This window comes from Hydrogenophaga sp. LT287 (assembly GCF_055702805.1).
Map to the genome: position 1 here is coordinate 1 of NZ_JBVPZC010000030.1, position 40855 is coordinate 40855.

General features: G+C 64.1%; 44 protein-coding genes. 28 read left to right on the plus strand and 16 right to left on the minus strand.

Annotated features, from left to right (window positions below):
- Window positions 1-284: 284 nt before the first annotated feature.
- The 3 genes from istA (at window position 285) to AC0GNR_RS16575 (ending at window position 3420) form a co-directional block, all read left to right on the plus strand.
- Window positions 285-1808, plus strand: a complete 1524-nt coding sequence (istA, locus tag AC0GNR_RS16565; RefSeq protein ID WP_305659843.1) for an IS21 family transposase — start codon at window positions 285-287, stop codon at window positions 1806-1808.
- A gap of 48 nt (window positions 1809-1856) precedes the next feature.
- Window positions 1857-2660 (plus strand): IS21-like element helper ATPase IstB, encoded by an 804-nt coding sequence (gene istB / locus AC0GNR_RS16570; protein ID WP_472902004.1) that lies wholly within the window; start codon window positions 1857-1859, stop codon window positions 2658-2660.
- Between the two features lie 79 nt (window positions 2661-2739).
- A complete protein-coding gene (locus tag AC0GNR_RS16575; protein ID WP_472902042.1) occupies window positions 2740-3420 on the plus strand; it encodes a DNA glycosylase AlkZ-like family protein in 681 nt (226 codons plus the stop codon).
- Window positions 3421-3439: 19 nt separating this feature from the next.
- Here AC0GNR_RS16575 and AC0GNR_RS16580 read toward each other — a convergent pair whose 3' ends face one another.
- Window positions 3440-4585 carry a substrate-binding domain-containing protein gene (locus AC0GNR_RS16580; protein WP_472902005.1) on the minus strand — a complete coding sequence of 382 codons (1146 nt, stop codon included), beginning with the start codon at window positions 4583-4585 and terminating at the stop codon, window positions 3440-3442.
- Between the two features lie 116 nt (window positions 4586-4701).
- Between AC0GNR_RS16580 and AC0GNR_RS16585 the strand changes: the two genes are divergently transcribed.
- From AC0GNR_RS16585 to AC0GNR_RS16615, 7 genes are all read left to right on the plus strand, one after another.
- Complete coding sequence (locus tag AC0GNR_RS16585) at window positions 4702-5430, plus strand: ABC transporter permease (protein WP_472902006.1); 729 nt, start codon at window positions 4702-4704, stop codon at window positions 5428-5430.
- Window positions 5431-5434: 4 nt separating this feature from the next.
- Entirely contained in the window at window positions 5435-6214 is a 780-nt protein-coding gene (locus AC0GNR_RS16590) for an ATP-binding cassette domain-containing protein (protein ID WP_472902007.1), read from the plus strand.
- Window positions 6215-6264: 50 nt separating this feature from the next.
- Window positions 6265-7065, plus strand: coding sequence for an ABC transporter substrate-binding protein (locus tag AC0GNR_RS16595; protein ID WP_472902043.1), 801 nt, complete (start codon window positions 6265-6267; stop codon window positions 7063-7065).
- Window positions 7062-7856 carry a molybdate ABC transporter substrate-binding protein gene (locus AC0GNR_RS16600; RefSeq protein WP_472902008.1) on the plus strand — a complete coding sequence of 265 codons (795 nt, stop codon included), beginning with the start codon at window positions 7062-7064 and terminating at the stop codon, window positions 7854-7856. The genes AC0GNR_RS16595 and AC0GNR_RS16600 overlap by 4 nt, the downstream gene beginning before the upstream one ends.
- A complete protein-coding gene (locus AC0GNR_RS16605; RefSeq protein WP_472902009.1) occupies window positions 7837-8400 on the plus strand; it encodes a molybdopterin-dependent oxidoreductase in 564 nt (187 codons plus the stop codon). The genes AC0GNR_RS16600 and AC0GNR_RS16605 overlap by 20 nt, the downstream gene beginning before the upstream one ends.
- A 526-nt stretch (window positions 8401-8926) precedes the next feature.
- Window positions 8927-10447: an acetaldehyde dehydrogenase ExaC gene (gene exaC, locus AC0GNR_RS16610; protein WP_472902010.1), complete on the plus strand. Its 1521-nt coding sequence runs from the start codon at window positions 8927-8929 to the stop codon at window positions 10445-10447.
- Window positions 10448-10603: 156 nt separating this feature from the next.
- Window positions 10604-10990 carry a DUF779 domain-containing protein gene (locus AC0GNR_RS16615; RefSeq protein WP_472902011.1) on the plus strand — a complete coding sequence of 129 codons (387 nt, stop codon included), beginning with the start codon at window positions 10604-10606 and terminating at the stop codon, window positions 10988-10990.
- A 6-nt stretch (window positions 10991-10996) separates the two neighbouring features.
- Here AC0GNR_RS16615 and AC0GNR_RS16620 read toward each other — a convergent pair whose 3' ends face one another.
- Window positions 10997-11737, minus strand: a complete 741-nt coding sequence (locus AC0GNR_RS16620; protein ID WP_472902012.1) for an ATP-binding cassette domain-containing protein — start codon at window positions 11735-11737, stop codon at window positions 10997-10999.
- A 35-nt stretch (window positions 11738-11772) separates the two neighbouring features.
- On the minus strand, window positions 11773-12612 hold the full coding sequence (locus tag AC0GNR_RS16625) for a tripartite tricarboxylate transporter substrate binding protein (protein WP_472902013.1): 840 nt from the start codon (window positions 12610-12612) through the stop codon (window positions 11773-11775).
- 406 nt (window positions 12613-13018) lie between these two features.
- On the opposite strand from AC0GNR_RS16625, the gene AC0GNR_RS16630 reads away from it, so the two are divergent.
- The 9 genes from AC0GNR_RS16630 to AC0GNR_RS16670 all read left to right on the plus strand — a co-directional run bounded on the left by AC0GNR_RS16630 (window position 13019) and on the right by AC0GNR_RS16670 (window position 21772).
- Window positions 13019-14020 carry a YVTN family beta-propeller repeat protein gene (locus AC0GNR_RS16630; RefSeq protein WP_472902014.1) on the plus strand — a complete coding sequence of 334 codons (1002 nt, stop codon included), beginning with the start codon at window positions 13019-13021 and terminating at the stop codon, window positions 14018-14020.
- On the plus strand, window positions 14017-15216 hold the full coding sequence (locus AC0GNR_RS16635; protein WP_472902015.1) for a type 1 periplasmic-binding domain-containing protein: 1200 nt from the start codon (window positions 14017-14019) through the stop codon (window positions 15214-15216). Before AC0GNR_RS16630 ends, AC0GNR_RS16635 begins: the two co-directional genes overlap by 4 nt.
- Entirely contained in the window at window positions 15198-16016 is an 819-nt protein-coding gene (locus AC0GNR_RS16640; RefSeq protein ID WP_472902016.1) for an ABC transporter permease, read from the plus strand. Before AC0GNR_RS16635 ends, AC0GNR_RS16640 begins: the two co-directional genes overlap by 19 nt.
- A gap of 24 nt (window positions 16017-16040) precedes the next feature.
- Complete coding sequence (locus tag AC0GNR_RS16645; protein WP_472902017.1) at window positions 16041-16847, plus strand: quinoprotein dehydrogenase-associated SoxYZ-like carrier; 807 nt, start codon at window positions 16041-16043, stop codon at window positions 16845-16847.
- Window positions 16844-17836, plus strand: a complete 993-nt coding sequence (locus tag AC0GNR_RS16650; RefSeq protein ID WP_472902018.1) for a quinoprotein relay system zinc metallohydrolase 1 — start codon at window positions 16844-16846, stop codon at window positions 17834-17836. Before AC0GNR_RS16645 ends, AC0GNR_RS16650 begins: the two co-directional genes overlap by 4 nt.
- 319 nt (window positions 17837-18155) lie before the next feature.
- Complete coding sequence (locus tag AC0GNR_RS16655) at window positions 18156-19874, plus strand: PQQ-dependent methanol/ethanol family dehydrogenase (RefSeq protein WP_472902019.1); 1719 nt, start codon at window positions 18156-18158, stop codon at window positions 19872-19874.
- Window positions 19875-20032: 158 nt separating this feature from the next.
- Window positions 20033-20356 carry a c-type cytochrome gene (locus AC0GNR_RS16660; RefSeq protein ID WP_472902020.1) on the plus strand — a complete coding sequence of 108 codons (324 nt, stop codon included), beginning with the start codon at window positions 20033-20035 and terminating at the stop codon, window positions 20354-20356.
- Window positions 20357-20514: 158 nt separating this feature from the next.
- Window positions 20515-20898 (plus strand): hypothetical protein, encoded by a 384-nt coding sequence (locus AC0GNR_RS16665; RefSeq protein WP_472902021.1) that lies wholly within the window; start codon window positions 20515-20517, stop codon window positions 20896-20898.
- A gap of 34 nt (window positions 20899-20932) precedes the next feature.
- The gene (locus AC0GNR_RS16670) at window positions 20933-21772 is read left to right on the plus strand and encodes a tetratricopeptide repeat protein (RefSeq protein WP_472902022.1); all 840 of its coding nucleotides are present in this window, start codon (window positions 20933-20935) and stop codon (window positions 21770-21772) included.
- A gap of 33 nt (window positions 21773-21805) precedes the next feature.
- Here the strand turns inward: AC0GNR_RS16670 and AC0GNR_RS16675 are convergent, their stop codons facing one another.
- The 9 genes from AC0GNR_RS16675 to pqqA form a co-directional block, all read right to left on the minus strand.
- The gene (locus AC0GNR_RS16675; protein WP_472902023.1) at window positions 21806-22414 is read right to left on the minus strand and encodes a hypothetical protein; all 609 of its coding nucleotides are present in this window, start codon (window positions 22412-22414) and stop codon (window positions 21806-21808) included.
- 146 nt (window positions 22415-22560) lie between these two features.
- Window positions 22561-23085 carry a hypothetical protein gene (locus AC0GNR_RS16680; RefSeq protein ID WP_472902024.1) on the minus strand — a complete coding sequence of 175 codons (525 nt, stop codon included), beginning with the start codon at window positions 23083-23085 and terminating at the stop codon, window positions 22561-22563.
- 18 nt (window positions 23086-23103) lie between these two features.
- The gene (locus tag AC0GNR_RS16685; RefSeq protein ID WP_472902025.1) at window positions 23104-23715 is read right to left on the minus strand and encodes a hypothetical protein; all 612 of its coding nucleotides are present in this window, start codon (window positions 23713-23715) and stop codon (window positions 23104-23106) included.
- Entirely contained in the window at window positions 23690-24469 is a 780-nt protein-coding gene (locus AC0GNR_RS16690; RefSeq protein ID WP_472902026.1) for a hypothetical protein, read from the minus strand. The genes AC0GNR_RS16685 and AC0GNR_RS16690 overlap by 26 nt, the downstream gene beginning before the upstream one ends.
- A 2-nt stretch (window positions 24470-24471) precedes the next feature.
- Window positions 24472-25608: a pyrroloquinoline quinone biosynthesis protein PqqE gene (gene pqqE / locus AC0GNR_RS16695; protein WP_472902027.1), complete on the minus strand. Its 1137-nt coding sequence runs from the start codon at window positions 25606-25608 to the stop codon at window positions 24472-24474.
- The gene (gene pqqD, locus AC0GNR_RS16700) at window positions 25592-25855 is read right to left on the minus strand and encodes a pyrroloquinoline quinone biosynthesis peptide chaperone PqqD (RefSeq protein ID WP_472902028.1); all 264 of its coding nucleotides are present in this window, start codon (window positions 25853-25855) and stop codon (window positions 25592-25594) included. The genes pqqE and pqqD overlap by 17 nt, the downstream gene beginning before the upstream one ends.
- Window positions 25852-26586, minus strand: a complete 735-nt coding sequence (gene pqqC / locus AC0GNR_RS16705; protein WP_472902029.1) for a pyrroloquinoline-quinone synthase PqqC — start codon at window positions 26584-26586, stop codon at window positions 25852-25854. The genes pqqD and pqqC overlap by 4 nt, the downstream gene beginning before the upstream one ends.
- Window positions 26587-26597: 11 nt before the next feature.
- Window positions 26598-27515, minus strand: a complete 918-nt coding sequence (gene pqqB, locus AC0GNR_RS16710; protein ID WP_472902030.1) for a pyrroloquinoline quinone biosynthesis protein PqqB — start codon at window positions 27513-27515, stop codon at window positions 26598-26600.
- 88 nt (window positions 27516-27603) lie between these two features.
- Complete coding sequence (gene pqqA / locus AC0GNR_RS16715) at window positions 27604-27678, minus strand: pyrroloquinoline quinone precursor peptide PqqA (RefSeq protein ID WP_068167214.1); 75 nt, start codon at window positions 27676-27678, stop codon at window positions 27604-27606.
- Window positions 27679-27776: 98 nt separating this feature from the next.
- Here pqqA and AC0GNR_RS16720 point away from each other — a divergent pair, with 98 nt between their 5' ends.
- Window positions 27777-28883 carry an alpha/beta fold hydrolase gene (locus tag AC0GNR_RS16720; RefSeq protein WP_472902031.1) on the plus strand — a complete coding sequence of 369 codons (1107 nt, stop codon included), beginning with the start codon at window positions 27777-27779 and terminating at the stop codon, window positions 28881-28883.
- Window positions 28884-29068: 185 nt separating this feature from the next.
- Entirely contained in the window at window positions 29069-29950 is an 882-nt protein-coding gene (locus AC0GNR_RS16725) for an MBL fold metallo-hydrolase (protein ID WP_472902032.1), read from the plus strand.
- Window positions 29951-29977: 27 nt separating this feature from the next.
- On the opposite strand, the gene AC0GNR_RS16730 is transcribed toward AC0GNR_RS16725, so the two are convergent.
- Window positions 29978-32023 (minus strand): sigma-54-dependent Fis family transcriptional regulator, encoded by a 2046-nt coding sequence (locus tag AC0GNR_RS16730; protein ID WP_472902044.1) that lies wholly within the window; start codon window positions 32021-32023, stop codon window positions 29978-29980.
- Between the two features lie 470 nt (window positions 32024-32493).
- Here AC0GNR_RS16730 and pedF point away from each other — a divergent pair, with 470 nt between their 5' ends.
- A complete protein-coding gene (pedF, locus tag AC0GNR_RS16735) occupies window positions 32494-32991 on the plus strand; it encodes a cytochrome c-550 PedF (protein WP_472902033.1) in 498 nt (165 codons plus the stop codon).
- Window positions 32992-33104: 113 nt separating this feature from the next.
- Window positions 33105-34022: a substrate-binding periplasmic protein gene (locus tag AC0GNR_RS16740; protein WP_472902034.1), complete on the plus strand. Its 918-nt coding sequence runs from the start codon at window positions 33105-33107 to the stop codon at window positions 34020-34022.
- Between the two features lie 16 nt (window positions 34023-34038).
- Here AC0GNR_RS16740 and AC0GNR_RS16745 read toward each other — a convergent pair whose 3' ends face one another.
- Window positions 34039-35175, minus strand: coding sequence for a helix-turn-helix domain-containing protein (locus tag AC0GNR_RS16745; protein ID WP_472902035.1), 1137 nt, complete (start codon window positions 35173-35175; stop codon window positions 34039-34041).
- 225 nt (window positions 35176-35400) lie between these two features.
- On the opposite strand from AC0GNR_RS16745, the gene AC0GNR_RS16750 reads away from it, so the two are divergent.
- From AC0GNR_RS16750 to AC0GNR_RS16770, 5 genes are all read left to right on the plus strand, one after another.
- Entirely contained in the window at window positions 35401-35877 is a 477-nt protein-coding gene (locus AC0GNR_RS16750) for a 4Fe-4S dicluster domain-containing protein (protein ID WP_439113511.1), read from the plus strand.
- A gap of 37 nt (window positions 35878-35914) precedes the next feature.
- Window positions 35915-37762, plus strand: a complete 1848-nt coding sequence (locus tag AC0GNR_RS16755; protein ID WP_472902036.1) for an aldehyde ferredoxin oxidoreductase family protein — start codon at window positions 35915-35917, stop codon at window positions 37760-37762.
- A gap of 141 nt (window positions 37763-37903) precedes the next feature.
- On the plus strand, window positions 37904-39256 hold the full coding sequence (locus AC0GNR_RS16760; RefSeq protein WP_472902037.1) for an NAD(P)/FAD-dependent oxidoreductase: 1353 nt from the start codon (window positions 37904-37906) through the stop codon (window positions 39254-39256).
- Window positions 39257-39359: 103 nt separating this feature from the next.
- Complete coding sequence (thiS, locus tag AC0GNR_RS16765) at window positions 39360-39614, plus strand: sulfur carrier protein ThiS (RefSeq protein WP_472902038.1); 255 nt, start codon at window positions 39360-39362, stop codon at window positions 39612-39614.
- Between the two features lie 142 nt (window positions 39615-39756).
- Window positions 39757-40056 carry a hypothetical protein gene (locus tag AC0GNR_RS16770; protein WP_472902039.1) on the plus strand — a complete coding sequence of 100 codons (300 nt, stop codon included), beginning with the start codon at window positions 39757-39759 and terminating at the stop codon, window positions 40054-40056.
- A 66-nt stretch (window positions 40057-40122) separates the two neighbouring features.
- Here the strand turns inward: AC0GNR_RS16770 and AC0GNR_RS16775 are convergent, their stop codons facing one another.
- Together AC0GNR_RS16775 and AC0GNR_RS16780 are read right to left on the minus strand one after the other, a co-directional pair.
- The gene (locus AC0GNR_RS16775; RefSeq protein WP_472902040.1) at window positions 40123-40476 is read right to left on the minus strand and encodes a DUF5368 domain-containing protein; all 354 of its coding nucleotides are present in this window, start codon (window positions 40474-40476) and stop codon (window positions 40123-40125) included.
- A 17-nt stretch (window positions 40477-40493) separates the two neighbouring features.
- On the minus strand, window positions 40494-40640 hold the full coding sequence (locus AC0GNR_RS16780; RefSeq protein WP_472902041.1) for a hypothetical protein: 147 nt from the start codon (window positions 40638-40640) through the stop codon (window positions 40494-40496).
- Between the last annotated feature and the right edge of the window lie 215 nt (window positions 40641-40855).

Sequence of the window (40855 nt, forward strand, 5' to 3'; positions counted from 1 at the left end):
TGGGTATTTCGGACCAACGTGACCGGTGATTTCGGCATCGTGACCGAGGATTTCGGACCAACGTGACCGGTGATTTCGGCATCGTGACCGAGGATTTCGGTCCATCGTGACCGCGTTCCTTTTCGGCTCATCGTGACCGGCCGTTTCGGCATCATGACCGATCATTTCGGTCATCGTGACCGCCGTTTCAGTCCCCATTTTGGTGGGGGTCTGTTGCCGGCGGTGCTGCGTAGAGAACTCAACCGGGCGTCCTAACCTCGACGGCTTTTGCCATCAGGAGCCAGATGCCCAAACCTCGAATTTCTCTACGCATGATCAAAGACGTTATCCGCCTGAAGTGGCAGGCCGACCTCTCGCACGAGCAGATCGCATCCACCCTCAACATCTCCAAAGGGGCCGTGACCAAGTATGTTGGCCTGGCCCATGCCGCCGGTCTGGATTGGGAGACTGTCCAGGACTGGAGCGAGCAGCGACTGACCTCCACCTTGCTGCCCAAAGCGAACACCTCGCAGCCCTACATCACCCCCGACTGGGGCCGAATCCACCGCGAACTCGACCGCAAGGGGGTCACGCTCATGCTGCTTTGGCAGGAGTACGTGGAAGCACATCCCCATGGACGTACTTGGCGCTACACCCAGTTCTGCGGTCACTACAAGGCCTTCGCCCAAACCCTCAAGCGCTCGATGCGCCAGCACCGGCGTGCCGGCGAGAAGCTGTTCATCGACTTCGCGGGCTCCACGGTGCCCTTGCGCGATGGCGCGCGCGCCCAGGTCTTTGTCTCGGCCATGGCCGCCTCCAGTTGCGTCTTCGCCTGCGCCACGCCCGCGCAGCGCCTGGATGACTGGGTCCAGGGCATGGTGCGCGCTCTGCACTTCTACGGGGGTGTGCCGCAGCTCATCGTGCCTGACAACGCCCGTGCCGTGATCGCCACCCCGGACCGCTATGAGCCACGTGCCAACGAGACGGTGCAGGACCTGGCCCGTTACTACGGCACTTCGGTATTGCCTGCGCGCCCACGCACGCCACGCGACAAGGCCACGGCCGAGAGCTCGGTTCAGGTCGTCACACGCTGGATCCTGGCGCGGCTGCGCCACCAGCGTTTTGACAGCGTCGCCCAGGTGGATACGGCCATTGCGCAATTACTACCCAGCCTGAACGAGCGCCCCTTTCAGAAGTTGCCGGGCAGCCGCGCCAGCGTGTTTGCCGAGCTGGACGCCCCAGCCCTGATGCCGCTGCCGCAGCAACCCTATGAGCTCGCGCGCTTCAAGACCGTGCGGGTACACATCGACTACCACGTCGAGATCGACGGCCATCGGTACAGCGCACCGCACCCGCTGGTCGGGCAGAAGCTGGAGGCACGCATGACCGGCTACGGCATCGAGTTGCTCCTGCGCGGCCAACGCGTGGCCGCCCACGCGCGCAGCGACAAGCGTGGGGGCTTCACCACGGTGGAGGCACACATGCCTGCGGCGCACCGCGCCCACATGGAGTGGACGCCACAGCGCCTGATCGAATGGGGCCAGCGCATCGGCGTGGCCTGCGGCGAGTTGATCACCCGCCTGCTGCAAACCTACAAACATCCTGAGCATGGTTATCGGTCTTGCCTGGGCTTGTTGAGCCTGTCCAAGCGATACGGCCCAGGGCGGCTGGAGGCCGCCTGCGAACGGGCGCTGGCTCTGGGCACATTGCGCTACAGCCATGTGCGTGACTTGCTGGCCAACAACCGTGACCAGATCACGCCACAGGCCGAGTCGGATTGGACCAGCCCGGCGCACGCGAACCTGCGCGGCCCGGGCTATTACCAGTGACGCCCTGCCTTGAACTACTCGAACCAACAACCAAATCCGAACACTCCCATGCTCAACAACACCACCATCGCCCAGCTGCGCTCCCTCAAACTCGTGGGCTTCGCCGATGCCTTACAACAACAGCACGAACAGGCCGATTGCCTGAACCTGTCCTTCGATGAGCGCCTGGCCTTGCTGGTCGAGCGAGAGGTCTACGCCCGGGGTGACCGCAAGCGGGTTCGCCTGCTGCAACAGGCGCAACTCAAGTACCCTTCGGCCACCTTGGAGGACGCCAGCTTCGAAGGCATCCGGGGGCTGGACCGCCCAGCCCTCATGGGCCTTGCGCTGTCCACCTGGATTGAGCGCGGCGAGACCGTGACCCTGGCTGGTGCGACCGGTTTGGGCAAGACCTGGCTGGCGTGTGCGCTGGCCCAGTATGCGTGTCGCCAGGGTCGCTCGGCGCTGTACTTGCGCGTGCCTCGGCTAGCAGAAGAGCTGCGCATCTTGCATGGTGCCGGCAGCTTCCGACGCTGGTTGCAGCAACTTGCCAAGATCGACGTGCTTATTTTGGACGACTGGGGCATCGGCAATCTCGATGCCGCCACGCGAGCCGATTTGCTGGAGGTCATTGATGACCGGGTGGGTCAGCGCGCCACCATCATCGCCCACCAACTGCCCATCGAGCACTGGCACGCTTGGCTGGGCGACCCCACCGTTGCCGACGCCATCCTCGACCGGTTGCTGCAGAGTTGCCGGCGCTTCAGCCTGGACGGCGAGTCGCGGCGAACGGGCCGTACGGCGCGCGCTGCAACCGTTTCAAAAACGACTATCAAGGACCTCCATGAAAACCTGACAGCCTCTCCAAAACCGTAAACTCAACCCTCTACGCAGCACCGCCAGCATCACGGCGGTCACGATCGCCGAAACGGGCGGTCACGTTACCGAAACAGCGCTGAAATCACCCCTCAGCCCACCGGTCACATTCGCCGAAATGACCGGTCACATTCGCCGAAATACGCAGGTGAACGGGATTCGCCTCTACGCTGCGCAAACGCCGCAGCTTGAGCCCGAAGACGTGCCCGCGGTGCTGGACAGCTTGGTGGACGCGTTGACCTGCCTCTACGCGCCCTTGCCCCTGCCCAGCCTGCGGCAACTGGTGGCCATGCTCAAGCATGCGGTGCCGCGGTGGCAGAGCCTGTTGCCCGCCGCGCTGCAGCGCGCCGTGCAGCGCCTGCCCCAGGCGCAGGTTGAAGGCGCTGTGTGGTTGTGGCCTGTGGGCGAAGACCCTTGCTCGCGCCGATGGAAAGCGCCGGATCAGGTGCGCCTGCTCACGCCGTTTGACCCCGTGGTCTGGGACCGCCCAAGGTTTGAGCGCCTGTGGGGCTGGGCCTACCGCTTTGAGGCTTACACGCCCCCGGCCAAACGCTTGCGCGGCTACTACGCCATGCCTTTGCTCTGGCGCGATCAGGTGGTGGGCTGGGGCAATCTGTCCACGAGTAATGGACGCCTTCGTGCCGATGTGGGCTATGTCAGCGGCCAGCCACCGCAAGAGGCACATTTCCATGCGGCGTTGGCCACCGAGCTGGCAGCGATGGCGCTGTTTCTTGACGTGCAGCCGGGTGATGCAAGTTAGACGGGCAAACCCGGACGGTTCAGGCCTTCCACCAGGGCAGCAGCCGCTTCATGGCAGCCACTTCGCCGCTGTGGTCGCTGGCGTAGCCGGGCAGGGCGTTGAGTGTGGCCTGCCACTTCGGGCTGCTCAGCAGGGCCAGCAGGCGCTGCACGCCGGGTGTTTCCAGTGCGGCCTTCAGGCACACCAGCAGGTAGCGTTCGTCGGTCAGCGGCACAAAACCCAGCCCTTGGTTGCGGGCGGCGTATTCGGTGCCCAGCCCCACGTCGGCGTGGCCACTTGCCACGGCTTGGGCCACTGCGGCGTGTGAGCTTTCCACGGTGTCAAACCCGGTGATGTCGATCGGGTCCAGGCCGGCCTGGGCCATCAGTTCATCCAGCAGCAGCCGTGTGCCGGTGCCCTTGGCCCGGTTGACAAAGCGGGCCTGCAGCCGGGCCACGTCGGCCATGTCATGCAGCTTGAGCGGGTTGCCCTGCGCCACCATGAGGCCTTGCACGCGGCGTGCAAACCCAATGATCTTGTGCGTGCCGGGCTTGAGCAAGGGGCGGTAGGTGCGGGCGCTCAGGCTGTTGGCGTCGGCAAACGGCTGGGTGTGAAAGCCGGCCAGCACGCAGCGCCCTTCGTTCAGCGCGCGGATGGCGTCCACGCTGCCGCAATAGCGGATGTCCAGGTGCAGCCCCGAGCCGTCCAAGCCTTGACGGGCCATGTCCTGCAAGGCGTTCAGGGCGTGGTCGTGGCTGGCGTACAGCGTCAGCACCTCGGCCCCTGCTTGCGTGCTGTCGGGCTCGAACGCCAGCGCAAACGCCCGCTCCAGCTCGGCGCGCAGGCTCTCCATTTGCGGCCCCAGCCTGGCCTGGGCGAGCCGTTCGGCCATCAGCAGGCGCTCGCCAAACGGGCTCAGCAGCGCCGCCTGGCCGCGTTCCCAGACGATCAGCTCCTGGCCGAGCTCGGCCTCCCATTGCTTGAGCTGGCCCCACACGTGGCGGTAAGAAAAACCGAGTTGCCTCGCCGCAGCCGAGATCGAACCGCGCTCGCGCACCGCGTGCAACACGTCCATCATGGGGTTGCGAAGCATGGCGTGCGCCGAGGCGGGCACGCTGCCGATGGCTTCGTCGGCGCGCTCCGTGATCCGTTCGGCAATCCGATAAGACAACTCGATCTTTCTCATGGCCGCCAGTGTGCCTCAAGGGCCGTGGCGCGCCGCTCAGGGCCTATGTTCGGCGCTTCATACCGCGTCACTACGTACTCTCAAGCCCGACCCAGCCCGCTAAGCTGCAGCGCAACATGAATACGTTTTCTGACAGCATCGCCACGGCGCTGCAACTGGTTTTGTCGGGCGACGCCGGGCTCTGGACGGTGGTGCTGCGCTCGCTTGCGGTCAGCGCCACAGCCTGCGCGCTGGCGTGCGGCATCGGTCTGGTGCTGGGCGCCTGGCTGGCTGCGGCGCGCTTTGCCGGGCGCGGTGTGGTGCTCACGCTGCTCAACACCTTTCTGGCCGTGCCGTCGGTGGTGGTCGGGCTGGTGATCTATTTGCTGCTGTCGCGCTCTGGCCCGCTGGGTTTTCTGGGCTGGCTGTTCAGCTTTCAGGCCATGGTGCTGGCACAGGCGGTGCTGGTGCTGCCGTTGGTGACCGCGCTCACCCGTCAGGTGGTGGAAGACGCCGAGCGCAGCCATGGCGAGCAGCTGCAGTCGCTCGGCGCGGGCACGGCCTTGCGCAGCCTGTTGCTGGCCTGGGACGAGCGCTACGCGCTGCTCACCGTGCTGATCACGGCTTTTGGGCGCGCGGTGTCCGAGGTGGGCGCCGTGATGATTGTGGGTGGCAACATCGAAGGATTCACCCGCGTGATGACCACCGCCATTGCGCTGGAAACCAGCAAGGGCGACCTGCCCCTGGCGCTGGGCTTGGGCCTGGTGTTGCTGAGCGTGGTGCTGTTGCTCAATGCGCTGGTGGCCCTGCTGCGCCGCTGGCGCGAGCGGGCCGATGGCGTGGGCATGGCCTTGGCTGTGGCGTGAACCCATGAGCGGCTTGCCCCATGTGGCCCCTTGGCCAGCCTTGAACGTGCAAGCACCCGCTTGTTTTGACTTGCGTGACGTGGAGGTGCGCCTGGGCCCCGCCAGCCGGCTGGCTGCGCTGAGCGCTGTGACGCTGCAGATTGCCAGTGGTGAGCGCGTGGCGCTGGTGGGTGCCAACGGCAGTGGCAAAAGTACCTTGCTACGCACGCTGCACGGCCTGCAGCGCGCCCAAGCTGGCACGCTGAGCAAACCCGCCCACCAACGCGAGGCCATGCTGTTTCAGCGCCCGCACATGCTGCGGCTGAGCGCGCAGAAAAACATTGCGCTGGGCCTGTGGCTGCAGGGTGTGCCTTGGGCGCAAGCCCGGGAGCGGGCGCCGTTGGCACTGGCTCGGGTCGGCATGCTGGATCTGGCTGGGCGCAACGCCCGGGCGCTGTCGGGCGGGCAACAACAGCGCCTGGCCCTGGCAAGGGCCTGGGCCTTGCGCCCTGACGTGTGGCTGCTCGACGAGCCCACCGCCAGCCTGGACCCGCACGCCAAACGCGAGGTGGAGGCGCTCATTGCGGAATTCACCACCGCCGCCCCGGCGCCCGGCCACCGCCCGCCCACGCTGGTCTTCAGCAGCCACAACCTGGGCCAGGTGAAGCGCCTGGCCAGCCGGGTGATTTACCTGGAGCGCGGCCGGGTATTGGCCGACTTGCCCGTCAACGATTTTTTCAACCCAACCCACCTGGAGGCGCACAGCCCCCAGGCCCAACTGTTCGTCAAAGGAGAAACCACATGAACACGCCCCAACCACTGAACCGCCCGCTAAACCGCCGTATCACTGTTCGCATGCTGGCGGCCGCCGGTTTGGTCACGGCCGGACTGCTGGGCAACGCGGCCGCGTTCGCTCAGAGCAGCATCGTCGTGGCGTCCACCACGTCCACCGAACAATCGGGCCTGTTCAGCTACCTGCTGCCCGAGTTCAAGAAGGCCAGCGGCATCGACGTGAAGGTGGTCGCTCTGGGCACTGGCCAGGCGATTGACATGGCGCGCCGCGGCGACGCCGACGTGCTGTTCGTGCACGACAAAGTGGCCGAAGAAAAGTATGTGGCCGACGGTTTCGCCGCCAAGCGCCAGGAGGTGATGTACAACGACTTTGTGCTCATCGGCCCCAAGGCCGACCCGGCAGGCACCAAGGGCAACGACATCGTGGTTGCGCTGAAAAAAGTGGCCACTGCCAACGCGCCCTTCATCTCGCGCGGTGACAAGAGCGGCACCCACGCGGCCGAGCTGCGCTTCTGGAAAATGACCGACACCGACGCCAACAAGGGCACCGGCTACAAAGAGTGTGGTTGCGGCATGGGCCCGGCGCTCAACATCGGCTCCAGCAGCGGCGCTTATGTGCTGGCCGACCGGGGCACCTGGCTCAATTTCAAGAACCGCGCCGACCTGACTGTGCTGGTCGAGGGTGACAAGCGCCTGTTCAACCAGTACGGCGTGATGCTGGTGAGTGCGGCCAAGCACCCCCAGGTGAAAACCGCTGAAGGTCAGAAGTTTGTGGACTGGGTGACTGGCCCCGCTGGCCAAGCCGTGATTGCCGGCTACAAGATCGGCGGCGAACAGCTGTTCTTCCCGAACGCCACGAAATGAAGTTCGCCGCTCTGGCCTTGACGGCGGTGCTGACCGGCTGCGCATCGCCAATCCCAGCGACGGGCCCGGTGGTGGTCTACGCCGCAGGCAGCCTGCGCGACGCGCTCACCGAAGTGGCGCGCGACCACGAGGCCCGCACCGGGCAACAGGTCGCGCTGACCTTCGGGCCGTCGGGCCTGCTGCGCGAGCGTATCGAAAACGGCGAGGGCGCCCAGGTGTTTGCTTCTGCCGACACCCAGCATCCCCAGCGTCTGGCCGATGGGGGTGGCTGGGCGCCGCAGACGGTGTTTGTGCGCAACAGCCTGTGCGCGCTGGTTCAGCCTGCGCTGGCGGTCAACACGGCCAACCTGCTGCAGACGCTGCTTCGGCCCGATGTGAAGCTGGGCATGTCCACGCCCAAGGCCGACCCGTCGGGCGACTACGCGCTGGCTCTTTTTCAGAAGGCTGAGACCGTGGTTCCAGGTAGCCAGACCCGGCTCACCGCCAAGGCCCTGCAGCTCACCGGCGGGCCCGCCTCGCCCGCCGCGCCCGCTGGCCGCAACCTGTATGCCTGGGTGATGGAACAAGGCCAGGCCGATGTGTTCCTTACTTACTGCACCAACGCCGTGGCTGCGCGCCAGCAGGTGAGCGCGTTGCAGGTGGTGCAGGTACCGCCCGCACTGCAGGTGGGCGCTGCCTACGGTCTGACGGTGCGCCAGGGTGCACCGGCGCCGGCTGCAGCGTTTGCCAAGGCGCTGCTGGCACCACCCGCTCAGGCCATCCTGGCACGCCATGGCTTCGGTGCGCCTTGAGGGTGACTTGATGCACCGGCGGATCTTCGGCATCGGCGCTTCGCTGGCGCTGGCGTTTTGGGCCAGCACGCCGCGGGCCCTGGCACAGGCGCCAGACCCTGCTGTGCACCTGGTGCGTGTGGCTGGGGCGGTGCAGACGCCGCTGGCGCTCAACCGCGAGCAGCTGGAGGCGCTGCCCTGGCGCGACTTCGCTGAATCGCGTGAGGTGCAGCAAGACGGTCGCACGGTCAAGCTTGTCGTGCGTTACCAGGGCTTTCCGTTGCGCGATCTGATCGACCGTGCCGGCCTTTCGCCCGACCGCCAAGCGGTACGCCGTGCCGTGGTGCTGCTGACGGCGCGTGACGGCTACCGCGTCAGCTTCTCGTGGGGCGAGCTGTACAACAGCGCGCTCGGTGACGGTGTGATCCTTGTGCGCTCGCAGGACGGGCGCGACCTCATCGGCGCCGATGGCTTGCCGGCGCTGCGTTCCCTGCAAGACACCCGCTCGGGGCCCCGTCATGTGCGCTGGCTGGAGCGCATCGAGGTGCTGCTGGTCGGCGACTGAGCGCGTCTGGGCGCAGCCAATGCCTCGCCCTGGTTCTGCTTGTCAAGAGTCTCAACCCTGTAACGTTCGATAGGCCCGGCCGCGTGCCGGGCGGGCCGCCGATGCGCGGGCGCAGTCCCGTTTACGCCGCCGTGTCGCCCAGCTGCACCCGCATCGGCCCCGGTCCGCCGTCCGAGACAACAACCGTTGGGGTGCTCAGGCTCCTAGGCTCACATCGCGCGGCGGCCACGTGACTCGGGTGATGCAGCGGCAGTGCATGCACCTGCTGCGGCCTTGCTGGTTGCGCTGGCCGGCTGATGAGGGCCGTTCAACGCGTGGTGAACCTATGCAATCGACTTCCGTACCAGACTTGAACAGCCTGTGGCACAGGTGTCGTGCTGTGTGACACATTGCCCCGGAAACCATCAAAATAAAGAGCAAAAAATGCAGCTATGACGGTGTTTCTGGCGTGGCATGGAACTTGAGCATGTGTTGTTGCCGTCAAGGCCTATTCAAGTTCCACACCCATTTTCAGAGGAAGACACACATGCTTTACGCAGCACCCGGCACCCCCGGCGCCAAGATCGCCTACAAAGCCCAATACAACAACTTCATCGGCGGCCAGTGGGTGGCCCCGGTCAAGGGTCAGTACTTTGACGTGATATCGCCCGTCAACGGCAAGGTCTACACGCAAGCCGCACGCTCCACCGCCGAAGACATCGACCTGGCGCTGGACGCCGCCCACGCTGCGGCTGATGCCTGGGGCAAGACCGACGTGACCACGCGTTCCAACATCCTGCTGAAGATCGCCGACCGCCTGGAAGCCAACCTCGAGTTGCTGGCCTACGCCGAAACCGTGGACAACGGCAAGCCGATCCGCGAGACGCTGAACGCCGACATCCCGCTCGCCGTGGACCACTTCCGCTACTTCGCCGGCTGCCTGCGCGCCGAAGAAGGTTCCATGAGCGAAATCGACGGCAACACCGTGGCCTACCACTTCAAGGAACCCCTGGGCGTTGTCGGCCAGATCATTCCCTGGAACTTCCCGATCCTCATGGCCGCCTGGAAGATTCCGCCGGCCCTGGCCGCTGGCAATTGCATTGTCTTGAAGCCCGCCGAGTCCACCCCCATCAGCCTGCTGATCCTGATCGAGCTGATCGCCGACCTGCTGCCCCCGGGCGTGCTGAACATCGTCAACGGTTACGGCCGTGAAGCCGGCATGCCGCTGGCGACTTCCAAGCGCATCGCCAAGATTGCCTTCACCGGCTCCACCACCACCGGCCGCGTGATCGCCCAGGCCGCCGCCAACAACCTGATTCCGGCCACGCTGGAACTGGGTGGCAAGAGCCCCAACATCTTCTTTGCCGACATCATGGACAAAGACGATTCGTTCCTCGACAAGGCGATCGAAGGCCTGGTGCTGTTCGCGTTCAACCAGGGTGAGGTCTGCACCTGCCCGAGCCGCGCCCTGATCCAGGAAAGCATTTACGACAAGTTCATGGAGCGCGTGCTCAAGCGCGTGGCCGCCATCAAGATGGGCAGCCCGCTGGACACCGACACCATGATGGGTGCGCAGGCCTCCAAAGAGCAGCTGACCAAGATTTTGAGCTACCTGGAGCTGGGCAAAGCCGAAGGCGCCGAGGTGCTGATTGGTGGTGAGCAGGCCAAGATCGGTGGCGATCTGGACGGTGGCTACTACGTGCAGCCCACGCTGTTCAAAGGCCACAACAAGATGCGCATCTTCCAGGAAGAAATCTTCGGCCCCGTGCTGGCCGTGACCACGTTCAAGGACGAAGCCGAGGCGCTGGAAATGGCCAACGACACGCTGTATGGCCTGGGTGCCGGCGTGTGGAGCCGCAACGGCAACGTGGCATACCGCATGGGCCGCGCCATCAAGGCGGGGCGTGTGTGGACCAACTGCTACCACGCCTACCCGGCCCACGCCGCCTTCGGTGGCTACAAGGAATCGGGCCTGGGCCGCGAAAACCACAAGGCCATGCTGGGCCACTACCAGCAGACCAAGAACTTGCTGGTTTCGTACTCGGAAAACAAGCTGGGCTTCTTTTGACCCACCCCCGCGCCGCGCCTGCGGCGCGTCACCCCCTCAAGGGGGCAATGCTGACGGCCCGGCACAGCCGGTGCCGCTGCGTTCTGGGTTGAGACACTTCGCGCCGGAACGGAATTTTCGTTCTGGCGTTTTCCGTTGAAGAACAAGGAGACCGTCATGGTTGAAAAAGTCATTGCCACCCCGGCCGCGGTCGAACTCATCGCGTTCCTCAAGACCAAGCACGGCCCTGAGCTGATGTTTCACCAGAGCGGCGGCTGCTGCGACAACAGCGCGGCCAACTGCTACCTGCCCGGCGAGATCACCATGGGTGCAGGCGATGTGTACCTGGGCCACATCGGTGGCTGCGCGTTCTACATTGGCAAGGCGCAGTATCAGTATTGGCGGCACACGCAGCTCATCATCGACGTGATTGACGGCCACGGCGGCACCTTCTCGCTCGAAGGGCCGGAGGGTAAGGCGTTTCACACGCGCTCGCGTGTGTTCAGCGAGAGCGAGATGGACGAGCTGGATGCCGAGGAAGCCGCCGCAAAGGCCAGCCTCTGAGCCGGGTCAAAGCGTGGTTTTTTCCAGCTGCCGCAGCACTTCGGCCTGGAAGTCTTCGCTCTGCGCGGCCTGCATGAAAGCGTCGATGCTGCCGTCAAAACGCACCGAGCCCTGGTGCAGCAGCATCAGGCGGTCGGTCACCTTGGCTTCTTCAATCAGGTGGGTGGCCCACATCACCGCCATGCCGCGCGTTTGGCACAGGCCACGCACGGTGTCCAGCAGGTGCTGGCGCGAGGCCGGGTCCAGGCCTACGGTGGCCTCGTCCATCAGCAGCACCTGCGGCTGGTGCAGCAAGGCGCGCACCAGCTCGACTTTGCGTCGCGTGCCGCCTGAAAGGCTGCGCACCACCGCGCCAGCCTGATCGCCCAGGCCCATGTCATCCAGCCCGGCGGCAATCCGCTGGCGGGCCACGGCGCGCGGCATGCCGTGCAGGTCGGTGTGAAACAGCAGGTTGGCCAACACGCTCAGGTCCATGTCGAGCGCGCTCTGCTGAAACACCACACCCAGCGAAGCCAGTGCGTGACTGGGCTGGCGGTGCATGTCGTGGCCCATCACGGTGATGCTGCCCTGGTCGGGGCTGAAGAGGCCGGTGAGCAGTTGCAGCAGCGTGGACTTGCCCGCACCGTTGGGGCCCAGCAGGGCCAGCATCTCGCCTGGGTGCAGTGCCACGCTGACCCCTTTGAGCGCGGGCTTGCCGGCATAGGCTTTGTGCAGGCCCTGGGCGCTCAGCAGAAGGTGTTCCGTCATGGGTTTCAAACTTGTGGGTTCGGTGTGCGCAGCGGTCAGCTGATGGGCTTGGCCAGCAGGTTCATGCGTTTGAGCAGGCGCCGCTCGCGATCCACCGTGGCTTGCACGGCCAGGCGGTAGTCGGCCGTGTTCAGGTAGTCCAGTTGCTGATCGTAGCGTGCCAGCGCCTGCTGGTGCCGGTCGCTGAACATGGCCTGGCGAAACGCGTCGTGCAGCCGTTGCACCACCGCCTCGGGCGTGCCGTTTGGGGCGGCCAGACCCCAGGGCGATGTGTACACCGCGTGTTCGTACCCGAGCTCACGGAAGGTGGGCACAGCGGGCCAGCGCGGGCTGCGCTGCGCACTGAAGGTGGCGAGCAGGCGAATCTGGCCGCGCTCCACCCAGGGCGCAAACCCGGTGGAGTTGACCCCGGCCATGAGCTGCCCGGCGGCCACGGCCAGCATCTGGTCGGCGGTGCCTTTGTAGGGCACGTGCACATAGCGCACCTGGTGCTGCAGCAAAATTTCTTCCATGGCCAGGTGGGCCGTGGTGCCAATGCCGGTGGAGCCCAGAATCAATTCGCCAGGGTGCTGCTGCGCCCAGGCCACCAGATCGTTCAGGCTTTTCCAGGGGCTGCCGTCGGGCACCAGCACGCCAAAGGTGACGCCCGACACCTGCACGATGGGGCTGAGGTCGGTCAGGGGGTTCCAGGGCACGTGGTTCATGAGCGCATGGCGGTACACGGTGATGGGCACCTGGCCGATGGTGTAGCCGTCGGGTGGGGCCATGTTGAGCACCTGCGCCACCAAGGTGCCGGCCGCGCCGGGCCGGTTGATGACCACGATGGGTTGGCCCAGCAGGGGCTGCGCCTCTTCACACAGAAGGCGCAGGGTCATGTCGGTGGCGCCACCCGCCGGCCAAGGCACGATCAGTTGCAGCGGTCGTTCGGGCCAAGCGGGCGTACGAGCGTGTGCCGCAGGCATCTGCAGCGCAACCAACAGCCCTCCCGCCAGCACAGCGCGGCGAGACGTACGGGTTTCCTCTGTGTCATTTCGGAGCGGTGTGGCGCGGTCGCTGTGTTGCATACTGATTCAGAAAAGGGTCCAGCGGCCGCTGGGCGCTGATAGCCTGCGGAACAGGCCGGGTTTGAGGAAGGGTAGGGTGGATAAAGCCCGTGGTTGCATGGGAAAACCTGCAAGAAGCGTTCCCATCCAGGTGGCACCGAATTTGCTGTCAATGCTCTCGCCCCCCAATTGAATGGGGGGTGAGCAACAACATCGATCTAACCTCAGGAGACACACAATGAACTTTTCGAAACGCGCTGCACCGTCTGTTGGCCGCCTGGTGGCGTCGTTGCTGCTGGCTGGTCTTGCCCTGGGTGTCCAGGCGCAGCCGGGCAGCACGGTGTACGTGTCCAGCGAGAAGGACAAAAAAATCTACATGTTCAACGCCAAGGGCGACCGGTTGGGTGCCATCGACACCTGTGAACGGCCTCGCCACATGGTGTTGAGCCTGGACAAAAAAACCATGTACGTGTGTTGCGGCAACAGCAACGAGCTGGGTGTGATCGACATGGCCACGCAGAAGATGGTGCGCACCATGGAGCTGGGCGAGAGCCCTGAAATCTTCGATTTCAACAGCGACCAGAGCACCGTGTACGTATCCATCGAGGACGCCAACGTGATGGCGGCCTACGACATGGCCACCGGCAAGGAGCTGTTCACGGTGGCCACCGGCGGCGAGCCGGAGGGCATCTATGTCACGAAGGACAACAAGTACGCCTATGTCACGTCCGAGGTGGCGAACGTGGTGCACCTGATCGACCTGAAAAGCCGCAAGGTGGTCAAGGACATCAAGGTCGGCAAGCGGCCTCGCCGCTTCATGCCGGCGGCCAACGGCAGCGAGCTGTGGGTGAGTGACGAGCTGAGCAACTCGGTGAGCGTCATCGATTTGGCCAGCCACACGGTCAAGCACACGGTGGTGTTCAAGGTGAAGGGTTTCCGCGATGCCGACGTGATGCCGGTGGGCCTGGTCTCCAGCCTGGATGGCAAGAGCATGTGGGTGGCCCTGGGTCGCGCCAACCATGTGGCCGAGGTCGACGTGGCGACGCGGCAAGTCAAGCAGATGGTGCTGGCGGGTCAGCGCGCCTGGGGGCTGGACCTGAGCCCGGACGGCAAGACCCTGTACGTGGCCAACGGCTTGTCCGATGACATGACGCTCGTCGATGTATCGGGCACCAAGGCCAAGCCCGTGCGCACGGTCTCTGTGGGTCGCGTGCCGCACTCGGTGCTGGTAAGCCGATGAAGGCCGGGCGCCGTTGGGTGCTGTCGGCCAGCCTTTCGTTGGCCAGCATCTGGCCGGCGGTGCAGGTTTGGGCGACTGCGCAAGTGCCGGTGGCGGTGGTGTCGCTGGAGCGCGACCCCCGGCACGCCCCACGCCGGGCCGAGCGCGCTTATCCAGGGCATCCCACGTCGCCGACCATTGAGGGCGTTCGCCTCGGTGCGTCAGACTCGGCCTACGAGCTTGGGACCCAGAATTTGGCGCTGGATGTCAAGGAGTTCAAACTGGACGGGGCGCAAGGCATCGCGAGGCTGCTGGACCAGATGAAGGCGGCCAAGGTCAAGCACGTGGTAGCCGATCTGCCCGTGCCGCTGCTGCGCGAACTGGCAGCCCAGGCGCCGAAAGCGCTGGGCGGTGCGCTGGTGTTCAACGCTTCGCAGGACGCGGACACCCTGCGCGGCGCAGACTGCCAACCCCACCTGCTGCACACCTATCCCAGCCGCGCCATGACCGGTGATGCCATGACGCAGTACCTGGCTTCGCGCCGCTGGACCAAGGTGCTGGTGCTGCACGGGCCGCTGGAAGAAGACGCCGTGCAACTGGAGGCCTTTCGGCGTTCAGCCAAGCGCTTTGGTGTCCAGATCGTGCAAGAGCGGCCGTTCAAGATCAGCGGCGATCCGCGCGAAAAGGACCTGGGCAACCTGCGCCTGCTGACCGGGGAGCGGCAGCATGAGGTGGTGGTGGTGGTGGACAGCGACGGCGAATTTGCGCGCACCGTGCCCTACGCCACGCAGTGGCCGCGGCCCGTGGCCGGTGCCGCCGGGCTGGTGCCCCTGGCCTGGCACCCGCAGTGGGAGCGCTATGGTGCGCCCCAGCTCACCCGGCGTTTCTTGCGCCAGACGCAGCGTGCGATGCACGGGCACGACTGGGCCGCCTGGATGGCCGGTCGTGCCATTGCCGCTGCGGTACTGGCCCAGCCCAAAGGTGGGGTGGCGGCGCAGCTGCAGGCCTTGCGCAGCGGGGCGGTCACGCTGGACGGCTTCAAGGGCAAGGCTTTGAGCTTCCGGCCGTGGGATGGGCAGTTGCGCCAGCCCGTGTTTCTGACCCACGGCGATGGCGTGCTCGCCATGGCACCGATGGACGGTGTGCTGCACCCCACCGAAACCCTGGACACGCTGGGTGTGGACCGCGCGGAGAGCGCATGCAGAAACCGACCATAGGACTTCACCTGTTGCGGGCCCTGCGCGCCGTGGTCGGGCGCGAGGTGTCCCGCTTTTTGCGCCAGCCCTCACGGCTGGGCTCGGCGTTGGTGCGGCCCTTGCTGTGGTTTGTGGTGTTTGCGGCAGGGTTTCACAACGTGTTCGGGGTGGCCGTGCAGCCGCCCTATGAAACGTACATTGAATACAAGGAATACATGCTGCCGGGGTTGCTGGGCATGATCGCCCTGTTCAACGGCATGCAGAGCTCGCTCTCGATGGTCTACGACCGGGAGATGGGGGTCATGCGCCTGCTGCTGACCGCACCGTTGCCACGGGGCTGGTTGTTGGCGTTCAAGCTGCTGGCGGGTACCTTCCTGTCGCTGCTGCAGATGGCGGTGTTTTTGTTTATTGCCTGGCTTTTCGGTGTGGACGTGCTGCCGTGGAATTTGCCCTTGGTGCTGCTGACCATGGCTTGCTGTGCGGCCATGTTGGCTGCTTTGGGGCTGGTGCTGTCGGTCTATGTGCGTCAGCTCGAAAATTTTGCCGGCACGATGAATTTCGTGATCTTCCCGATGTTCTTTATCAGCCCGGCGCTGTACCCTTTGTGGAAGCTTGAAGAGTCGGGCGCCTGGTGGCTGCATGGGGCGGCGCAAATCAACCCGTTCAGCCATGGGGTGGAAGCGATCCGGTTTGCTTTGCACGGTCAGGTGAGCACGCTGGCCTGGGCGGTGATGCTGGGCTGCACCACCGTGTTTTTTGTGCTGGCACTCTGGGGCTATGACCCGCAGCGCGGCTGGATCCGCCAGCGCGGCGCAGCCTGATTCCCAACGACAGGAGACAAAACCATGATCAAGCTTGTGCAACGGCGCCAGTTACTCGGGTGGGGACTGGGTGCAGGCCTGTTGTCGTCACGGGGCCTGCGAGCGGCCGAGGACCACACAGGCGGTGATCCGCTGGGGTCGATGCAATGGCCCGGCTTGCGGCGGCACTTTCTGGGCGAGGCGCCGATGCGCTTCTCTGACCAGGTGGTGGTCAAGGGGCCGGCCTTTGCCGACGACGCCATGAATGTGCCGATCCTGGTCGATGCCCGGGCACTGGCGGGCAGCGGCGGGGGTATTCGGCGCATGCTCGTGGTGGCCGATCGCAACCCCGTGCGCGAGGTGCTGGACTTCGCGCCTTTGCGGTCCCTGCCGGTGCTGGCGTTCAGGCTGCGGCTGGAGCAGGCTTCGCCGGTGCGCGCCCTGGTGCAAACCGCCGATGGCCAGTGGCATGTGGGCGGCACCTGGGTTCAGGCCGCCGGTGGCGGTTGCACGGTGCCCGGCGCCACCCGGGCCGATGGCAGCTGGAGCCAGACACTCAACCAGGTGCAGGCGCGTTTCTTCAACAACGTGCTCGAAGGCAGCAGGCGCTTGCGGCTGCGGGTGATGCACCCGATGGACACCGGTCTGGTGGCGGGTATCCCTGCGTTTCATCTGGAGCATCTGGAGTTGCAGGACGCAACCGGGCAGGCCTGGTGGAGGCTGGGCCTGCACGAGCCGGTGTCAGAAAACCCCGTCATCACGTTTGAAATGCCACTCCAGGGCGTGGGCCATCTGCGGCTGGTCGGACGCGACAACAACGGCAACCGCATCAACGTGGAGCTGCTGTCATGAAGGGCGTGTTGCTCGCAGGCTTTGCCGCCGCAGCCTGGCTGGTGGTTCCACCCCTGCAGGCGCAGCCGGTGCCGGCAGCACCGGCGCACGTACCGAGGCCCGATATGGCCAAGCTCGACTACGACCTGCAGGCGCGCCAGATCGCGCCACGCACCTGGGTGATTGAAGGCGCAGTGGACGACTTCAATCGACAAAATGGCTGCAATATCATCAACACCGCCTTCATCGCCACCGGTGCGGGGGTTGTGGTGGTCAATACCGGTCCGTCACGGCTGTATGGCGAACAGCAGCGAAAGCTGATTGAACGCACCACCCGGGAAACGGTGGTGCAGGTGCTCAACCTCAACCTGCACCCGGACTATTTTTTCGGTAACCAGGCCTGGGCCAACCGGCCTGTGCAGGCGCTGCCCGGGAGTATTGCCGGCATGCAGGCCGAGGGAGCCGCTTACGCCGACAACCTCTACCGGCTTTGCGGTGACTGGATGAAGCAGACCGAGTCAACGCCTGCGGCGCAAGCGCTGGCGCCTGGGGTGCGCACGCTGGGGCAGCACCGGTTGGAACTGGTCCGGCTTTCGGGCCACACGGCAGATGACCTTGTGCTGCTCGACCACAGCACGGGCGTGTTGTTTGCCGGTGGGCTGGTGTTTGCCGACCGTGTGCCGACCACGCCGCATGCCGACTTTGGGGCCTGGCAGGCCAGTTTGAACCGTCTCGAAGGCCTGCTTGCCACTGGCGGGTTTCGCGTGGTTGTACCCAGCCACGGGCCGGTGCACGAGGGCCGTCGCGGCCTGGCCCAGACGCGCGACTGGATCGACTGGCTCACCGCCCACATGAAGACCCAGGCGGAGGGTGGCCTGGATCTGTTGGAGGTGCTGGCCCTGCCGGTCCCGCCACGTTTCGCGGGTTGGGCGGCGCAGCCTGTGGAGTTGCACCGAACGCTGATGCAGTGGTACCCCGGCTTCGAGCAGCGGGCCTTGGCAGGGCGCTGACCCGCACGGCAGCTGCCTCCGGTGGTGCCGTGCCAGCGGGCGTCTGCCAGGTGTCACAAGCGATACACCGGCACTGCGCCATTTTTGAGCAGTGTCACCGCCATTGAAGCTTGAGAGCTGTGCAGGCTGGGGCAATTGCGCCCGTCCTCCCGGGCTCAAGGCTCGGTCTCCAGGCAAAAGTGTCACCGGAAAGCCTGGCACAGATGTTGCGCAAGAAGGGTGTGCAACCTGGGAGCTGGAGGCCTGGGAAGTTCGCCACCGGCCGGGCATCGCGCTCGGCTTCAGTCATCAACCTCGTGAATGAGCAGGAGACAACACAATGAAACGCAAACTACTGAGTCTTTTGATCCTGGCCGCCACCGCCCACGTCAGTGCGCAGGTGACCGACGCCATGATCGCCGACGATGCCAAGACGACCGACAGCGTGCTGAGCAATGGCCTGGGCACCCAGCTGCAGCGCCACTCGCCATTGACCGACATCAACGCCCGCAACATCAACCGTTTGGTGCCCACCTGGTCGATGTCTTTTGGCGGTGAGAAGCAGCGCGGCCAACAGTCACAGCCGCTGATTCACAAAGGCAAGATGTTTGTCACCGGGTCGTATTCGCGCATCTTTGCGCTCGACTCCAAGACCGGCAAGAAGCTCTGGAAGTACGAGCACCGTCTGCCCGAAGGCATCATGCCTTGCTGCGACGTGATCAACCGCGGTGCTGCCCTGTACGACAACCTGGTCATCTTCGGCACGCTGGACGCCCAGTTGGTGGCGCTGGACCAGGACACCGGCCGTGTGGTGTGGCGTGAGCGCATCGACGACTACAGCGCGGGCTACAGCTACACCGCTGCACCGCTGATCGCCGAAGGTCTGCTCATGACGGGCGTCTCGGGCGGTGAGTTCGGTGTGATCGGTCGCGTCGAAGCGCGCGATCCGAAGACCGGCAAAATGGTCTGGGTGCGCCCGGTGGTCGAAGGCCACATGGGTTTCAAGGACGGCAAGGAAAACGGAATTTCCGGCACCACCAACGCCACTTGGCCTGGCGAGATGTGGAAAACTGGCGGTGCGGCCACCTGGATGGGTGGCAGCTACGATCCCAAGACCGGTCTGGCCTATTTCGGCACCGGGAACCCTGGCCCTTGGAACAGCCACCTGCGCAAGGGTGACAACCTCTACTCTGCGTCGACCGTGGCGATCGACCCCAAGACGGGCAAGATCGTGTGGCACTACCAAGGTACGCCCAACGACGGGTGGGATTTTGACGGCACCAACGAGTTCATCACCTTTGACATGGATGGCAAGCGCGTGGGCGCCAAGGCGGACCGCAACGGCTACTTCTATGTGAACGATGCCGCTACCGGCAAGCTGGTCAACGCCTTCCCATTTGTGACCAAAACCACCTGGGCAACCGGCATTGACCTCAAGACCGGGCGTCCCAACTTTGTGCCAGAAAACCGGCCAGGTGACCCGGCAGGTACGGGTGGTGATGGCAACAAAGGCAAGTCGGTGTTTGCTGCCCCTGCGTTCCTGGGTGGCAAAAACCAGATGCCCATGGCTTACAGCCCCAAGACGGGTCTGTTCTACGTGCCGACCAACGAGTGGGGCATGGAGATCTGGAACGAGCCGGTCACCTACAAGAAGGGTGCCGCCTACCTGGGCGCTGGTTTCACCATCAAACCGCTGTACGACGACTACATCGGCTCACTCCGTGCGATCAACCCCAAGTCTGGCAAGGTCGAATGGGAAGTGAAGAACGAGGCGCCGCTCTGGGGTGGGGTGCTGACGGTGGGTGACATGGTGGTCTGGGGCACGCCCGAGGGCTACCTGAAAGCCGCCGATGCCAAAACCGGCAAGATCCTGTGGCAGTTCCAGACCGGCTCCGGCATCGTGGCACCGCCGGTGACCTGGATGCAGGACGGCGAGCAATACATCAGCGTGGTTTCTGGCTGGGGTGGCGCTGTGCCTCTGTGGGGTGGCGAGGTGGCCAAGAAGGTCAACTTCCTGGAGCAGGGCGGTTCCGTCTGGACCTTCAAACTGCTGAAGTGATCGGCAGCCTGTGCCGCTCAGCGGCATCCCCTTGAGCGGGGGCCCCACCTCGGACCGGCCAGGCCGGATCCTTGGTGCGGGCTGGTTGGGGGTCTCTTCGCATCTTTTGCAGCGACAGGACCCCCATCCTTTTTCATTCTCTCTTTGGTGTTTTTGATATGCGTACTTTTTCTATCTTCACCGCGGGCTTGCTTCTCGCTGCGGGCGCCGCGCATGCGGTGGACGAAGCGGCAGCCGTGGAACTGTCCAAGAACAACGGCTGTATGTCCTGCCACTCGGCCAAGGAAAAAATTGTGGGCCCGTCCTTCAGCGCCATCGCTGAAAAGTACAAGGGTGACAAGGACGCTGCGGCCTCGCTGGCCCAATCCATCCAGAACGGCAGCAAGGGCAAATGGGGCCGCATCCCCATGCCGGCTCATCCGAGCATGAACCCTGCCGACATCAAGACCCTGGCCCAATGGGTCATGACGGCCCAACACTGATCGCGCTGGCCGCTGCGCTCTCGCTGAGCACTGCCGCGGCACAGCCGGTTCTGCCCGTGGGAGAAAAATCCCTCGTGGCCGTGACGCGTGACGGAAATCGAACCCCCATTGGCACGGTTGCTTTCACAAAGCTTGATGGCGGTCAATCGGCGTTTCGTGTGCAGATGGACCACACGGTGATGCGGGACCACTTTCTCTCCATGCGCGAATTCAAATGCCTGCCCGCCGCGCAGGAAATCAGCTGTTTCGTGCCTTACCCCTACCCGCAGCCAGGAACTGTGAGCGCCGCCAACTTCGCCTGGCTGGAGCACAGCCTGCTGTTCTTCTACAAGCAACCCGCTGACTTCGGCGCCAAGCTCTGGAACGGCATGATCTTCAGGTTCAGCCTGACACCGACGGGCCTGGTCGGTACGCCGCAGGCGGTGGATCTCAACCGCATCGGTGCGCCGCCAGAAAACCCCAACCAGCCGCCTTTCGGCGCCATGGATCGTGACGACTTCACCCCCGGGGCACGCTGGGTGCAGGAGCTTCGGATCGAGTGATCCGACAGCACGCCCCATTTCACTGGTACCCCTCATGCACCCTGCACGGTTCACAACGCAACTGGCCTGGACCTTGGCGGCTTTGCTGGCAAGTGCCACAACGGGCGCTTTTGCGCAGGACAGCGACCGCGCCGACTGGTTGCGCAACCCGGCCATGGGCAACTACAAAGCTTATGCCGAGTTCAAAATGGCCAACTACGCCTTTGCTCGCGAGGTGTGGGAAACCTTGGCCGAGGTGGGCAACGGCGATGCGCTGTTCAACCTGGCCATCCTGGCCGAAGATGGTCTGGGCGAGCCGCGCAACATGCGCAAGGCCGAGGCGCTGTACACCAGCGCCGCTCAAGCGGGCAATTTCAAGGCCCAATACCGGCTGGGCATGCTGTACAGCGCTGGGGTGCAGCTCCCGCGCGATGTAGAAAAAGCCCGTGTTTACCTCACGCTCGCAGCCCAGGGCGGCGACAAGGATGCCCTGAGCACGCTGGCCACGCTGGGCCAGCCCCCAGAGAAGCTGGGCCCCTACCAGCGTGCCGAATGGCTCAGCGCCAGCGGGCAGCACACAGAGGCTGCCGGTCTGTACCGCCAACTCGCAGAAGCAGGCGATAGCCGCGCCCAGACCCGTCTGGCCTGGATGTACGAGGCCGGTCGGGGAGTCGACCGCAGCTTGCCCGAAGCGGCCCTGCGCTTCGAGCAGGCCGCACGGGCGGGCAACGCAGAGGCGCAATATGCCCTGGCTGTGATGCACCGAACCGGCCGCGGCCGCGAACGCGATCTGGCGCAAAGTCTCACGTGGTTGCGTCTCGCCGCTGCACAAGATTACCCGGCGGCGGTGGCGGCGCTGGCCTCGACCGCGGGGGCTCAGTCAACGGGGCGCTGACGTGTCATGGCCCGCCACGTTCGCTGGGCCGCATTACCTGGCCCATTCAGCGCGGAGCACCCCACCCACCAAAAAGCCGCTGGGCACTTTTTCTTCGCGTTCCAGTTTCACCAAGCCCAAGCCTTTGCAATGCCACTCGCGGCTGATCAGTGGCACGTCGGTGAAGCCGTTCACCGGGTCGGTGTAGAGGTTCAGGCGGGCCTCGCCCCTCACACGCAGGCAGGGGCTGAGCGTGCTGCCGTCGGCAAGCTTCACCACATCGTCCACCGCCTCGATGCGCCAGATCATCTGTGCCTTGTGGGTGTATTTGAGGTCGCGTGGATGCTCGTTTTTGCGCTGGAGCAGGTAGGGCACGGTGGGGGTGGTCCATTCTGTGCCCACCTGGTACGGTGCCTTGAGCACCCAAACCGGCTCGGCGTCTGCGGTGGGATCGTTGTCGAGGTCCGACTGCGTCGCCACGCGACGGATCCCCTTGGTGTCTGCCAATAAAAAGTAGCTGATGCCAGCCGAGTGGCGGCGCACGGCCACCGGCTGTTCCTGGAAGGTGGCGTGCGCCTGCACGCGCAGCGTCCATTGCTCGGCCTCGCGCGGCTCGTCCATCGCATAGGTGACCGCCAGGGTCTGCTCATCGCCTTCACGCAACGGAAACCATTCGTTGCCCCTGTCAGGGTCGGCGCACCCCGAAAGCAAGGCCAGCGCCAACCAAGCTGGCGCGAGGCCGCAGACGCGGCCCCCTTCAGGCTGAACGTTAGGCGGGGGGAAGGCGCCAGGCGGCGCAAGGGCTGCCTTCATTTTTCGGGCAACTGCGCACGCGGCAGGTCGCTGAGCTTGATCTGCAGGTGGTCGTTACCTGCGGGGCGCAGCCAGGGCAAACCGCGGGCACCGCGCACGGGCTCCACGGAGCCCATCTGGCTGTTGCCGTCCCGTGCCTTCTTCAGGCCATCGTTCAAGATCCCTTGCAGGTCTTTCTGGTAGGGCAAGCGGAAAGCCCGGGGCATCTCCACCGGCCGGTTGTCCTTCATGGGGTGCACCCAGATATGGATGGCGCCTGCATGGCCGCGCGCCGGGCTGGGTTCATCAAAAACAGCGGAGAGCAGCAGAAATCGCTCGGGGAGTTGGTCTTCGGATGGCCATCCCGAGAGACCCTTCAGGGTTTGCTGCCCCAAGGGGTAAAAACCGCTCACCAGGACCACCATGGCCACCTTGACGCCCCAGTGCCAGCGGGTCGACAGACACAGCACCAGCAGCAAAAAAGCCAGCAGGGCGTACACCAGCCCCAGCCACAGCAGCTCGGAAGAAACAGCAGGAATCATGGGGTGGGCTTTTCAGGGTCAAAGGCCTGCGCGCTGGACGATCTCGAGCGGCCGGGTGTTGAGGTCGGTCACGCGGCCTGCATCGTCAATGGAGAAGCGAACCATGGTGCGCTCGTCTCCCGGTGAGGGCAGGCGCTGTGTGCCGGTGAAGACGATTTCCGCCTGGGGGTTGACCTTGATGATGGTGGCGGTGACGTCCACGGGACTTTTGTCGTTGCTTTCGTAGTAGTGGGCGTTGACCACATACTCGCCCGGAACCAAACCGCGCAGTGTGACGATTTCCTGGCGCACGGTGCTCTCGATGAGGCGACCGTCGACAACGACACTGCTGTTCTTGGCGCCGCGGTCGTCGCGGTCCAGATGCAGCATGCCTGCGTCGCGCTGGCGGAACCACAAGGTTTTGCCGCCGGGCTCCAGCACCCAGGCGTCGACGTCGTTGGGGTTGTTGTCGGGCCAGGAAATGGTCACGATGAATTCGGCCTTGGCCGGCACATCGCCAGCCTTGCGGGCTGTGGGGTTGAACGCGAGCAGGGCGATGACAAAACAGAAGACGAAGGCGATCAACATGTTGAACAACATGTCGTAGAACGGATCGGTCTCGGTGTCACGAGCCGAGCGACCGATCGCCATCGGGGGACTCCTGCGGTGGGTGGGTCGTGGGCGCGGGGCTGTTGGACAGCGTGTCGGCCACGAGGGCATCGGCAAAGCGGTCGAGCCGCATGAGTTGCAGGCCGAGCAAGATGTTGCCGGTGAGGCCGGTCACGGTGGTGAGCAGCGCGATGCCCAGACCGCCTGTGAGGTTCTTCAGCAATTGCGACGACTGGCTGGCGTCGAAGCTGTCCATTTGCCCAAGTTGCAAAGCGAGGATGGAGAAGCCAATCACCTTGCCCAGCAGCCCGAGCTTGAGCTGGATGCCGTTGAGCCACCAGGCCATTTCGTGTGGGCCGTGGGCGCGCTCCCCCAGCACCTGCAGCCAGATGGTGTGGTCGGCGCCGGGCCGGCTGCAGCCCTGGTGGTACTCAGCGCTCCAGCCGCTGGATGGCGCGGTGGCCGGTGCTGCAAGCTGGGCGTCCAGCAGCAGGCGCTGCTGGCCCAGCACCCAGGCGCGCCGTCCAGCCCAGGCCGAGCAGCCCGCAAAGAGCAGCACGATGGCCACCGTGAGCCCCGTGGGGTCGGCTTGCACCAGGCGGTGCCAGGCGCCCGCTTGCCACAGCAGCCAGGCGCCAAACACGAGCAGGCCCATGTAAGCCAGCCAGAGCAGGAACAGGCCGTACTCCATGCGCTCCAGCGCCATCGGGCGCAGGCTTGCGCCAGGAATGCGGCTGGCCAGCGCGGCGCCAAGCATGCGGTGGTGCTGGGCGCTGGCGGGCGTGGTCGCGGGCATGTTCAGTTCGAGGGATGCAGCAGGCGCGATTCGTCGTCGCTGCGGAACACGATGGGGATGCTGCGCCGCGTGGGTGCCTGCTTCACCAGCTGCACCACCTTTTCGTGGTGCGGTGACTTGCTGCACACCGGGTCGGCCTCGGTGGCGTCGCCGGTGATCAAAAAGGCCTGGCAGCGGCAGCCCCCAAAGTCTTTGTGGCGCTCATCGCAGGTGCGGCAGGGCGCCTTCATCCAGCTGTCGCCACGGAAGGCGTTGAACGCGTTGCTGCGCTGCCAGATCTCGGCGATGGGCGTGTCTTTCACATTGGGCAGTTGCAGGCCGGGCAGGTCGCGCGCGTTGTGGCAGGGCATGGCCAGACCGTCGGGTGCGATGGACAGGAACACCGAGCCCCAGCCGTTCATGCAGGCTTTGGGCCGCTCTTCAAAGTAGTCGGGCACCACAAACAGCACGCGGGTTTTCGGTCCGGTCTGACCTTCCTGCTCGGCGCGAAAGCGGTTCACCACGGCTTCGGCTTCTTGCAGCGCCTCGAGTGTGGGCATGAGGTGGTCCCGGTTGACCCAGGCCCAGCCGTAATACTGCGTGTTGGCGAGTTCCAGGTATTCGGCTTCGAGTGCCACCGCCATTTCGATGATCTTGCCCACGTGCGGCAGGTTGTGCCGGTGCAGCACACAGTTCATCACCATCGGCCAATCGTGCGCCTTGATCAGCTTGGCCACGCGCTGCTTGAGCTCAAAGGTTTTGGTGTGGCTCAAGAAGTCGTTCAGCTCTTTGGTGGAATCCTGGAACGAAAGCTGCACATGGTCGAGTCCGGCGTCTTTGAGCTTTTGCGCACGGGTGGGCGTGAGGCCCACACCGGAGGTGATGAGGTTGGTGTAGTAACCCAGGCGGTGGGCTTCTTGCACCAGCTCTTCCAGGTCGTCGCGCAGCAGCGGCTCACCACCCGAAAACCCGAGCTGCGCCGCACCCAGCTTGCGGGCCTGCTGCATCACGTCGACCCATTGCTCGGTGCTCAGTTCGCTCTTGACGCGGGCGTGCTGCGTGGGGTTGTAGCAAAACACGCAGTGCAGCGGGCACTGGTAGGTGAGCTCGGCCAGCAGCCACAGGGGCTGCCCGATCGCGGGGTCAGTCAATCCAGCCACGGCGCTGTCCTTCTTCGAGGAGCGAGCTCACCTCGGGCGCGATGCCTTGGGCGTTGAACGCGGCTTCAAGTTCGTGCACGATGGCGCCAATGGTTCGCTCACCATCGCAGCGCATCAATATCTCCGCAGCGCTCGGGTTGAGCTGCACCATGCCTTCGGGGTAAAGCAGCACCCAGCGGTTTTGTGTTTCCTCAAACTGCAGCCGGAAGCGGCGCGACAGCTTGGGGCGTTCGGGCAGCGTGCTCATTGATGGCTGGCCTTTTCAATGGCATCGAGCATGGTCCACAAAATGTCCAGCTTGAACTGCAAGATGTCGAGGGCGCGGTGCTGCGCGGCGCGGGTGGTGAAGTGAGCGAGCGTGACTTGCAGGCCGTGTTCCACGTCGCGGCTGGCCAGTGGGATGCGGCTTCGAAAATAACCAAGTCCGCTGGGCTCGATCCAGGCGTAGTGGGTGGGCCAGGTGGCCAGACGGTCTTTGTGAATCTGCGGCGCGAACATTTCGGTGAGGGACGAGCAGACTGCTTCCTGCCACGGCGCTTTGGCCGCGAAATTCACATAAGCGTCGCACGCAAAGCGCACCGCTGGCACCACGTGTTGCAAAGACCAGAGTTCTTCACGCGAAATGCCCACGGCCTCACCCAGACGCGTCCAGGCTTCAATGCCGCCGGCGGCCGAGCCCTCAAAGTCGCCGTAGCCGTCATGGTCCAGAATGCGCTCGGCCCACAGGCGGCGGTGCGCGCGGTCGGGCATGTTGGCCAAGATGGCGGCGTCTTTGCGAGGAATGCAGATTTGGTAATAAAACCGGTTGGCCACCCAGCAGCGCAGTTCGTCGGGCGTGCAGCCGCCGGCGTTCATGCGCACATTGAACGGGTGGTGGATGTGGTAGCTGCGGCCTTTGTCGCGCAGCTGTGCCTCAAACTCAGCGGGGCTCCAGGCGGGCAGGTGGTTGTCGGGGCGGATGGCTTGTGCGATTTCCATGGCCGGGCTCTTCAGAACGTGATGTCCATGCCGTCGTGGGCGACCTCGATGCCGTGAGCTGTGAGCTCGGCGCGTTCGTCGGAATCTTCCACCAGCATGGGGTTGGTGTTGTTGATGTGGATGAGGATTTTGCGCACGCCAGCGGGCAGCCGGTCCAGCTGTTCGATCATGCCCCCATGGCCGCTTTGCGGCAGGTGGCCCATGTCGAGCGCGGCCTTGGCTGAGAGGCCCAGGCGCTGCATTTCATCGTTGGTCCAGAAGGTGCCGTCCACCAGGACCACACTGCACACAGACATCAGCTCGATGAGCGCGGGTGTGACTTCGGCCAGACCCGGCGCGTAAAACGCGCGCTGCTCCGTGGCGGGGTTGCGCAGCAAAAGGCCAATGTTGTCACCCGGGCGGGGGTTGCCTCGAAACGGAGAATACGGAGGCGGCTTGGACGAGAGCGCCACGGTCTGCACCTGCAGGCCGGGCATGCCCGGCACGTCGACCGTGCTGCCGTCAATCGGCAGTTCGTGGGTGTTGACACCGCAGTAATGCGACAGGATTTTGGTGATGGGAAAGCCGGAGGAAATGTCCGAAAACACCTCGGGCGTGGCCAGCAGCTGCAAGGGCGTTTGTCGCTCGCGCAGCATCAGCAGCCCGGTGACATGGTCGATTTGTGCGTCCATGAGCAGCACGGCGGCGATGCCACTGTCGCGGATGGCGCGGGCGGGCTGCAAAGCGGGTGTGGCGCGGATCTGGGTCAACACGTCGGGTGACGCATTCACCAGCAGCCAGTCGGCCTCGTTCACGCTCACCGCGATGGACGATTGCGTGCGGGCGCTGACCTGGAGGGTGCCGCGGCGCAGGCCGTCGCAGTTGGGGCAGTTGCAGTTCCATTGGGGGAAACCACCGCCGGCCGAAGAGCCCAGGACCCGGATGCGCATAGACTGACCTGTCACAAAGGGAAAGAAAGAGGAAGAAAAAAGCGCACGCGTTATTCACCCGTGCGCCTGGTTGCAGATCGGTGCTGGATCAGCGGTTGGCGATGTACATCGTGATCTCGAAACCGAAGCGAAGGTCGGTGAAAGCGGGGGTGGTCCATTGCATAGTCAGGTCTCCAAAAGTGGGTTGGCATGAAACATGTCTGCAAACTTGTCAGCACCACTGCACATCAAGCCGCGAAGTTATTAAGCAATATAAATGCCATGAAAGTCCAACCTAGGGTCAACCCTGAGCCTGCGAAGCATGCCGTTCGCGGCAGTGCCTGGCCAGCGCCGCGCTACCTGTCGGTGGGTCGGGGGCACCACATGGCATGGCGTGCGGTGGGCAACCCTGCCGGCGAGCCCTGGTTGCTGCTGCATGGCGGCCCGGGCAGCAGTTGCCAGCCCGGCATGCTGGCGCCGTTGGACCTGGCGCGCCAGTGGGCCATTGCCCCCGATCAGCGCGGCTGCGGTGCCAGCCGCCCACAGGGGAAAACCACCGCCAACACGACCCACGCCCTTGTGGCCGACCTGGAGGCGCTACGGGTGCATCTGGGGGTGGCGCGCTGGGCTGTGCTGGCCGGTTCGTGGGGCACAGTGGTGGCCCTGGCGTATGCGCAGGCGCACCCCGAGCGGGTCAAGCGGCTGGTGTTGCGCGGTGCCTTTGCGTTGCGGCGGTGCGAAGTGGGTGGCTTGTTGCAACCCGGCCCGGGTGTGATGCGCAGCTTGGGCGCGGACCCCCATTGGCCCACCTCGGCGGGCCACGCTTTGCCGCCATTGCTGGCGCGGCTGAAGCAATTGCTTCAATCTGGTACACCCAGTGTTGCATCGTTGCGCGTGTCGCGGCGCTGGAACCTGCTGGAAACCGAGGCCGCGGGCCGGGGCATGCGGCGCAGCCTGCGCCACGCCATGCAAGCGCCAGGCCGACAGGAGCCTGTTTTGGCGACTGCCATACGACGCGGCTGGAGTGCGCTGCATCGCCAGCAGCGGCGGGCCCAGGCCGAAGTGAAGCGTCCGAGCATGAATCAAGCTGACCAGCGGTCTTTGAACAAATTCCGCATCCAGTCGCACTACTTGTTGCATCGGGGCTTTGTGCGGCCGGGCGGGCTGGACCGGGCGGTGCTGAGCCTGGCCCAGCAGGGCGTTGCGGTGGACTGGGTGCACGGGCGGTTTGACGCCATCTGTCCGCCCGCCAACAGCCGCAGCTGGGTCGCCCTGGGGCAACGCACAGCGCCTGGGGCAGTGACCTTGATGGGGCCGTGTAGCGGGCACCTGGGGCATGAGCCCGACATGCTGAGTGCTTTGCGCGTCCGTGTACGGAGCACCAGGTGATGGCATTCAGGCGCTCGCGCTGGGGGCGCAGCAGGTTCTGGGCCTTGGTTCTGTGGGCTGCGGCTGCCCTGTGGCCCACGGCATACGCAGGTACGCCCGCTGAAAGTTGCGAGGCTTCCCCAGCGGTGCCTTGGCAAGCCCTGGCTCCCGGTGTCTGGGTCTGGCACCCTGCGGCTCAAGGGGAAGTGTCGGCACTGAATGAAGGACATGTTGCGCCGACCACAGCGCTGGTGGCGGGCGCACACGCACTGGTGATCGACCCGGGGCCCAGCCAACGCCATGGCGAGCGTGTGCGCAGCTCGTTGGCGTGTCGTTTCGGCGCCGAGGTGCAGTGGATCGTCAACACCCATGCCCACGCGGAAAACGTGCTCGCCAACTCAGCGTTTGCCGATCGGATGGTCGCCGGACAGCTGACGGTTTGGGCCAGCGAAGCCACCCGCACGGCGATGCAGCAGCGCTGCCCGGGTTGCCTGGCCAGTTTGACGGCGCGTGTGGGGGTTGCAGCCATGGCGGGCACCCACATCGTTTTGCCCACCCACACTTTGCAAGAGGGGCAGCGGTTGGTGCTGGGCCCCTTGGTGCTGGAGGTGATGCCGGTTGAGCGAGGGCACACCGAAGGGGATCTGGTGCTGTGGAATGCCGAAAACCGCCTGTTGTGGGCTGGCGGCTTGGTGTACGGCGAGCGCATTCCGGAGCTGGCGCAGGGCCGGCTGGACGGCTGGCTGGATGCGCTGGACCGTCTGCAAGCGCTGGGCCCAACCCAGGTGGTGGCCACGGTGGTGTCGGTTGCCGCAGACCCGGGACAGGCGCCTTCAGCGCTGCTGGGCACGCGGGCCTATTTGCTGGCGTTGCGCCAGGGTGTTTTGCGCGCCATGGACGAAGGCCGTCAGCCGCAGGAGGCGGGTGTGGTTGACTTGCCTGCTTACCGATCTTGGGCGGGCTACGCCGAACGCCATGCCTTCAATGTGCAGCGCGCCTGGCGCGAACTGGAGCCGGTTTGGATGGAGCAGGGTGCTCACAGCGCCGTTCCGCTTCCGGGGCAAATGCAGCCTCTTCAGGGGCAGTGAGTCCAACGCTGCGGGTGTACCGCGTGGCTAGCCCAGCACATCGGGGGGTAGCTGGTCTTTCTTGCGGTAGATGGTGTTGCGCGACACGCCCAGCGCCTTGGCGGCGGCCGACACATTGCCCTTGTGCAGCCGCAGCATTTGCGCCATGGCACCGAGCGCCACGTCTTGCAGCCGGTGCCCTTCTGGCTCGGGCATGGCCGTGGTGTCTGAAGGGCTGGACTGCAGCGCCTCAGAGGCAAACATGTGCATGGGCGGGGTCAGTCGGGTTTCAGCCGGCCCGTGTTCCAGTTCTTCCATGAAATCGTCGGGCAGGTGGTCAAAAGCGATCTCACCCTGACAGCCCACCATCACCACGGCTGTACGCAGCAGGTTGTGCAGTTGCCGGAAATTGCCGGGCCAGTGGTAGCGTTTGAACACGCCCATGACCTCGGGCGAGATGCCCACATGCTCTCCGTTTTCACACAGCGACTTGAGGATCTTTTGCACCACCAGGTCGAAGTCGGACCGCTCGCGCAGCGCAGGCAATCGCACCACCAGTCCATTGAGGCGGTAGTAAAGGTCTTCCCGAAACTCGCCCCGGGCGATCATGTCTTTGAGGTTTTTGTGGGTGGCGCTGACCACCGCCACGTCCACATCCACCTCTTTGCCTGCGCCCAGCGGGCTGACTTTGCGCTCTTGCAGCACCCGCAGCAGCCGCGCCTGCAGGTGCTTGGGCATGTCACCGATTTCGTCCAGAAACAGGGTGCCGCCATGGGCTTGCAAGATCTTGCCAATGGAGCCTTTTTTGCGCGCACCGGTGAAGGCACCTTCTTCGTAGCCAAACAGCTCCGACTCGATCAGCGTGTCTGGAATGGAGGCGCAATTGACCGACACAAAGGGCTGCGCAGACCGGGTGGAATCGCCATGAATTGCTTGCGCCAGCAGGTCTTTGCCGGTGCCGGTTTCGCCCAGGATCATGATGGGAATGTCCCGCCCCGAGACCATGCGCAACTTGTGGATCACCGACGACACCTGCCGGTCACCCGTGTCGAGGTAGTGCAGGGAGGAAAACTGCATTTTTTTACCTGTTTGCTTCAGGGGCGCGGGTACCGGCACAGCTGTGCCGGGTGCATCGCCAGAACGCATGTCTGCGGGGCTGGACGTGCCTTGTGCGGGAGCGCTGTTCACCGAGCCTGACCATGCGTTGGCCGCCTTGGCTTTCATGCGGCACCACACCGACACGCCGTTGTGCAAACAGAGTTGTTTCGGGTTGGGCAGCGCGCCGCTGAAGCGTTCGAAGAGCGCCGACACCGACATGCCGAACAGCGACGAAAACGTGTGTGCCTTGAGCGCGCTGTAAGGCAGCCCCATCTGGAACTGCGCGCTGCGGTTGGCCGACAGAAACCGCCCCTCGGGTGAGAACACCGCGATGCCTTCCACCAGCGTGCCCAGAAATTCCGATCGCGTGTGAAAGTGGATGCGGATGGCTTTGGGGAAGATGTCGGCAAACATGTGGTTTTCGATCATCTGCGCCGACATGCGCACCAGCGCCAGCGTGTGCTGGTGCACGCTGCGGTGGTCTCCGGTCACGTCCAGCGCGCCAATGACCTGGCCATAGGGATCAAAGATGGGGGCTGCTGAACAGGTGAGGAATTTGTTGGCGTTCAGGTAGTGCTGGCTGCCGTGCACCGTGAGCGCTTCTTGCTCGGTCAGCGCTGTGCCAATGGCGTTCGTCCCTTTGTTTTTTTCGGACCAATCCATGCCCGGGGTCAGCGCCACCTGGGAGGCTTTTTCCAGGAAGTCGGTGTCGCCCAGCGAGTGCAGCACCATGCCCCGTGCCGACGTCAGCAGCACCATGCTGTGGGTGTTGACGATCTGGTCGTACAGGGTCTCCATGACGGGCGCCGCATGCTGGAAAAGAAACTTGTTCTCCTCCAGCACGTCGGCCAGGAGTCCGCGTCCGGGGCTGGAAAAATCGGGTTCGTCCTGTGCCGACAGGCCGTGCGCAAGCGAGCGTCGGTGCGACTGAGAGATCAAGCCTGCATCCGTGCCTTTTAAGTCATTCGACATATGGCCACCCTTCGGGCGGCCCATGCCGTGCATCTGCATCCCGCCGTTCATGTCGTCTCCTGCTACCGGGGTCAAGGTGTCCCAGGGATCCATTCCCCAAGGCACCATCTCATGCGATGGGCCCGTCGAAGACGGATCGGCTTTTTTGATTTCTTGCATTTCATTGTCCTCGCATCTGTGTCAGGGATCAACACAGGCTTTCCCTTGGTTGCTCCAGTCCGTGACGCTGGAGTGTTCCAGACATAGCAAATTGCTCGCCACAGGCGCGCTCACCCCATGGGTTGGCCTGTGGCAGGCTGCGTCTGTACCAGGGGGGATCTTTCTGCTTCAAATTGCAACACTGGTGTTGCGCGATGGCTCTTGCCCGGCGTGCAACTGAAGGCTTCTCGGGGCGCTGACAGGGCGTTGCTTTGGCCCAAAGCGTGCCTGGCCTGCATATTGCTGAGGATGGTTGCGTACCCGCTTTTCAGCTTTCAGACTTCGGAGACAAACCCATGAAATACCCCACCCATTTCCGTATCCCACTTCTGGGCCGCTGGGCCCTTGGCTTGGCCGTGTGCGCAGGTCTCGCCGCGGTGGTCCATGCCCATGGGGATGTCACCCCCCAAGCAGTAGACACCAGCTCGCTGCCCAAACTGGGCGAAAAGTGGCTGGACAGCAACCCGTACACCACGGGCGCACCGGAGTACAAGGAAGCCTTGCGCATCGGTTCCTCGGCCTACAACCAGAACTGCGCGCGTTGCCACGGGCTCGAAGCCATCTCAGGGGGTATTTCTCCTGACTTGCGCAAGTTTGACCAAGAGTGCACGGGCATGGCAGATGAAGCCAAGAAGAAGGCGTGTTTCAAAGAAATGGACGAGTTCTATGTGGCCACCGTGCGCCGCGGTCGTGTGCGGGATGGACGCGTCTACATGCCACCCTTTGAAAGCACCTTGTCGCAGGAAGCCATCTGGACCATCAAGGCCTACCTCGAAACGCGCCGCGAACCCTGATGCCCTTTGAGGGTTTGCCTGAGGGCGGCGGGTCCGAGTGGATCCCGGCCGTCTGGGCAGGCTAGAGCACCACTTACAGGCGACGATTTGCCCAACCCGCACAGGAGACCAAATTGAACCAGCACGACATCCCCGCCACCCCATGGCCCAGCGGCGGCTCGGCGTACCCGAGCCGCCGTCAGGTGCTTGCCGCTGCCCTGTGCTCCACCGTGGCGCCCTTGTCATTGGCCCAGCGGCCTGACGAAGGTGAGCCTTCTGAGTTCGAGGTCATCAAACAGCGCGGATCACTCATCGTCGCCGTCTACAAAGACAACGAACCCTATTCCTACGGACCGCCCGCCAACATGCAAGGGCTCGATATCGACATTGCCCGTGCTTTGACGCGAGAAATGGGATTGGGTCTCTCCCTGCTGCCTTTTCAGGCGGCTGAAGACATGCATGGCGATCTGCGCAACATGGTGACCCGAGGGCACTACCTGGGCCATGGCCCGGCAGATCTGCTGATGCGCGTCCCTGTTGACATGCACCTCATGATGGCCGATCGCCTGGCCTTCATTTTCGGCACCTACCAGAAAGAGGTACCCGTTTTGCTGGTCGACCGTCGGCGCGTGCAACGCGTGGAGACACCGGACGACCTTAAAGGACTGCCCCTGGCAGGAGAGCGCGGCATGGGCCTGACCTCTGCAATGTTGGGCTACGGCGGCGGAATATTGAAAGATCAGGTTCGCTTGTTCGACACCGGTTTGCTGGCGGCGCAGGCGGTGGTGGATGGCACGGTGGCCGCAGCCTATGTGACCCGTGCCCAGGGCGAGTACGTGCTGGCCCGCCTTGCTGCTTCACCTGCCCATCTGGGTATAGAGGAAATTAAACTGGGCAATCTGGTTGATCGTGGCTGGCCGGTGGGTGTCGCGATCAAGTCGCGCAATCGCCAGCTACGGCTGCTGGTGGAAGAGGCTTTCCGCCGTCTGCACGCATCTGGAGAAATGCTGGCCATTTTTCGACAGAACAAGCTCACGCTCACCACAGCCTGAGGGCAACCCTTTCGGGTCAGGCGGGACCGCCGGGACGCTTGCTACTCAGCTTGCGGTAAACGGTGGCACGGCTTATGCCGAGCGAGCGGGCTGCTTCCATCACATTGCCGCGCGCGTCTTCCACCGCTTTGCGTATGAGTGCCGTCTCGACATCTTTCAGCGGCAAGCTGGTGTGCCTGGCTGGTGGCGGGTTCTGGGGTTGGGCTCGGTCGCTGCTCAATCGACTCCACACCGCCAGCCGCAGGCCCGACCACAACGGCAGTTCACGCGCAGCGCTTGCGCTGCGGGCGTCATCAAACAACGTTTCAAACGGCACCGCAAACACGTCGCTGCAATGGGGCCAGGGCGCGCCGGGTGCCAGGGTGAGCATGTCGGCGGCGGCGCGGTTGGTGCCGGTCACAAAGCCGTCGGCGTCCACACAGACCAGGCCCGCGCTGTCTTCGTCGGGTGAGCTGCCGGGCCAGTGGATGCGCAGCAGCAGCTGGTGGGGCTGCGCCAGTGTGAGTGCGTTTTCAATGCGTCTGGCCGACTGCGCCACCAGGTGTTTGAGCGCCGGGCGCTCGGCCACATGGATGCCTGTGAGATCGAGCATGCCCACGCAGCGGCCGTCGGGACCAAACAGCGGTGCACCGGCGCAGCTGTAAATGCCGGTGTCGTCAAAAAAGTGTTCGCCGCGGTGCAGCCACACCGGTTGGAGTTCGGCCAGGGTGGCGCCAATGGCGGTGGTTCCCACCGCCTGCTCAGACAGGTCCACACCCACACGGGCGATCAGGCTGGCCTGCGGGTTGTGGCGGTCCACAGGGCCGTTCACGTCAATGACCACGCCTTGCGCGTCGGTCAGGATGGCGAAGTAGCGGGTGTCGGCCATGGCCCGCGCGAGCGACTGAATGACGGGAGCTGCCGCGTGCAGCAGCGGCCGGCTTGCCTCAATGGCACGTTGGGTGGCAGGCGCAGCAACGGTTTGAAAGGCCAGCGCCTGTTGCGGACGAAAACCTTGCGCCAGGCAGCGCCGCCAGGAGCGTTCGATCCAGGGTTCCACCCAGGGCGCCGCGTGCAAACCGCCTTCACTCAAAACCGCACGCCGTGCGCTTTCAATCAGGGCCATGCGGTCGGTGGTGGGTGCTGTTCCGGGCGGTAGCGGGCTTGTGTTCATGCCGTGTCTCTCTTTGTTGTTCGGTCGTCTGCGACACCGTTCAAAGCAGCATCAAGTATGCCAACTCTGTGCGTGTTTCATTTTGAGAATTTCATGAGAAGCGGGGTAGTTGACTAGGGATAACCCTGAACTCAAAGTGGCTTAAGCCTTCAACAATGCCTAGGCAATTCCTTTCATAGGCATGGCACTGCACAAGCAGCGCCGCTACCCACCAGGAGACCTCACATGCAGAAAGTCCTGCACATCAACCCGGACAAATGCACCGGATGCTTGCAGTGCGAAATGGCCTGTTCTTTCGAGAACTATGGCACCTACGCCACGTCGAAATCGCGCATCAAGGTGTTTGACTTTCACCATACCGGCAAGAAAGTGCCCTACACCTGCACGCAGTGCGACGAGGCCTGGTGCCTGCATGCGTGCCCGGTGGAGGCCATCACGGTGGACAAGGTCACCGGCGCCAAGGTGGTGAACGAAACCACCTGCGTGGGCTGCAAGGTCTGCACCATCGCCTGCCCGTTCGGCACCATCAATTACGTGCAGGAAACCGGCAAGGTGCAAAAGTGCGACCTGTGCGGTGGCGACCCGGCCTGCGTGGAAGCCTGCCCCACCAGCGCCATCACGTTCATCGATGCCAACTGGACTGGCATGGACAAAATGAAACAGTGGGCCGACAAGCTGGGCAACCAGCCTTCGGCAGCCTAAGCCTGCCGCTTGAACCCACACTCACAGGAGACTCAATATGTCATGGGCTGGAAAAATCCTCCGCGTCAATCTGACCGAAGGCACCGTGAAATCCGAACCGCTGAACATGGAGTGGGCGCGTGCCTACATCGGTTCGCGCGGGCTGGGTAGCAAATACCTGATCAACGAAGTCGATCCCAAAGTGGATCCGCTGTCGCCAGAGAACAAGATCATCTGGGCCACCGGCCCGCTGACCGGCACCATGGCCTCCACCGGCGGCCGTTACACGGTGATCACCAAAGGCCCACTGACCGGCGCCATTGCCTGCTCGAATTCGGGCGGCTACTGGGGTGCTGAATTCAAGATGGCCGGCTGGGACATGGTCATTTTTGAAGGCCGCTCGGAAAAGCCGGTGTACCTGTACATCAACGACGACGACGTGGAACTGCGCGACGCCAGCCACCTCTGGGGTCAAAGTGTCTGGAAGACGGAAGAAATCCTCAAGTCCAGCCTGCAAGACCCGCTGGTGCGTGTGTCCAGCATCGGCAAGGCCGGTGAAAACGGCGTGCTGTATGCGGCCGTGGTGAACGACCTGCACCGCGCGGCTGGCCGCTCGGGCGTGGGCGCCGTCATGGGCAGCAAGAACCTGAAGGCCATTGCCGTGCGCGGCACCAAGGGCGTGGGCAACATCCGCGACCCGAAGGCTTTCATGAAGACCACCTTCGAGAAAAAGAAAATCCTGGCCGAGAACGCGGTCACGGGCCAAGGCCTGCCGGCTTACGGCACGCAGGTGCTCATGAACGTGATCAACGAGATTGGCGCGTTGCCCACCCGCAACCACCGCGACGTGCAGTTCGAAGGCGCCAAGGACATTTCGGCAGAAGCCATGGTGACGCCGCGCGAAAGCGACGGCAAGAAGCACTTGGTGACCAACCAGGCTTGTTTTGGTTGCACCATTGCCTGCGGCCGCATCAGCAAGATGGACGAGGGCCATTTCACCGTGGCCAACAAGCCGCAGTACTGGGGCGCTAACGGCGGTCTGGAATACGAAGCGGCCTGGGCGCTGGGCGCTGCCAACGGTGTGAACGACCTGGAAGCGCTGCAATACGCCAACCTGCTGTGCAACGAAGAGGGCTTTGACCCGATCAGCTTCGGCGCTACCGTGGGCGCCGTGATGGAGCTGTATGAAATGGGTGTGCTGACCGCTGAGCAACTGGGCATTGATGCCAAGTTTGGCTCGGCACAAGCGCTGGCCCACTTTGCCGAAATCACCGCCCGCGGTGAAGGCTTCGGCAAAGAAATTGGCATGGGTTCCAAGCGCCTGACCGAGAAGTACGGCCACCCCGATCTGTCCATGAGCGTCAAGGGCCAGGAATTCCCGGCCTACGACGGCCGTGCCATCCAGGGCATTGGCCTGGCTTACGCCACCAGCAACCGGGGCGCCTGCCACTTGCGCGGTTACACCATTGCGTCTGAAGTGCTGGGCATTCCGGTGAAGACCGATCCGGTCGAGTCTGAGGGCAAGCCGGAACTGGTGAAGGCGTTCCAGGACGCCACCGCCGCGTTTGACTCGTCGGGCCTGTGCGTGTTCACCACGTTTGCCTGGGGTGTGGCCGATCTGGCACCGCAACTGCAAGCCGCCTGCAACGAAGAATTCACCACCGAAGAGCTGGAGAAAATCGGTGAGCGCATCTGGAACATGGAGCGCGAGTTCAACAACGCCGCTGGCTTCACCGCCAAAGACGACAGCCTGCCCAAGCGCCTGCTGACCGAAGCCGCCAAGACCGGTGCTTCCAAAGGCATGGTCAGCAAGCTGCCCGAGATGCTGCCCAAGTACTACGCCGCCCGCGGCTGGGACACGGAAGGCCGTCCGACTGCCGAGACCAAGGCACGCCTGAGCCTCTGAGTTGCCAGAAGACACGCAGGTGATTGGGGGTCGGATCACCGACTGGAGCAAAGCGCAAAGCGTGTGCTCTGACCCCCAATGACCGGAAGCAACGAAGTAGCGGTCTCCTGAGGCCGCTTTCTTTTTTTGGAGAACACGTTCATGACCCACCACGTCATCCTCGGCGCCGGCCCGGCCGGTGTCATCGCTGCCGAAACCATCCGCAAGCACGCGCCCCACGACCGAATCACCATTGTGGGTGACGAAAACGAAGCGCCTTACTCGCGCATGGCCATTCCCTATTTGCTGATTGGCAAGGTGGGCGAAGACGGCACGCATCTGCGCCACACGGCGGGCCATTTTGAAGCGTTGAAGATCACCGTGTTGCGCGGTGTGCGTGCCAAGGTGCTGGACTCGGCCAAGCGCACGCTGGAGCTGAGCGACGGCAACACCCTGGCATTTGACAAATTGCTGATCGCCACCGGCTCGTCGCCCGCCACGCCGCCCATTCCCGGCATCAACGGCCCCGGTGTGCACAGCTGCTGGACCCTGGCCGACGCACGCGCCATTGCCAACTTGGCGCAACCCGGCGCCAAGGTGTTGCAAATGGGCGCAGGCTTCATTGGCTGCATCATCATGGAAGCGCTGCAGCAGCGCGGGGTGGACCTGTCGGTGGTGGAGATGGGCGACCGCATGGTGCCGCGCATGATGGGCCCCACGGCCGGCGGCATGATCAAGGACTGGTGTGCCACCAAGGGTGTGAAGGTGTACACCGGTGCGCGGGTAGAAGCCATTGAGCGCGGTGACGGCGCCGAGCCTGGCCTGCTGGGGAAAATTGCAGAGGTGGTGGGCATTGGGTCATCGGCCCCAGCCAGCGGCAAGATGCGCGTGCGGCTCTCCACGGGTGAACACCTGGAGGCCGATCTGGTGATCAGCGCGACCGGCGTCAAGCCCAATATCGGTTTTCTGGAAAACAGCGGTGTGCGATGCCTGGTGGGCGTGTTGACCGACGAAACCCTGCAAACCAATGTGCCCGGCATTTATGCGGCGGGCGACTGCGCCGAGGCCTTTGACAAGGTGAGTGGCAAGACCATCGTCAGTGCCATTCAGCCCAACGCCGCCGAGCAAGCCCGCGTGGCTGCGCTCAACATGGCCGGCCAGCAGGCCGATCTGAAAGGCGTGACGCAGATCAACGTGTTGGACACGCTGGGCATGATTTCCACCAGTTTTGGCAACTGGGAGGGCGTGCCCGGTGGCGAACACGCCGAGCTGACCGACCAGGCCTCGGGTCGTCACCTGAGCCTGCAGTTCAAGGACGATGTGATGGTCGGCTGCAATTCGGTGGGCTGGACCGACCACGTGGGTGTGATGCGTGGGCTGGTGGAAGGTCAGGTGCGCCTGGGTGAGTGGAAAGACAAGCTCATGCACGACCCGACCCGGCTGATGGACGCCTACCTGGCCAGCGCGCAGGGGCAGGGCCAATGGAGTGGTGCCGCCGACGAGCGCCGCCGTTGACCGCATGGCCACCGGCCCAATGGCCCCGCTGTGCCTTGGCACGGTGTGCGGTCTTGCGGCCGGTATTGCACCCGCATTGTGTTGGCCAACGAAAATGGCACCTATGAACATCACGCTGAAACTGTTTGCCACGCTCACCGACTATTTGCCCGCCGAAGCCCGGCGTAGCAACCAGGTTGCGCTCGACATTGACCCGGCGCTGCCCATCAACAAAATCATTGAGCCCTTTGGCTTGCCGCCCAAGCTGGTGCATCTGGTGCTGGTGAACGGCAAGTACATCGAGCCCGAAAAGCGCATGACGACCACGCTGGTGGAGGGCGATGTGCTGGCCATTTGGCCGCCCATTGCCGGCGGCTAGAGGATGAAACACCCCCGCCGCGCTGTGCGCGACCCCCTCAAGGGGGCGGCACCAGCCGTCTGGCAAAGCCAGCCCGGCGGTGTCTCTGGGGTGGTCCTTGCGCGCCGGTCCTGATCATTGTTCGCGAGGTTGAAACCCTGACATGCAATCAAGCTACGCCGAAACCTTTGAGCGCGACATGGGCTGCACCGAGTCCGAGTGGCTGGGCTGGCTGCCCGCTGCCATTGGCAGTTGTAGCTGGCAGGTGCAAGGCCAGTCGGCCCTGGTGAACATTGCACCCGGTGCCCTGCAGCTGCGCTGGCAGACCATGCCACCCCGGGTGATTGCGCTCATGCGCATGCCGGTGCTGCGAGTAGGCTTTGCGTTCAGCGGCCTGGACAGCGCGCAACGCTACGCGTTCATGAAACGGTTTGACCTGTACATGCAGCGCGGGGGCGGCTGAACGCAGGGTGAAAAAAACCGCAAGCGGCACCCAGCGGCTTGCGGTCTTTTCATGGGGCTTTGAGGCTCATTGAGCCGGGCGACGTGGTGACATCCAGCCCAGCACCGTGTAAGCCAGCACCACCGTGGCTGCCAGGCCCACGCCATACACCAAAGCAATCAAGAACCAGTCGGCCGGGCCACCCGCGTCGGTGAAGCCCGACGAAGACACCCGGGCCATGATCACCAGCGCCACGCCGCCACCGAAGATGCCGAGCACCTCGGACAGCACCAGACGGCGCGAAACCAGGCCGCGTTCGCGCACCAGCAAGGCGACAAACGCCACCACGCCCACCACCGCAGCGGCCAGCATGATCCAGAGCCAAAAGCCCAGCATTTCTTGAAACACAGACAGGAAAACCAGCGGGTCGAGTTCTTTCATGGGGTTCTCCTTTGGGGTCAGGCGCGGCCGCGCAGCATGCTGATGTAGGTGGGTTTGAGCGCCATGGTTTTCATGACCCAGCTGATCCACAGCTCTTCCAGCGGTGCAATCACGCCGGGGAACGACGTGATGAGGTTGTCCTTGTAGTCAAACTCGATCAGCATTGCCTGGCCCAGGCGCGTGATCAGCGGGCACGAGGTGTAGCCGTTGTAAACCTCGTTGGAGGCTTTGCCGGTGATGTCGCCGATCAGGTGTTAGCGGCGGTCTAAACCCGCGTAAATCTGGCGGCGGTAAGTGGTGACGGAATTTGGTGACGTAATCCGGTGTTCATTTCTGGTGGCGGATTCTGGGTGCGGTTTTCGGTGCTGAGCGTGCCAAC

Coding starts and splice junctions, on each gene's coding strand:
- istA (WP_305659843.1), top strand. CDS start 285: ATGCCCAAACCTCGAATTTCTCTACGCATGATCAAAGACGTTATCCGC.
- istB (WP_472902004.1), top strand. CDS start 1,857: ATGCTCAACAACACCACCATCGCCCAGCTGCGCTCCCTCAAACTCGTG.
- AC0GNR_RS16580 (WP_472902005.1), bottom strand. CDS start 4,585: ATGAGAAAGATCGAGTTGTCTTATCGGATTGCCGAACGGATCACGGAG.
- AC0GNR_RS16585 (WP_472902006.1), top strand. CDS start 4,702: ATGAATACGTTTTCTGACAGCATCGCCACGGCGCTGCAACTGGTTTTG.
- AC0GNR_RS16590 (WP_472902007.1), top strand. CDS start 5,435: ATGAGCGGCTTGCCCCATGTGGCCCCTTGGCCAGCCTTGAACGTGCAA.
- AC0GNR_RS16595 (WP_472902043.1), top strand. CDS start 6,265: ATGCTGGCGGCCGCCGGTTTGGTCACGGCCGGACTGCTGGGCAACGCG.
- AC0GNR_RS16600 (WP_472902008.1), top strand. CDS start 7,062: ATGAAGTTCGCCGCTCTGGCCTTGACGGCGGTGCTGACCGGCTGCGCA.
- AC0GNR_RS16605 (WP_472902009.1), top strand. CDS start 7,837: ATGGCTTCGGTGCGCCTTGAGGGTGACTTGATGCACCGGCGGATCTTC.
- exaC (WP_472902010.1), top strand. CDS start 8,927: ATGCTTTACGCAGCACCCGGCACCCCCGGCGCCAAGATCGCCTACAAA.
- AC0GNR_RS16615 (WP_472902011.1), top strand. CDS start 10,604: ATGGTTGAAAAAGTCATTGCCACCCCGGCCGCGGTCGAACTCATCGCG.
- AC0GNR_RS16620 (WP_472902012.1), bottom strand. CDS start 11,737: ATGACGGAACACCTTCTGCTGAGCGCCCAGGGCCTGCACAAAGCCTAT.
- AC0GNR_RS16625 (WP_472902013.1), bottom strand. CDS start 12,612: ATGACCCTGCGCCTTCTGTGTGAAGAGGCGCAGCCCCTGCTGGGCCAA.
- AC0GNR_RS16630 (WP_472902014.1), top strand. CDS start 13,019: ATGAACTTTTCGAAACGCGCTGCACCGTCTGTTGGCCGCCTGGTGGCG.
- AC0GNR_RS16635 (WP_472902015.1), top strand. CDS start 14,017: ATGAAGGCCGGGCGCCGTTGGGTGCTGTCGGCCAGCCTTTCGTTGGCC.
- AC0GNR_RS16640 (WP_472902016.1), top strand. CDS start 15,198: ATGCAGAAACCGACCATAGGACTTCACCTGTTGCGGGCCCTGCGCGCC.
- AC0GNR_RS16645 (WP_472902017.1), top strand. CDS start 16,041: ATGATCAAGCTTGTGCAACGGCGCCAGTTACTCGGGTGGGGACTGGGT.
- AC0GNR_RS16650 (WP_472902018.1), top strand. CDS start 16,844: ATGAAGGGCGTGTTGCTCGCAGGCTTTGCCGCCGCAGCCTGGCTGGTG.
- AC0GNR_RS16655 (WP_472902019.1), top strand. CDS start 18,156: ATGAAACGCAAACTACTGAGTCTTTTGATCCTGGCCGCCACCGCCCAC.
- AC0GNR_RS16660 (WP_472902020.1), top strand. CDS start 20,033: ATGCGTACTTTTTCTATCTTCACCGCGGGCTTGCTTCTCGCTGCGGGC.
- AC0GNR_RS16670 (WP_472902022.1), top strand. CDS start 20,933: ATGCACCCTGCACGGTTCACAACGCAACTGGCCTGGACCTTGGCGGCT.
- AC0GNR_RS16680 (WP_472902024.1), bottom strand. CDS start 23,085: ATGATTCCTGCTGTTTCTTCCGAGCTGCTGTGGCTGGGGCTGGTGTAC.
- AC0GNR_RS16685 (WP_472902025.1), bottom strand. CDS start 23,715: ATGGCGATCGGTCGCTCGGCTCGTGACACCGAGACCGATCCGTTCTAC.
- AC0GNR_RS16690 (WP_472902026.1), bottom strand. CDS start 24,469: ATGCCCGCGACCACGCCCGCCAGCGCCCAGCACCACCGCATGCTTGGC.
- pqqD (WP_472902028.1), bottom strand. CDS start 25,855: ATGAGCACGCTGCCCGAACGCCCCAAGCTGTCGCGCCGCTTCCGGCTG.
- pqqC (WP_472902029.1), bottom strand. CDS start 26,586: ATGGAAATCGCACAAGCCATCCGCCCCGACAACCACCTGCCCGCCTGG.
- pqqB (WP_472902030.1), bottom strand. CDS start 27,515: ATGCGCATCCGGGTCCTGGGCTCTTCGGCCGGCGGTGGTTTCCCCCAA.
- AC0GNR_RS16720 (WP_472902031.1), top strand. CDS start 27,777: ATGAAAGTCCAACCTAGGGTCAACCCTGAGCCTGCGAAGCATGCCGTT.
- AC0GNR_RS16730 (WP_472902044.1), bottom strand. CDS start 32,023: ATGGGCCGCCCGAAGGGTGGCCATATGTCGAATGACTTAAAAGGCACG.
- pedF (WP_472902033.1), top strand. CDS start 32,494: ATGAAATACCCCACCCATTTCCGTATCCCACTTCTGGGCCGCTGGGCC.
- AC0GNR_RS16745 (WP_472902035.1), bottom strand. CDS start 35,175: ATGAACACAAGCCCGCTACCGCCCGGAACAGCACCCACCACCGACCGC.
- AC0GNR_RS16750 (WP_439113511.1), top strand. CDS start 35,401: ATGCAGAAAGTCCTGCACATCAACCCGGACAAATGCACCGGATGCTTG.
- AC0GNR_RS16755 (WP_472902036.1), top strand. CDS start 35,915: ATGTCATGGGCTGGAAAAATCCTCCGCGTCAATCTGACCGAAGGCACC.
- AC0GNR_RS16760 (WP_472902037.1), top strand. CDS start 37,904: ATGACCCACCACGTCATCCTCGGCGCCGGCCCGGCCGGTGTCATCGCT.
- thiS (WP_472902038.1), top strand. CDS start 39,360: ATGAACATCACGCTGAAACTGTTTGCCACGCTCACCGACTATTTGCCC.
- AC0GNR_RS16770 (WP_472902039.1), top strand. CDS start 39,757: ATGCAATCAAGCTACGCCGAAACCTTTGAGCGCGACATGGGCTGCACC.
- AC0GNR_RS16775 (WP_472902040.1), bottom strand. CDS start 40,476: ATGAAAGAACTCGACCCGCTGGTTTTCCTGTCTGTGTTTCAAGAAATG.
- AC0GNR_RS16780 (WP_472902041.1), bottom strand. CDS start 40,640: ATGCTGATCGAGTTTGACTACAAGGACAACCTCATCACGTCGTTCCCC.